Raw genomic sequence first — 57,671 nt, 5'->3', positions numbered from 1 at the left:
GTTGTACATTGAAATAAAATAAGGCAAATGAACATTTCAAAATCTACTTGGTTCTACATAGCTGCAGCTCTAATTACAATTTATGGATTAGTAACTGGTTCTTTTTTACTTGTTTTTCTTGCTTTTCCGATTGGTTTATTTGGAATAAATGAGAGAAAAAACAAGTAAAGCGTTAAATAAGATTTAATCGTCTTTGTATTATTTCAATAATATTTAAATTGTAGAAAATTATAATTTATGGATACCAACACACTGTCATTAAAAATTGAAGAACTTAAAAAATTAGGCTACGATTCAAATTTTAGTGTAAAAGATGATACAATTGTAAATTTAGATAAAAAGCAAAAACTTGACGTGGAAGAATTAACAGTAAAACACTTTTACAGATTTGAAGGGATGTCTAACCCTTCTGATTTATCTATTTTGTATGCAGTTGAAACAAAAGATGGTACTAAAGGTACGTTGGTAGATGGTTACGGAATAAGCAGTTCAATTTCCAAAGAGTTGTCAAAAAAGATTCAAAAGTAGTTGTTAAACTTAGATTAAACAGCTTAAACAGTATATGTATAACTAATTCTTATTGTATATTTGCAATGAATAACAAAAACAAATAATTAGATATGGCTTATTTAAATTTAGATGAAAATAAAACTAAAGATACAGTTAAGGAATTAAACATTTTGCTTGCAGATTATCATTTATACTACCAAAAATTACGTAATTTCCATTGGAATGTAATCGGCAAAAACTTTTTTGATTTACATGAAAAGTTTGAAGAATTATATGACGATGCTAAAATCAAAATCGACGAAATTGCAGAACGTATACTTACTTTAAGATTGAAACCCAAAAGTAATTTATCAGATTATTTAGCTTTAAGTAGCGTGGAAGAATCTGATGCAGAGTTAGAGGATTTTGAAATGGTTGAAATGTTAATTGAAGATCATGGAACCATTATCCAACAAATGAGAAAAGTTATTAATACAGCAGATGCAGCCAGTGACGAAGGTACAATTGATCTGGTTGGAGCTTACATTAGAGAATTAGAAAAATCTAGCTGGATGCTCGAAGTTTGGTCTAAGAAAATTAAAGCTTAATGTTTATATTTTCTATCAGTAGTAAGTTTGGAAAATTAAAAGATGAATTACTAGGCAAGGTAATTAATATGGTAGATTCAGTTATACTGAATCTACCTAATTTCGTTATTGCTATTCTGGTATTTATTTTATTTTTAATCATTGCTAAATATGCAGGTAGAATTTTAGATAGAATTTTATTTAAAACGGCTGCACAACGTTCTGTAAGAATAATTAGCATTAAAGTAGCCAAAGTAATAATTATCTCACTTGGTTTTTTTATAGCTTTAGGGATACTTAATTTAGATAAAGTATTAACTTCTGTTTTAGGTGCTGCCGGTGTAATAGGTCTTGCTATTGGTTTAGCCTTACAAGGAACCTTAAACAATACTTTTTCGGGTGTTATTTTAAGTTTTTTACCTCGAATTCAAATTGGTGATTGGTTAGAAACTAACGATTTTAGTGGTAAAGTAATTGATATTGATTTGCGCAGTGTTGTTTTACAAACTGCAGATCAAAATATTGTGGCTATACCGAACTCCAAAATTATCGATAGTCCTTTCAAAAATTTTTCCAGGACAGATCGGGGAAGAATTACTGTAGAATGCGGTGTAGGCTATGAAAGTGATTTAAATAAAGTTCAAGAGCTTACTGAACAGATTATAAAGAAAAACTTCGAACAAAAAAGTGGTGAAGGAATTGAGTTTTACTACACAGGTTTTGGTGATAGTTCAATTAATTTCATCGTTCGGTTTTGGGCAAATGTTAGAAATCAAAAAGATGTTTTTGTTGCCAGCCATAAAGCAATTTTAGGTATTAAGAAAACATTTGATGAAAACAACATCAACATTCCGTTCCCTATTAGAACTTTAGATTTTGGTAAGAATAAATTTAGATCAGAAACTATCCAAATAGCCAATAAGGAATAAGTTTACTTTGTAGAATGTTTCATCTGTAAATAAAGTTTTTCATACATTGGAACTACTTCTTCAATATCAAATTTCCATGCCTGAGTTTCGGCATTAGTTTTAAACTTCTCCAGTTTATCATCATCCTTTAATAAGGAAATTCCATGCGTAGCCATCGCATCTACATCGCCAATTTCGCATAAAAAGCCAGATTCATTATTTACAATAACTTCGGGTAAACCACCCGCATTAGAAGCAATAACTGGAACGCCATGAGCCATGGCTTCAAGCGCAGCCAAACCAAAGCTTTCTTTTTCTGAAGGCAATAAAAACAAATCTGAAAAACAGAGAATACGTTCAATTTCATTAGATTTCCCTAAGAATATAATTGAATCTCTAACGCCTAGCTCATGTGCTAATTTTGAAGCATTTTCCCGTTCAGGTCCATCTCCTATTATAATCAGCTTAGCTTTAACTTCTTTTTGAATTTTATGAAATACTTCAATTACATGATCTATTCTTTTAACTTGTCGAAGATTACTAACATGGGTTATAATTCTTTCATCTTCATTAGCCATTAAATGACGCTTACAATTTTCAAAGTCTTTTTGAAGATTTTTCATATCAATGAAATTCGGTATAACATGAATTTCATTTTTAATGTCAAAAATTCGCAGGGTATCACTTTTTAAGCTATCTGAAACTGATGTAACTGCATCGCTTTTATTGATGCTGAAATTTACAGCTGGCTTGTAAAAATTATGGCTTCCTACTAAAGTAATATCTGTACCGTGCAAAGTGGTCATCATTGGGATATGAATATCTTCTTCCAACAACATTTGCTGTGCCATAAAACCCGCATAGGCATGCGGTATAGCATAATGCACATGCAAAATGTCAATTTCAAATTTTTTGATAACCGTAACCAATTTGCTTGAAAGTGCAAGCTCATAAGGTTGATAATGAAAAAGTGGATATTCCGGGACAATTACTTCGTGATAATGAATATTGTGCGTTAGATAATCTAAACGAACTGGTTGTTTATAAGTTACAAAATGAATTTCGTGACCGCGTTTGGCAAGCGAAATTCCTAATTCTGTTGCTACTACTCCACTTCCACCGAAGGTTGGATAACACACAATGGCTATTTTCATTTAAGGTATTTTAGAATTTAAAAATAATTGATTTTAACTTAGCAGTGCCTAAAATAAAATCAATTTATCTGATTAAGGCATCGTAAATTACTTCTTGAATCCGTGTTCGTGCATTAGACTTAATCAATTTCTTATTATTTGCATCTGGAAAAGTACGATTAGAAAGAAATACATAAATAATTTCTTCGTCTGGATCTGCCCATGCATAGGTTCCTGTAAATCCAGAATGGCCAAAACTGTTCATAGACAAACATCCACAAGTTGGGCCTACTTCATCTAATTGCGGTTTATCAAATACAATTCCGCGGCGTACATCTTCTTCGCAATAATAACACGTATTAAATTTATCTATTGTTTTGGACTGTAAATATTGTTTGCCAGCATAATTACCGCCATTAATGTACATAAGCATCATCTTTGCCACATCTTCTGCATTTCCAAACAAACCTGCATGTCCACCAATACCGCCAAGCATGGCTGCTCCTTGATCATGTACCGTGCCTTTTATGATTTGCTTGCGCCAAATTTTATCATCTTCGGTTGGAACAATTCTATTGGGTTCAAAATGTTGTAGTGGATAATATTTCAAATTTTTTAACCCCATTGAATTATAGAAAAAATCTTCTGTAAGATTATCTATACTATCTTCATATAGGTTTTCTAAATATTCTTTTAAAAAATAAAAAGGCAAATCGCTATACTTATATTCATCTTTTATTCTCAATTCAGAGTCTTTAATTTCTAAGAACAGGCTGTCTTTATAATCTGTTCTCAAGTATAATGTTTCAGTTACTGGTATTGAAAACTCTTTAGAAAATTCACTTCTGTAATACTCATCAAAATTATCGATTGTGTTTTTATAAAACGGAATCCAAGCTTGTAAGCCAGCATAATGAGACAACATTCTTTTAAGCGATAAATCACCTTTATTACTAGATTCGTATTCAGCTAATAAATCTGATAATTTACTGGTTTCAATATCAAAAAAAGCTTGTTCTTCTGCCATCATTAAAACTGGAAGCGTGCCTAATATTTTAGTTAGTGAAGCCAAATCGTAAATACTATTTTTACTTACTGGTATTTTCTCATCGTAGGTATGATAACCGAAATTCTTATCATAAATTATCTCTCCTTTTCTAGCAATTAATATTTGAAAACCTGGAGACATATCTTCAGCCAATACTTCCGTTGCAATAGAATCAATTTCTGAAAACACAACTGGGTCGAAGCCTAAATTTGAAGGATGATTATATCCAAAGACACTTTGTTTTTTTGCTGTGAAACCTGTTCCTTCCGGGAACGAATTCCGAATGCTTACAGGAAGTTTACCTTTTACAGGTTGTGCTCCAAACAGCATTTGCGCCGCCACTCGTTGAGCTATTTCCGTATTTTGATAGGCTTGAACAATAGCTTCAATATTGATGTAACTATTTAAATCTGATATTGCATAAGGACTAGCGAAATTAAATAAAAAGGTTTTTTTTGTTTTACTGATTAAATCGATTAGATTTTTATCTTTTTCTGAAAAAGCATACGACTTCCAAGGATTATCCGAAGAAATATGATGACCAACAATCACCTCATCATAAGCTTCTAATTTATTTACTAAATTTTCATTTATTTCTAAATGATCAACTTTTTGATAAGTGTTCATCATTTCAAAAAAATGATCCCCACTGTCTTGCCCTAGACTTATGTAGGCAATTTTCTTTTCAGGAGTAAATAAAATAGGAAAAATGCCTAAATCATTTTTAACCAAAGTAATTGCATTTAAGAAGGCAAGTTCTTCTACAGCCTTATTTTCTTCCGTATTTAAGTCTTCAAAAAGATTATTAGTATCAACCGATGCATTTTGGTGTAAGCCAATTTTATATTTTGCCATCAGTATTTTTTTAACTGAATGTGCTAATCGTTCTTTAGAAAAAACTTCATTTACATAAGCTTGATGAATTTCTTCTATAGCCTGCGGAATATCTTCTGAAATTAGTAGAATATCATTTCCTGCCAAAAACGCATCTAAATCTACTTTCCCGGGCGAATTATGATTGCTTACCCCTTTCATATTTAAAGCATCCGTAATTACTAAACCTTTAAATTTTAGTTCATTTTGAAGCAAGTTGGTAACTACTTCTTGAGACAAAGTAGTTGGTAAATTTTTCTGTTTTTCTAAGCTAGGAACGTTCAAATGAGCTACCATTACACTACTTACACCTGCATCAAATAAGGCTTTAAAAGGATAAAGCTCTACTTCTTTAATACGTTCTTTACCAAATGAAATACTAGGTAAAGTTTTATGCGAATCTTGGTCAGTATCGCCATGACCTGGGAAATGCTTGGCGTTACTTAAAACTCCAGCATCATGCATACCTTGCATAAAAGCAATGGCATTTTGGCTAACTCGCTTTTTGTTTTCACCGAAAGAGCGATTTCCTATAATTGGATTTTTAGGATTGGTATTCAAGTCTGCAACCGGAGCAAAATTAATGTGAACGCCCATTCTTTTGTTATGCTTACCAATTTGATAACCCACTTTTTGAACAACTTCTGCATCAGATATTGCTCCTAAAGTCATATTCCATGGAAAAGCATAAGTAGAATCTAAGCGCATAGCTAAACCCCATTCGGCATCCATGCCAATAAGCAAAGGAATTTTTGAAGCATCTTGGTACTGATTGGTTAATTTAGCTTGTTGATACGGACCACCTTTAGAAAAAATAACGCCTCCAATTCCGTAGTTTTCGATAAGAAATTGTGCTCTGTTGGTGTGTTTATCTTCTTTTTCAGAAAAAATATCCACCATAAATAATTGAGCAATTTTCTCTTTAGTTGATAAAGAATTGTAAACCGAATCTACCCATTTTTTTTGTTGCTCAACATCTGTTGAAGCCAACGGATGTTGATTTTGAGCAAATACAATGCTAGTTGAGAATACGAATAAAAGCCAAGTAAATTTCATAGAATCTATTTATAAGAAACGGCTATGCCATGATTCTTCCATAGGAACTTCCCAAAAATCTTCAAATTCAGCTTTGTTGTTTATTAAATTATTAAAAACGATTGTTTGTCGAGAAACTGCTTTGTTCTTTACCATTTTTTTGAACTCCTTTAAATCTTTATAAGCAATAAACTTACCTTGTTTAAAGCTTACATTCATGCGGTCGAGTAAATCTACATCATAGATTTTTTCTAGGTTTTGTATAAAATGAACAGAAGCATCTATAGAACAACCAGATGCAGCAGATTGACTTTGATCTAAACCTATAACAATAAAACGATTATAGGGTATTTTGAAACCAGCTTGCAATTGTGATCCATGTGCGGTCCATTCTTCAAGAAATGCAGAAATACGCGTTCGTAGTTCTGCTACTTCATCTTCTGTAAAAGTTCTGTTACATTGGTAAATCCAGATGCGTGCTTCATCTGGTAAGGAATTAAATTCTGTTAGCATAAGTTTAAAGTTCTTCTGCGTTAGCAATCATTTCGGCAACATCAAGTACTTCAATAGTGTCTTCCTTTTCTTTATTTTTTACACCGTCAGACATCATGGTATTACAAAACGGGCAACCTGCTGCAACTACTTCAGGTTTAGTTTCTAAAGCTTGTTCTGTTCGGTGAATATTTACTTCCTTATCACCTTTTTCGGCATCTTTAAACATTTGTGCTCCACCTGCTCCGCAACATAAACCTTTGCTTTTACAGGATTTCATTTCAATGAGTTCCACTTCTAATTTACGAAGTAAATCTCTTGGTGCTTCATATTCGCCGTTTGCTCTGCCTAGATAGCAAGGATCATGAAAAGTAATTCGTTTGCCTTTGTATTTCCCACCTTCCACTTTTAATCGACCTTCATTTAAGAGTGATTTCAAAAATTGAGTATGGTGCATTACTTGGTAATTACCGCCTAATTCTGGATATTCATTTTTTATGGTATTGAAGCAATGTGGACACGTAGTTACAACTTTTTTAATTTCGTATGCGTTCATTACTTCTATGTTGGTCATAGCTTGCATTTGAAACAAAAATTCGTTTCCAGCGCGTTTTGCAGGATCACCAGTACAACTTTCTTCGGTTCCTAAAACGGCAAAATCTACTCCAGCTTTGTGTAAAAGTTTTACAAAAGCTTTGGTTATTTTTTTTGCACGATCATCAAAACTTCCTGCGCATCCTACCCAAAATAAAACTTCAGGTTTTTTTCCTTCAGCCATATATTGTGCCATAGTTGGCACTTTAATCTGCTCGCTCATAAATTTTTATTTTATTCTTCAAATACTTCAATGGTCACTTTTTTCTCAACCAAATCTGTAAATTTTCCTTTATATCTTGTAGCTCGAACAAGGTGATTATCTATCCAGTGGTAATTTCCACCACGTGGCTTTCCCATTAAGAGTGAATGGTACTTAAAACCATTTTCTGCTAACCACTTTTCGGTTACTTCTCTATGTTCTTCTGTTCTAGATGTAAAAAAACAAATTCGGTGTCCTTTATCGTACCATCTGTTAACCGTGGCCAATGCATCTGGAAAGGCTTTACAAGTTGCCATTCTTTCTGGTTCTTCGTTGGGTACATCTTCAGTAATGGTACCGTCTATGTCTATCAGATAATTTTTAACATCTTCAGGTAAGACTGGACTGATACTTTCTTCTCCTACTTTTGCTTTTCTTAATAATTCGTCACTCATAAAACTAGATTTACACACCTTCTTCTGCCCATTTTAATCTGTCTTGCTGATTGTAAGGCCATGGCGCTGCATTATTTTCTATATTAGTCATTGCGTTGTTCAGTTCTGCAGGTGCTGCACTTTGTTCCATCACTAAATATTGTCTCATATCCATAATGATAGAAAGTGGGTCTATACCTATCGGACATGCTTCAACACAAGCATTACAGGTTGTACAAGCCCAAAGTTCTTCTCGCGAAATGTAATCGTCTAATAATTGTTTTCCATCATCTTTAAATTCTCCTTTATTTTTATTAAGGTTATCCCCAATTTCTTCGAGACGATCGCGTGTATCCATCATGATTTTTCGTGGTGAAAGTTTTTTCCCAGTTTGGTTTGCTGGACATTCTGAAGTACATCTCCCACATTCTGTACAAGTATATGCACTCAATAGTTGAAACCAGTTAAGATCTGTGGCATCTGAAGCACCAAATTTTTCAGGAACTTCTTCTTCACCTTCATTTTCTGGTTCTGCAAACGGATCGGCATTGGGGTCCATCATGAGTTTCACTTCGTTAGTAACCGATTCTAAATTTTTAAATTTTCCTTGATTTTCTATGTTTGAAAAATACACATTAGGAAAGGCTAATAAAATGTGTAAATGTTTAGAATAGTACAGGTAATTTAGGAAAATAAAAATACCTAAAATATGAGCCCACCAAGCGCTTCTTTCTAAAATAACCAAAGAAGCATTAGACATGTTTTCAAAAAGCGGAACAATAAAACTACTTATAGGATATGCGCCAGCTTCAACGTAACCTTCATAGGCATTTTGTTGCAGCTGGTAATCTGCTGCATTCATAGTTAAGAAAAGTAGCATTAAAACCACTTCGAAGTATAAAATGTAATTGGCATCATTCTTAGGCCAGCCTTTTAATTCTTTAGATAAAAAACGTTTAATATTCAGCATATTTCTTCTAATCCAAAATACAATTACAGAAACTAAAACTAAAAATGCTAAAATTTCAAAACTTCCAATTAAGAAACTATATACAGGGCCTAGAAAAGAAAATACTCGGTGTGTTCCTGCAATTCCATCGATTATAATTTCAAGTACTTCTATATTTATGATTACAAAACCTACATAAACTATAATGTGTAATATTCCAGCGATAGGGCGTTTAACCATTTTAGATTGGCCTAGCGCAACACGCATCATTTTTTTAAACCGAATATCTTTTTTATCCTTTCTATCTACATCTTTACCCAGTAGAATGTTTCGGCGTAGGCGTTTTACATTTTTTACAAAAAATAGTACTGCTGCAGTTAATGCGATTAAGAAAAGAATTTGGGGTATAAATTCCATAGTGTGTTTTTTTAATCTTCTGTTTCTTTGTAAGCTTTATTTTTCTTTCCAAAAATAGAGAAATGGACGTATCTTTTTGGGTTAAGCTTCATATCTTCTAATAATTCTTCCAATTCTTTAGTCGACGCTTCTAGATTATCATACAATTGATCATCTTTTAGAAATTTGCCCATCGTTCCTTCACCTTGTTCTAAATCTTGGGCTAAAGAGTTTAAATTATCTAATGTTTTAGAAAGATTTGCAATGCTTTCTTTAATATTTGAATTGGCTAAAGTATCGCTTATGCTTACAAAATTTTCTGAAGTTTTATTGAAATTATTTAAGGTCTCTGAAAATTTATCTTTATTGTCCTTTACTAACATATTAGCTTCTTCAGTTGTGTTTCTAAACGAAACTAGCGCTTGATCGAGATGAATCACTGAACTTTTAAGCGATTCCCTAGTGTCATAATCAAAAACTTGGTTGATAGATGTTAGCATAGTATCTATTTTCACCAACGCATTTTCCATTTTTTCTTGCAAAGGAGTAAGTTTTTCGTTTACTAATTCTACTAAACCTTCTTCTACTCTACCCGTTAATGTATCTCCGGTTTGAGCCATTTCTGAAACGGAATAATCAGGTACGATTGCCATTGATTTACCACCAATAAAATCTCCACCATAAATTTTAGCTACAGACTTTTTAGAAAACTTAAAATCGTTATCTATTGAAAGTGTAACCAATACTTTTCCTGAATTATTTAAAAATTTAATATCAGATACCGTTCCTACACGCAAGCCATTTATTGTAATTTCTGAAGATTGACTCAAACCTTTTACATTATCGTATACTACGTAAAAATTTCTTGATTGCTCAAATAGGTTTTCCCCTTTTAAATAATTGTATCCAAATATTACTAGTAAAATTGCAGTTACTCCAAGAACGCCTGCTTTAAATTCGTTAGTTATTTTCAAAATATTAGGTTTGAATTGATTTTGCTAATTTATAAAATCTACTTTAGTTAAGTTTTGCTTTTAAGGCTTTACTTAAAGAAATTTTCTTTCCAAGTTCAGTATCGTAGGCCACTATAAAAGCTGATTTGAATCCTTTTCCTTTTACAAGCTTCAAATTATTTTCTGCTTCTAAATAATCTAAAGTGGTTTTATAGTAATATCGGTAGTATTTGCCATCGTACTCTCGAGATAAATTATCTAATCCGTTAAAGTTTTCCGGTATAGGTTCTAGTTTAGAAGAACCAGCAGCCACTTGAACTTTAAATACAATTTCATCATCTATAGATTCTTCAATAGCTTCTTCTTGTTCTTTTCTAATGGCAGCTACTTCTTCGTTTACATCTATAATATTAATATTTTTTTTGAACTTTATAATTGCTTCTACTATTTGTGACGCCATTTGATTTTGCCCATTTTCTTCCTTTAAATATGCTGCATCAACTTTATTGGTAAGAAAACCTAACTCTATTAAAATACTTGGCATGTAGGTTTCTCTTAAAACCAAAAAATTATCTTGTTTTACACCACGGTCTTTTTGTTTTAATTTGCTAATTACGTTGGTTTGAATATAATTGGCTAACAAAATACTTTGGTCTAAATATTCTTCCTGAACAAGTGTGTAAGTTAAAATAGATTCAGGAGAGTTTGGGTTATAGTCGTTATAAGTAACTTCGTAGTCATCTTCTAAATAGATAGCAGAGTTTTCACGTCTTGCGGTGTTTAGGTTATCTTTAGTGCGTGCAATACCAAACACAAAAGTTTCAAAACCCCTAGGACTTGAGCTGGAAACCCCGTTGCAGTGTATAGATACAAATAAGTCTGCTCTGCCTTTATTGGCGATATCAGCACGTCTTTTTAGTCCAATAAATTCATCTGTAGTTCTGGTATACACTACTTCTACATCTTCACTTTTTTCTAATAAAGCACCAATTTTAAGGGTTGTTGCTAAAGCAATATCTTTTTCTTGTAACCAATTCCCTATGGTACCTGGATCTTTTCCGCCGTGTCCAGCATCTAAAACAACTTTAATCTTGCCTGAATAATTTTGCGCTTGAAGGCTATTAAATTTAAAAAATGATAAAATGATTAAACAGATGAATACAAAATAATTAGGCTTCAAATTAGTTATTAAGCTAAGCGAAGGAAATTCGTATTTATATATTATTGGTGTTTTTGGTTTAGACATCTAAAATTATATGTAATTTTGACAATTAAAATTTTGAACTTCTAATTCAAAAATAGCACTATTCATCTTGCGAACAAATATACTTTATATACTTTATATATTTGGCTTGTTTTTTACTCAATTCGCTTTTTCACAAGAAGAAGGTAAACTAGATTTGAATAAATTATTTCAAAACGACTCTACAGACTTAATTCACCCTTCTTTACAGCCTTCATATTTACTGGTACAAGATAGTACAGAAACAGGCGCTAATCAGGAGAAAAAAAGTATGATTACGGATATTGTCCGTTCATATGCTAAAGATTACAAGCACATGGCGAGGCGAGAAAACAAAATGTATTTATACAACGAAGCTAAAATTGAGTACCAAGATATGATTATTGAATCTGGTGAAATAGTTTTAGATAACCAAACTAGCGAAGTAACAGCTCGCGGAATAACCGATTCTACTAGTTATACACAATCGCCAGTTTTTACACAAGGTGGAGATGTAATCGAGCCAGATTCGCTGCGTTATAATTTTGATACCGGACGAGCCATTGTTTATAATTCCAAAACAAAACAAGGTGGTTTTACCGTCCGAGGACCAGTTTCAAAAAGAGAAAACGACTCTGTTTTTTTTATAAAAAATGCCAAGTTTACAACTGAAGATGACGTAGATAATGCAGATTACTACTTTAAAGCTAAAAAAATAAAATTTGTACCCAACAAAAAAATAGTCACTGGTTTAGTACAAATGTATATTGTTGATGTACCTACACCTTTGGCCCTGCCTTTTGGATATTTCCCTATGGTAGATAAAGCTTCTTCTGGATTTATTTTACCTTCTTTCGGGGACAATAGACAACGTGGTTTCTTCTTGATGAATGGTGGTTATTACTTTGCCATTAGCGATTACTTAGATCTATCTGTACTGGGAGATTATTACTCTAATGGAAGTTGGGCAACACGTGTAGATTCAGATTACGCGGTGCGTTACAAATTTAACGGATCAGTAAGTTTCAGGTATGAGAATTTACTTTTAGAAGAACGCGGTTTTCCTGATTTTTCAGAGCAAACCATTTTCAACTTTAGGTGGAACCATCAACAAGATGCAAAAGCCAATCCTAATAGTCGGTTTTCTGCTTCCGTAAACATTGGTAGTAGTCGCTTTTTTAGAGAATCTATCAATCAAGCTACGCAAGGAAATTTCCTAAATAACACGATGAACTCTTCGGTTTCGTACAATAAAACTATTAACGCAGGTCCTGGAATGAATTTAAACCTAACTGCAACACATAGTCAAAATACCAATACGCAAGAAATTAATATGACCTTGCCAACACTTCAATTTAGCATTAATCGTATTTTTCCTTTTGAACCAAAAACCGGCACCAAAAAAGGTGCTATTCAAAATATTAATTTACAATATAACTTACGAGGAGAAAACCGAATTAGAACTACCGATGAGCAATTTTTAACCCCGGGAATGTTTAACGATTTAAATGCAGGAATGCGACACAGCATTCCAATAACCACCAACTTTAAAGTGTTTGAACATTTTAGTATGAGTTTAAATGCCAATTACGATGAAACGTGGGTCATGCAAACTTACAAACAAAGGTTTGATGAACAAAGCCAAGAAGTAGTTAGAGATACCATACAAGGCTTTGACTCCTTTAGAACTTATAATTTTTCAACAAGTGTAGGAACAACTGTTTACGGAATGTTTCCTTTTGGTGATGATAGTAAAATTAATGCTATTCGTCATGTTATGCGACCTAGCATTAGTTACAATGTAAATCCTGCGTTCGATCAATTTTACGATCAATTTACTAGACCAGGTTTAGGCGCAACAGAAGACCAATTAGTTGAATATTCAAGATTTGAAGGAACTTTATTTGGTGCACCTGGTAATCGTTTTTCCAGTAGTATGAATTTTTCTTTGACCAATGACTTTGAAGCAAAAGTACGCAACAATGATTCTACTGCTGAAGGTGATGACCGTTTCAAAAAAATGAAACTTTTAAATAACTTTGGTTTAAGCAGTAGCTATAATTTTGCGGCAGACTCCCTAAAATTTTCTCCGGTTGCTTTACGTGGAAATATACCAATTGTAGCAGATAAATTTAATGTGAACGTAATTGCAGCTCTTGACCCATATGCATTAGATAATAACAATAGAAGAATAAACAAACTCAACATTAATAATGGAGGAAGTTTATTTAGGCTAACCAATGCCAATGTAAGTTTTAGCTACGCTTTATCTGACAAAACCTTTGCCAAGGAAGAAGAAGACGAAAAGGAAGACGAAGACGAAGACGAAGAAGATGATCGGTTTGACAACGATACTTTTAGCAGCGGTGGAAGACCTGACGACTTATTTGGCCAAGGGCAATTACCAAATGATCCACGTTCACAACGGCAGGACAAAGAACCCAAGGATGATGAAAATGAATATTACAACTACAAAATTCCTTGGAACTTAAATTTATCGTATACCATGACGTATGCCAATCAAACTAGGCAAAGCGAAATTGCATCACATTCTGTTATGTTTTCTGGAGATATAGAACTTTCACCGCAATGGAAGGTTGGTATTTCTTCTGGTTATGATTTAGCTAATCAAGGTTTTACATTTACACAATTGCGTTTTAATCGCGATCTCGGTAGCTTCAATATGAGTTTAAATTGGACGCCAATTGGCCCAAGGGAATCTTGGTTCTTTTTTATCGGAATTAAGGCGAATATGCTACGTGACTTGAAATTTGATAGAAACAGAGAACCCGATCGCCGATTAAATTAAACAACTACATCATGAAAAAAATTATTTTTACAGAAAACGCTCCAAAACCAATTGGACCTTACAACCAAGCGGTTGTAAATAATGGAATTTTATATACATCAGGTCAGATTGCTATCGAATTAGATTCTGATAAACTCACCAATGCTTCAATTGAAGATGAAACCCGATTAGTAATGCAACACCTATCTGAAATATTAAAAACTGCAGGATCTAGCTTTTCTGAAGTGATAAAAGTGAGTATTTTCATTAAAAACATGAATGATTTTTCAAAAATTAATGCAGTTTATGCTGACTATTTTGATGAAGAAAATGCTCCAGCAAGAGAAACCATAGAAGTTGCAAGATTACCCAAAAATGCCAACATTGAAATCAGTTTAATTGCAAACGCTAACTTGTAACAAATGCAACTTACTCCCTTAGATTGGTCGCTAATTATTGGCTTTTTTGTAATAAGTCTTGGTATTGGCATTTTTGCGGCTAAACAAAGTGGAAAAAGTAGCGAAAATTTCTTTTTATCGGGTAGAAATATGCCTTGGTGGTTGTTAGGCGTTTCTATGGTTGCTACAACTTTTGCAGCAGATACGCCTGGTTTAGTGGCAGGAATTGTTCGTGAAGATGGTGTAGCGGGAAATTGGATTTGGTGGTCTTTTTTACTCACCGGAATGCTTACCGTTTTTTTCTACGCAAAACTATGGCGAAAAACCAATATTTCTACCGATTTAGAATTTTACGAATTACGGTATTCTGGAAAAAGTGCTGCTTTTCTTCGTGGTTTTAGAGCTATTTATTTGGGCGTTATTTTCAACATTGTTATTATGGCAACAGTCTGTCTTGCCGCTATAAAAATTGGACACGTTATTTTTGGGTTTACAGCTGCTCAATCTTTACTTATTTCTTGTGGAGTTACGCTAGTTTATTCAACTTTAGGAGGATTAAAAGGAGTTTTACTTACTGATTTTGTGCAATTCATTATCGCCATGGCAGGTAGCATTTGGGCAACCATTCATATTGTAAACCTTCCTGAAATCAATGGAATAAAAAACTTAATTCAACATGAAGTTGTGCAAAACAAAACTTCGTTTTTTCCAGATTTCAGTTTACCCGAAGTTTATATTCCATTATTAGTTATTCCATTGGCTGTACAATGGTGGAGTGTTTGGTATCCGGGAGCAGAACCTGGCGGTGGCGGTTATATTGTGCAACGCATGTTGGCTGCAAAAGATAAAAATCACGCTACAAAAGCTACCTTATTTTTTACTATTGTTCATTATGCTATTCGTCCTTGGCCTTGGATTATTATGGGTTTGGCATCCTTAATTGTATTTCCAAATTTAGAAAGTTTAGCTACCGTATTTCCACATTTAGATCCTTCGTTTATCAAAAACGATCTTTCTTATGCTGCCATGCTTAAATACTTGCAACCTGGTCTACTTGGTTTGGTAGTAACTTCACTCATAGCTGCGTTTATGAGTACCATTTCTACACATTTAAACTGGGGAAGTAGTTATGTTGTCAATGATTTTTATGTTCGGTTTGTTTCGCCAAAGGCAAGCCCCAAAAAGCAAGTTTTAATCGGAAGAATAAGTACTGTTTTAATGATGATTGCTGCAGCTTTTTTAGCTTTAAAACTAGAAGAAGCCAAAAAAGCATTCGATTTACTTTTACAAATTGGAGCTGGAACTGGGCTGTTATTTATCCTAAGATGGTTTTGGCACCGTATCAATCCGTTTAGTGAAATTACGGCCATGTTGGTTTCATTTGTTATTGCATTTTTGTTTTTTGCAGATGATGTGTATCAATGGAATCTCTTTGATCTTTTGGGCTATGAAAAATTAATTTTAGGGGTTTTAATTACCACGGTTGCATGGGTTGGTGTAAGTTTAATCACATCGCCTTCTTCTAAGGAAAAGCGAAAAGAGTTTGATAAAAAAGTCTTTGGAGAAGATTCCAAATTTGACGGTTTTGGTACAAAAACACTAGCTTTTTTAGCCGGTGTAATTGGCGTGTATTCCATTTTATTTAGTACAGGATTTTTTATTTACCAAAAAGCAAGTTTAGCAATTCTTTTTGTAATTGTGGCTGTTTTTTGCTTTCTGTTTATCGGCTTTAAATGGAAAGTGATTGTGAAATAAAAATTGAGCACATTTTACTTCTAAGCTTTAAATTTTTAGTTGTTTGTTAAATCCTGGTTTGAAGGATTTCTTACTTGAAAGAAGGTGGTAATTATATTAATTATTGCCACGAATGCACGAATTAAAGCAGGGTCCTAGCAACTAATAATTGAAAATTACAACTTAATATAATCTGACTAAAAGTTGATTCTATTTCCTGTAGGAATCAAGATTAAGTCAAATGTTTTTCAGTAATTTTTAATCTTTCATTTCAACGATAATGAACTCGCTTCTTCTGTTTTGTTGGTGCTCTTCTTCTGTGCAATCTACTCCATCTTTACACTTGTTTACCAATTGAGATTCGCCATAGCCTTTTGCTGAAATTCGGTCTTTTGAAATTCCTTTTTCAATTAACCAATTTCGGGTAGCATCTGCCCTATTTTGAGATAATTTATTATTGTATGCTTTACTTGCCCTATTGTCTGTATGCGAACCTATTTCTATGGAAATATCTGGATAAGCTTTCATAATTTCCAATACTTTAGCCAATTCTGCTGCTGCATCTTGTCGAATAACATATTTGTCTAAATCAAAATAAATCTCTTCAATTTGAAGCACTACAGCTAAGTCTTTACCCTTTTTAATTTCTTGGAGACGTTTGCGTAATTCTATTTCTATTGATTCAAAATTGCTAAAATCTTCTAGTTTTAAACTGATTTCTTTTACTTCATAACCTTCTTTTTCAAAACGAACGTAAATACTTGTAACAGCTTCGGGTTGTTTTATTTTGATTCTACCTACTTCGTTAGCTTCACTTGAATTGATTTGATTGTAATCTTGATCAAAAACCCTAACTTTTGTATTGGCTATTGATTTTTTAGTTTCTTCATCAATAATTTTAATTTTTTTCTTCTTTTCATCATCAAAATCTGGTTTTGAGTGTTGTTTAATTCGGAAAATATTATCTTTTTGATACCTGCCTATGTTTCTGCTAGAAGAAAAGAAACCTGTATCGGACGAATCGATGATCATTGCAAAATCATCAAATTTGGAATTTACGGCTGAACCCAAATTTAAAACTTTATTGTATTTTCCTAAGGAATCAGATTGAGTAACAAAAATGTCTAAACCACCTAGACCCAAGTGGCCATTGGAAGCAAAGTACAAAAGGTTGTTGTAAGCAATAAAAGGGAAAGTTTCTCTTTCTGAAGTATTAATTTTATCTCCTAGATTTTCAGGTTCACTAAAGTTTCCGTCGTTTAAAATTTCAACTTTCCAAAGATCAGATTTACCATAACCGCCAGGTCGATCAGAAACAAAATACAAATACTTTTCATCTGGACTTAAAGCAGGATGCGCGGTATTAAATTCATCATCATTAAACGCTAAGTCTTCAACATTTTGCCATTTTCCATCTACATAAAAAGCTCGATACACTTTTAGCAGTTGAACACCTTTTTTATCAGTAGTTTTATTTTTTTGATGAAAATTATTTCTGGTAAAATACATGGTTTTTCCATCTTTGGTAAAAGCAGTGGAAGATTCATGATAGTTTGATGTGTTTATTTTTTTAGCAAAAGCTTCAACTTTACTCAATTCTTTAGTTCTTGGATGCATTGTTGCTACGTAAAATTTAGTAAAAGGCGAATCGTTCCATTTGTGGCGATGTTTTACTAAATTACCTGTATCTCTTGCGGAAGTAAAAACTACTTTGTTTTTAAAATAGGTAGGCGCAAAATCGGCTTCTAAAGAATTAATGGCGGTTATGCCAATATCGTAATCGTCTTTTTTAGCTTCAATAGCTTCTAAATAATTTTCTCTTAAATTGAATATTTCATTTTGTTCTTCATCTGGCAAATTTGCCGTAAATTTTTGCATGAGTTCTTCGGCTTCATCATATCGACTAACCGATTTCATACAATGCATGTAACGCAAATAGATTTCAGGTGATAAGTTTTTGTATTTTCTAAACAGCAGCCTATATTTAGAATAAGCCATTCTATATTCAGCTTGAAAATAGTATGCATTAGCGGTTTTTTTCAATATAGATTCGTTGGAATATCCTTTTCTAATTACTCCTTCAAAAATGTCTAAAACATCTACATAAGCTCCGTTTTTGTAGTCATCATTAGCCTTGTCTAAATACCAATTTTGCGCACTAGAAAATGAGCAACTTGCCAAGAAGCAGATTAAAAAAAGGAGTTTATATGTCGTGTTTTTATGTTTCATTAGCTAAAAAAATCGTGGTGATATAAGTTTATCTTTTCTATTAAACAATTCAAACCGAATAAAAAGTTCGTGGCTTCCCGAATGGTATTTTTGTAAAGCGGTAGTTTCAATATCGTAAGCATAGCCAATAAAAAGCCGTTGACTAATTTGAAATCCTGTTAAAAAACTTGCTGCTGCATCCCAGCGCCAAGCAGCTCCTAAAGTAAATTTATCATAAAACAAAAAGTTAGCTGTAACATCTAATTGCATTGGAGCGCCTTCTTGTACTTTTAGAAAAGTAGCTGGTTTGAACTTGATAAATGGATAAATATTAAATACATGTCCGCCATACAAATAAGCCGTTGGCCTGTGCACATTAACTGCTAAAACTGGATCATTATCTAGGTTATTTCTGCTAAAAAGACTTGGGAGAGAAAGTCCTACAAATGTTTTTTGCGAATGCAGAAACAAGCCAGCACCAATATTTGTATTTATTTCGCCATTTACATTAGCAAGCAAAGGGTCAAAACTTTCCTGCGGATTTAATCTGTTTCCACTTAAGTTAAAAAAATTTGCGTTAAATCGAAGGCCAAAGGACAACCTGAACTTTTCACTTAACGGAATCCAATACGAAACATCTCCACTAGCATTAGTATCGTCTAAAGGCCCAATACTTTCGTTTGAAACAGTAAAACCAAAACCCAATTTCGAATTTTGTATGGGTGTGTGCGCCGAGAAAAGATAATTTACAGGCGCGTCTTCAAAACCTAGCCATTGTGAACGATGCATGCCAAACATACTCAAAGCACCGCGATTTCCAGCAAAAGCTGGATTTATACTCAAGTTATTGTACATGTATTGAGAAAATTGTGAAGCTTGTTGCGCACACACCGAAGTTTTAAAGCAAATACATACACATCCTATCCATAGAAATTGTTTTAAATGATATGCATGAAAAAATTGCTTCATTATTTTTCTTGTTTAATATACAGCGTACCTTTTCGTACTTCCCTTTCTTCATCTGCATTTACAAATTGAACGATGTAATAATACACTCCAGACGGTAAACCTTCTTCTTTATTAAAACTTGCTCTCGCGTTAGAAATTCCTGTAAAAGAAACATCTGCATTATTGTATTCTTTCTCGCTGTACACTTCAACACCCCAACGGTTAAAAATTTGAACTTCGTTATCTGGAAAACATTCAATACCTTCAATAAAAAAAACATCGTTTACATTGTCTCCATTTGGAGTTATGGTGTTATAAATTTTCACTTCACAAGGTGGAATTTCTAAAACAGTTGGTCGATCTTCGGTAAAGAGTTCAAAATCTGACATGTCTGAAACTTCTTCATTTAAAAATGTGTAGCCACGAATTACGGCTTGATTTTCGATTTTACGTTGTGCAAAATCAGAAACAGTAACAAAATAAACACCAGAAAAATGATCTTGTATTTCTTCATTCACCAATAAATCAAGTGGATTCCCATTCAATTCTAAACCTGGCATATCGTCGAATAATTGAACATCGAATAAGTCTACATTTCCAGTATTCTTCATATTAAATCTATACGAAATTTGGTCTCCTACAAGAATGTTCGGAGAATCTTCAACCACTTCTACTGTTTTTGTAAGTGAAATGCCAGGCTGTTGTGGTAAAACAATTGCTGTACAGTTTTGGCAATCTGCATTAAAAAAAGGGTGATCTTCGGGCAAAGGTGTTGGATCTGTTGAAGATTTTGAAAATTCTTCTTCGGCTTCATAGGTAATATTAGCTAAGTTGTACAAAACACCTTCATTAATTTCTTGTTGATTAATAAAATAATTCAACTCAAAACTATAGCTTTCTCCTGGAGCTAAAGTAAGGTCTGAAAGTCCTTCAATTTCTGCATCTTCAAAAAAATCGTCTTCAAAAGTAATATTAGAAACTTCTATTTCACCTTCATTAATTATATCGAAAAAATATAGCACTTCATCACCCGGTAAAGCACGTTCTGAATCTCCTAAATAGACTGCATCCTTATTGAATTTTAATTCAGGCTGAATTTCATTGGAACCAATGGCTGTAAAAAAAACACCTGAATCGAAAATTGGATCTGCCGTATCGGCCAATGCAATTTTTATGTGATAGGTTTCGCCTGCTTCTAAATCTTGCACTTCAGATGTAATTGCTGTGGTAATGCCATTGAATTCTACATGTACTAAAAATGGTCCAGGTTGGTTCTCGGGATTAGATTCACCTGTATTTAAATGTCCGTTGTTTATGTAGAAATCGGTTTGGGTTAAGTCTACTTCTACCTCTTCAGAACTAGAAGAGCCTAAAACGCCACCATTAACAAAATTTACAGCAGTTGGCTTTCCACTGGATGGAATTTTAGCAATATTTTCTGTACCATTAAATCCAGGTCCTTCAATAAAAATGGCAAATACATCGTTAAAAACACTACCTACATAGTCAGGATATTCTTCTGATGCAAACTGATAAGTAAAAAGTAAATTATTGCTTTGGCTAGAAAGTGATATGTCAAATTCAAATAAAACCACATCAAATATAGCGCCTTCTTCAATAAGTAAAAGATCTTCATCTTCGTAAGTAAAATTATTGCTTACACTAGAGTTGTCATCTGAGTTGATGTTGCTTAGTTCTTCGTTTAAATCACCTGTAGAAAAGTAAATACCCTGGTCTATTTCTAAATTCGCACCATTAATTCCATTTTCAAAAAGTGCAATTTGAGTCATTCGGTCTCCCGAGATTAAATTTGCATTAGAGATAGTAATGTTTTCGCCCTGAAAACTTTGGACAAGTTCTTCGTTAGTTGGATTTTCAGAATACTGAACCTGAGATGAAATGATTTGTATTGCAAATAGAAAAAAGCAGAAGCATAAAAAAAAAGGTTGGTTCTGCTTCTGATTAGAAATTGATGCAATGGAACTTTTCATGTCAAAAATTAACTATGAAAAATAAAAGTACTAAAAAAAGCTTAGTAGACTCGTGGTTTTTGAAAAAGTTTTAGAATTGCTCTAAAAATTCGATTCGTTTTTCAATGGGTGGATGAGTAGAAAATAATTTCCCTACACCACCAAGGAAACCAACTTTACCATCTTTTGGAGTATTTTCAATAAATAATTCCTGAACATCTTCACTTTTTACATCATCTACATGATGATTTGGTGCAATCTTCTTTAAAGCGGAAGCTAAAGCCCAAGGTTTTCTGGTCATATCTGCTGCGCCAGAATCGGCCATGTATTCTCGTTTTCTGCTCAATGCAAATTTGAACAATAATGAAATAAAATAAGCCACTGCGGCAATGAGCAAAATAACAATCATAGCTTTACCACTGTCTTTATTACTTCTTCTTGAAGTCATACTTCCGTAAAGGAAACTCCTAAATGCAATTTGAACCACAAATGAAAAAATACCTACAAAAATGATACTTACTACCAATAATCGAACATCTTTATTTCTAATATGCATCAACTCGTGTGCAATTACTCCTTCTAGTTCGTCATCATCTAAGGCATCTACCAATCCGCGGGTTAAAGTTACGGTATAATCTTTTTTCCGAATTCCACTAGCAAAGGCATTGAGCGCCTGACTTTCAATAATTTTTACTTTTGGCATAGTCATACCAACGCTCATGCATAAGTTCTCTACCAAATTGTACACGCGCATATTTTCTTTACGGCTTAGGGTTTTGGAACCGGTAGACATAGAAATCATTTTGGCATTGAAAAAGTAGGCAATTAAAAACCAAACACTTACTATTATTAAAGTTGCAGGAATTGCACCTAAAAATATATCTAAGGCAACTTGGGGTTGTGCATTGCCATATTCATCGAAATTTAAAAAATATACAGCTGCATATACCGCAACTAACAGTAAAATTGGAAATGCAATTAAAATAAGTGTGGAGCGAAAGTTGTTTCGCTTAATTTGGGTTTGTATCCCAACAAATTTAGCCATAAAAACTATTATTTAAAAGCTTACGTCTGGCGCTTTATCAAAATCAGCTCGTGCTTCGCCTAAGTCAAACATAGGTTGACGATTAAAACCAAACATTCCTGCAAAAACTACATTTGGAAATTTTTCGATAGCGGTATTGAGTTCGCGTGTTGCCGAATTAAAAAATCTTCTTACCGCAGCTAGTTTGTTTTCTACATCAGAAATTTCATTTTGCAATTGCATGAAATTTTCGTTTGCTTTTAAATCGGGGTAAGCTTCCACTTGAACGCTTAAACCTTGTAAAGCAGAACCCAGTTCTTTTTCAGCTGCAATTTTTTCGTTAACCGTTCCTGCGTTCATTGCTTGGCGTCTGGCATTGGTAACCGACTCTAAGGTTTCTCTTTCGTGCGTCATGTATCCTTTAACAGCATTGACCAACTGTGGAATTAAATCGTGACGTTGTTTTAATTGTACATCAATATCTGCAAAGGCATTTTCTCTTCGGTTTCTTAAGTTTACAAGGTTGTTGTAAATAGCAATCACCCAAATAACTAAAATGACGATTACTCCTATTATTATAAATATTTCCATGATTTCAAATTGAATTTAATTAACAAATATATGTAAAAAATAAGCTGAAAAATGAAGCTTAACAAGAAAGATACACAACTAAATAATTTGCTTAGCTTTTTCCAGTAACATTTTTGCTTGCGCTTTCCCTCTACTCCTATTAACACGAGCAAAAACATAAAGACCAATCCAAATTACAGCAATTAAACCTATTAGTAATAATTGAAGCCTAAAGGGTTTTTGAAGTGCATAATTAGCATAAGCAATAATAGCTAGAGTAATACTTGCTAAACCCAATGCAAAATGCAAAAACATAAAAAGCGTCCATAAAGCTGGATCAGGCCCAAATTTGGCATTTATTGTTGTATTCTTATTTTGATGCTCTGCCAATTCTAAATGCAAATTGGGAGAGTATAATTTTTGATGCTTTTTAGCAATTCCTAGCCAAATATGCTGATCTACAATTTTAGTTGTAAAATGAGATTTTTTCTTATTTTCAGTTAACTGAGAAGCAGATTTCAATATTTCATCTACCGTTTTATCACTCTGTAATTGAAAGTGAACCCGTAGCGAAACAGTGTGTTCTAAATCTATTTTTGGGGTAATTGCCATTGAAAAACTAAAGTGTAAATGTACGCAAATTTTAGGTTTTGTTTAAGCCAAAAATACGCTAGATAAAAATGCTAAAAACAAGGCTTTGCATTGATTTCAAATTGAATAAGCCAAACCCCATAAAATGTAGTATCTTTGCAAATTGTTAAAAATGCTGTTATGGGGAATATGGTTGCCATTGTTGGAAGACCAAATGTAGGTAAATCTACTTTTTTTAATCGTTTAATTCAACGTCGTGAAGCTATTGTTGATAGCGTAAGTGGAGTAACTCGTGATCGAAATTACGGAAAAACCGATTGGAACGGAAGGGAATTTTCAGTTATTGATACTGGCGGATACGTTATAGGAAGCGATGATGTTTTTGAAACTGAAATAGATAAACAAGTAGAACTCGCTATTGAAGAAGCAGATGTAATTGTTTTTGTAGTAGATGTTACTTCTGGAATTACACCAGCAGATCAAGATGTTGCTAAATTGCTTAGAAAAAGTAACAAACCTGTTGTGATGGCAGTAAATAAAGTAGATAGCAATAAAAATCTACTTGATGCAACCGAATTTTACAGCTTAGGATTAGGCGAATATTATACCATTTCTGCCATTAACGGAAGCGGTAGCGGCGATTTATTAGATGCCGTTGTAGAAGCCTTACCCGAGGCCGTTGAAGAAGATGAAGAAGACTTACCCAAATTTACCGTAGTAGGAAGACCTAACGCTGGTAAATCTTCATTTATCAATGCTTTAATTGGTGAAGATCGGTATATTGTAACCGATATCGCTGGAACAACAAGAGATTCGATAGACACAAGATACAATCGTTTTGGTTTCGATTTTAAATTGGTAGATACCGCAGGAATTAGAAAAAAATCCAAGGTTAAAGAAAACCTTGAATTTTATTCCGTAATGCGAAGCGTTCGCGCTATTGAGCATGCCGATGTTTGCATTATTATATTTGATGCCAATCGTGGTTTTGATGGTCAAGTTGAAAATATTTTCTGGCTTGCAGAACGCAACCGTAAAGGAATTGTAATTCTTGCCAACAAATGGGATTTAATTGAAAAAGAAACCAACACCATTAAAAATTTCGAAACTGAAATTAGAGAAAGAATCTCTCCTTTTACCGATGTGCCTATTGTTTTTATTTCTGTTTTAAACAAACAACGTATTTACAAAGCCATTGAAACCGCTGTTGAAGTATACAAAAACCGAAGTAAAAAAATTAAAACGCGGGTACTTAATGAAACCATGCTTCCACTTATTGAGCAGAATCCACCGCCAGCTATCAAAGGAAAATACGTAAAAATAAAATACATTACCCAACTTCCTACGCCACAACCGCAGTTTGCATTTTTCTGCAATCTACCACAATATGTAAAAGATTCTTACAAACGTTATTTAGAAAATCAGTTGCGTAAAAACTTTGATTTTCACGGTGTTCCCATTTCCATTTATATGAGAAAGAAGTAGAGTTTAGAATAAGTTGTGAGCTAGCGGATTTGCAATCCGCGAAAGAAAACACCATACAAAAACTGTCATGCCGTAATCGGTAAAAGCCGATATACGGCTTCTGTTTGTTATTGGGTTCTTATGCTATTATGACCTGATTTTTTAATTTTCATAGTTATAAGATACCGCATCAAGTGCGGCATGACAGTTTATTATTAAAAAGAACACCCACCTTCTGTCCTCCCTCAAGGGAGGAAATACTGATTCGTGAACTTAAGGATTTGTAAATCATGTAAAACACGTGAGCTCGCGGATTTGTAATCCGCGAAAAAATACACCATCTAAAAACTGTCATGCCGTAATTGGCAAAAGCCGATATACGGCATCTGTTTGTTATTGGGTTCTGATGCTATTATGACCTGATTTTTTAATTTTCATAGTTATAAGATACCTCATCAAGTGCGGTATGACAGTTAATTATTAAAAAGAACACCCACCTTTTGTCCTCCCTCAAGGGAGGACATGTTGATTCGTGAGCTCGCGGATTTGCAAACCGTAAATCGAAATATTGTCCAAAACTGTCATGCCGTAATCGGTAAAGCTGATATACGGCATCTGTTTGTAATTAGTTCCGTAGTTGCTGTTGACTTGCTTTTAATTTTCATAATTATAAGATACCGCATCAAGTGCGGCATGACAGTTTAAGAGAGAATTTTGCGGGAAGACAGTAAATCATGAAAATTTTATGAGACGATAAAAACTTTGAACTTGTATCTAATTGCTATAAACCTATCTTTGCAAAAAAAATAGCTTGAAATATTTCATCAGACTGTCTTATTTGGGTAAAAAGTATTGTGGTTGGCAAATTCAACCAGATCAGCCTAGTGTACAAGAAAGTTTAACTAAAAGTCTGGAAACTGCTCTTCAAGAAAAAATAGAATTGGTAGGTTCTGGTCGTACTGATACCGGTGTGCATGCAAAAAATTACATCGCTCATTTTTCTTGTGAAACGCCCATTGGAGATAACAAACAATTTATTTTTAAACTGAATACTTTACTTCCTAAAGACATTGCCCTACACGATATGTGGAAAGTTCATGAAGATGCACATGCGCGTTTTGATGCTATTAGCCGAAGTTACACGTATTGGGTAACCCAAGAAAAAAATCCATTTTTGTTAGATCAAGCCTACTATGTAAAGCGAAAATTAAATGTCCAATTGATGAATCAAGCAGCTAGTGAACTCAAAAATTACCGTAATTTTAAGGCTTTCAGCAAAGTGAAAACCCAAGTTTATACGTATAATTGCGAAGTTTCTGAAGCGAAGTGGAAAGTGCTTGAAAATGGAATTTTAGAATTTAATATTACAGCCAATCGCTTTTTGAGAAACATGGTACGCGCTATAGTAGGTACACTAATTGAAGTAGGTTTGGAAAAAATAAACATTAAAGATTTCAAGAAAATTGTGGAAAGCGAAAACCGATCTAAAGCAGGTAAATCGGTTCCTGCTGAAGCCTTATGTTTGTATCAAGTTACCTATCCTAAAGAATTAATGAAGCATGAGTAAATCCAAATCCGGAAATGCATTCGATTTTAAGCTGTTTAAACGCTTATTGAAATTTACAAATCCCTACAAACTTACTTTTGTTTACGTAGTTTTTGCTGCCATTGCACTTTCTATCGTTGGTTTGGTAAGACCTTACTTGCTAAAATTAATTATAGACGATGCCATTACACCAAAAGACCATTCATATTTGGTTGAATTGATTTCGTGGATGCTTGCCGCCTTAATTGCCGAAGTTATTTTTCAGCTAAGTTTCATCTATTACGCCAATTGGTTGGGCCAAGAAGTTATTCGAGATATCCGAATACAATTGTTTAGAAGAATGATGAGCTTCAAAAAGAAATATTTTGATACTTCTGCAATTGGAAGACTAGTAACTCGTGCCGTTGGAGATATTGAAACCATCGCCAGTATTTTTAGCCAAGGTTTGTTCATGATTATGAGCGATATTTTAAAAATGGGTGCCATTCTTATTTTCTTATTTTATCAATCTTGGGAGCTAACTCTTATCGTTCTTGCCTTGTTTCCATTAATTATCATCGCAACGCGAATCTTTCAACGAAAAATGAAAGGCGCTTTTGAAATTGTTCGAAATCAGGTAGCTAACTTAAATTCCTTTGTACAAGAACGAATTACAGGAATGAAAATCGTTCAAATTTTTAATCGAGAAGAAAAAGAATTTGAAGACTTCAAAGAAATCAATAAAGAACACCGGAAAGGTTGGATAAAAACCGTTTGGTACAATTCCATTTATTTTGCGTTTGTAGAAATGATCACTTCCATCACCATTGGCTTACTCATTTGGTATGGTGGTATTCGTATTATCGGTAGTGAAGTACTTAGCATTGGCTTAATAATTATGTTTATTGAATATGCTCAACAACTTTTTAGACCCTTGAGACAAATTGCAGATAAATTCAACTCATTACAAATGGGAATGGTAGCGGCTAATCGCGTATTCTCTATTTTAGATACATCGTCGTTTATTAAAAATGAAGGTAAACGAATAGCCAAAAATATTGAAGGAAAACTGAGTTTTGAAGACGTTGTTTTTGGTTATAATGCTGATGAAACCGTTATAAAAGGAATCAATTTTAAAGTAAATCCAGGCGAAACCATTGCTATTGTTGGTGCCACAGGAGCTGGAAAAAGCACCATTATTAATTTGCTATCTCGCTTTTATGAAATCAATTCAGGTAGAATTACAGTTGATGGTGTAGATATTAAAGAATACGAATTGGCTTCGCTGAGAAAAGAAATTTCGGTGGTATTGCAAGATGTCTTCTTATTTGCAGATAGTATTTTAAATAATATTACGCTTCAAAAAAAAGAAATTAGCCGAGAAGAAGTGGTTTTAGCAGCTCAAGAAATTGGAGTAGCAGAATTTATTGAAACTTTACCCGGAAGTTACGATTACAATGTAAAAGAACGTGGAGCCATGCTTTCTTCTGGCCAACGCCAACTAATTGCATTTTTACGAGCCTACGTAAATAAACCCAGCATTTTAGTCTTAGATGAAGCTACCTCTTCAATCGATTCGTATTCTGAGCAACTGATTCAAAAAGCTACCGAAAAAATTACCAAAGGAAGAACTTCAATTGTAATAGCTCACCGTTTAGCTACCATTAAAAACGCTGATAAAATTATTGTTATGGAAGCTGGTAAAATAGTTGAAGAAGGTAAACATGATGAATTGCTTAAGAAAGCAAGCGGACATTATAAAAATCTCTATGAAGCCCAATTTAAAGAAGAAGAATTAGCAAATTAATTATTTGCTTCAGTTGAAGCGGCTTCCAATTTAGTTTCAAGCATTTCAACTTGATCTTCTAGCTGTTTTATTTCTTCGGCTTGTTTATCCAAGCCTTTTTTTGAATTAAAAAAGATTAGTAAAGCTACTAAAGCGCTAAATACAAATCCGTAAAGGTAGAAAGTACATTTCATTATCGGTGAATACTTAAGTTATCGTAAGCCAAATAAAAATTCTCTGGCAATTCTTTTTGAACTTCATCATGAAAACCCATGTGGTGACTGATATGCGTAAAATAAGTTTGCTCTGCTCCTACTTTTCTAGCAACATCTATGGCTTGTTCTAGATTTAAATGCGAACGATGTTCTTCTTTTCTAAGTGCATTCAAAACAAGGGTTTTTACTCCCTTAAGTTTTTGAAGCTCTTCATAAGGAATAATTTTAGCATCCGTTATATAGGCAAAATCGCCAAACCTAAAGCCGTAGACTTGTAATTTAGGATGATATACATTTACAGGTTTTACGTATTTGTTACCGATTAAAAAAGGATGGTCATCAATAATATGTTCATCTAAAGTCGGCGCACCAGGATATTTATTTTCAATAGCAAAAACATATTCAAAACGTTTTTTGAGTTCGTTTAAAACACGTTGATGTGCATAAATTGATATATTACCTTGTCTAAAATAAAATGGGCGTACATCGTCTAGGCCAATAACATGGTCATTGTGTTCGTGAGTAAATAAAATTCCATCTATTTTTTGAACTTGATTGGCGATCATTTGTTGCCTAAAATCAGGACCACAATCTATTACATAAACATAGTTTTCCCACTCTAAAAGTAGTGAAACCCGTAGGCGTTTATCTTTAGGATTAGAACTCAAACACACTGGGTGATTGCTTCCAATAATGGGTACTCCTTGTGATGTTCCTGTTCCTAAAAAGGTAATTTTCAAAAGCCTAGTTTTAACACAAAAGTAAGTAATATAATTTCATTTAAAAAGCTTATTCATTACCTTTGTTGTAAACACAAGTTAAATAAATCTAACCTATAAATACTCGGTTGCATGTCAATAAAAATAATGGGTGATCAGGATTTTGAAAGAGTTCCTTCCATAAAAAACAAAGCGCTAAGAATTAACTTAAACAAGAACATTTATGGCACCTTTGCAGAAATTGGTGCAGGTCAAGAAACCGTTCGTAATTTTTTTAGAGCTGGCGGTTCTTCTGGAACCATAGCAAAAACCATGAGTGCTTACGATAAGGATTTTAGTGATGCTATTTATGGTGTTGAAGACGACAAACGCTACGTTACAGAAAGTCGGCTTCATAAAATGATTGACCACGAGACCAATTTAATTGAAGACCGAATTGTCCGCGACAAACATCCCAACAAATTATTTTTTACTTACGCAAATACCGTAGCAACTATAGATTTTGCTAAACGCTACAAAGGCCATGGATGGGTTGGAATTAAATACCAACTTAAACCTGATGCAGAATACAACAAAATTGTTTTGCACATGCGTTTTAAAGAAAACGACGCACGCTTACAACAAAATACACTCGGAATATTAGGTACAAACTTAATTTATGCTGCATTCTATGCACATAATGATGCCAAGCAGATTTTAATAGATTTGTACGACCATATTGACAAAGACCAAATTGAAATTGATACCATTAACTTTTCTGGACCTGCATTTAAAGATGTAGACAATAGGTTAATAAGCTTACAGTTGGTTAAAAACGGAATGACCGATGCAGTTATGTTTGATGCAGACGCCAACAATGTTTTGCCTGCAAAAGTGCTTTATAAGAAAAACATTTTAGCGTTACGTGGTAGTTTTAGACCCGTAACTAAAGTGAATGAAGATATTTACGAAAAATCAATTGCTCTCTTTGCTAAAGAGAAAAAAGTAGAGAAAGAAAATATTGAAGTAGTTTTTGAAATCACTTTATCTAACCTCCGATCTGAAGGTGAAATTAATGAAGAAGATTTTATGGATAGAGCCAAGTTGCTTTGTTCACTTGGTCACACCGTTATGATTTCTAATTTTCAAGAATATTACAAACTGGTTGAGTACTTTTCAAATTACACTAAGGAAAGAATGGGCTTAGCCATGGGTGTAAATAACTTGGTAGATATTTTTGATGAAAAATATTATCGTCACTTAAGCGGTGGAATACTCGAAGCTTTTGGTAAATTGTTCTTCAAAGACCTTCGTGTTTATTTATATCCGTATAAAAGCCAAAATTCCGGTAAAATTATAACTTCAGAAAATTTAAAGGTACATCCACGAATGAAGGAATTGTACAAGTTCTTCAAAATAAATGGTCGTGTAGTAGATATTGAAGACTATGACCCAGAAGTACTTGGTATTTTTTCTAGAGAAGTTTTAGCCATGATTGCTAACGAAGAAGAAGGTTGGGAAGATATGCTTCCTGCTAAAACTGTGGAGATGATAAAAGAACAAAAATTATTTAAAAGAGAATATCATCGTCCCGAAAAAATTGGTTTTCAACTGAATCAATAAAAGAAATTATCTTACAACAGAAAACACTCAGCATCATGTTGGGTGTTTTTTTTTGTTTATTGGCTATCGAAATCTGTAAGAACTGAATTCCATTTTTTGGCTATTTCTTTTTCTGAAAAAGCTTCAATTGAAGCTAAAGCATTCTTTATGCAGGTGTTTCGAAGTGTCTCGTTAAAACACATTTCTTCCAGTGCTTTAGCAAATTCAGATTCAGATCGGTTTTCAACCAACAACCCATTTTTTCTATGTTGTATAACTTCCCGAGGTCCAGAAGTAAAATCTAAAGATACGACTGGTGTTTTCATGGCCAAAGATTCGATCAAAACCATAGGAAATCCTTCGTATTTACTGGTTAATGCTACTAATTCGGCTTGTTTAATAATCTGAAACGGCTTGCTTTGATAAGGTAGAAACCTAATGAAATCTACACTGGCTAATTGGTAGGTATGCATTTGCAAACTTTCTTTATCTGGACCATTTCCCATAATTACCAAATGTACATTTTTTTTCCATAATTTAGAAGTAGTAAATGCATTGATTAAAAATTGAATGTCTTTAATTTGGTTATCAATTCTACCATAAAAAAGAATGTACTTCTTTAATTTTTGAAGCTCAGCAGGAATATTATTTTCTGTATTGTTCCAATTTCTTGAATACGCATTAGGAATGCAAACTGCATTGCTAATACCTTGTTGAATAAGCAAATTTTGTGTAATAAAACTAGAAACCCCAACCGATTTAAAATTAGATTGGTAAAGCTTAATCATTTTATCTAGCGGATTAGCAAAGTAAGTTGACTTTTTACTAGAATGCACTACATAAATTCTGGAAATACCGCGGTACAAGTATTTTGCATAAAAAACTTCTCGGTAGTAGTTGTTTTTAGGTCTATGGTCTATTACCAAATCAATTTTCTTATCTTGTAAATATTGCCTAAACATTTTAAAACGCTTAAAACGGGCGATGGGATGATCTGCATTTTCTTTTTCTTCACCTAAATTAAAAAGTTTTCCTCGGTAAGTGTAATCAATTTGGTTGGTTAAAATAGCTATGTGAACATCGTAACCCAAGTTGTAGAGCAACTCAGAAAGTACCGCAGCAGAACGTTCTGCTCCACCTTTTGCTAAGGAAACACTTACAATACAAAGCTTAGGAAGTGCAGAGCTCATTTATTTAGTTTATTTTTGGCTTTTGGGTAAAGGTAAATGTAAATATTGAAAATCTATTTTAAATTTTGAATAAGCTTTCTGTGTCCTCGCAAAATCTAACATTTAACTCCATAAATTGGAAGCATTTACTTTGGTGGTGGTTTCCGATTATTGTTGGTTTTTTAATTGAATTAGCTTCAGGTAAATTTGAAAATTATCGATTTTTAAATTTAATTGAAAACCATTTCTTTGCTTTATTGTGCATTGGCTCAGCCGTTTTAATAAAACCCAAAAGACTTAAACGTATTTTTACAAATTTACTTTTTGGCGTATTTGTATTCTTTATTTTTGCTGAAACATTATATTCTACTTGGTTTGGAAGCAATTTTTCAGCTTCATCTATCTTTGTTTTATTTGAAACAAATGTTGCTGAAGCAAGCGAATTCATTAGCTTTTATATCAATCCGTTTAGTATAATTTATGCCATTCTTACTTTTTTATACATCGGTATATATTTAGTATTTCAAGTCAAGCAGAAATTAAGTTTGAAACCCATTACTAAACCACTAATACTTATTTCTCTATTAGCCTTTAGTTTAGTTTTTTTAAGAATTACAAAATTAATCGATCAGAATTTTCCCTACTTAGTTGTACGAGGCGTAGCAGTATATCAAGATGAACAAGATAAATTAGCCGGTTTAGCCATAGATGAAAAATTTGGACAATTTACTGCAGTAAAGTCTACAAGTGAACAAGCTCGAACATTTGTTTTAATAATAGGAGAATCTACTACCAAACATAATTTTGAACTGTATGGCTATCCGCGAAAAAACAATCCTAGACTTAGTTTGCGCAAAAAACAACTTCATGTATTTGATGATGTAATTAGCACCAACGCCTTTACCATTGGTGCACTAAAAACAGCATTGAGTTTAAACAATTTTGAATCTGAATCTGAATCTACTATTGTACAGCTTTTTAATCAAGCTGGTTTTGAAACCCATTGGATTTCAAATCAGCGACCCATTGGACCTTACGAAAGTATTGTAACAAAAATGTCTCGGGCTGCAAATTTCTACACTTTCACCAATACTGAAATTGCAGGAAGAAAAACACCTTTAGATGAAGTACTTCTACCCCACTTAGAAACTACTTTAAATAGAAACACTAAAGATAAATTTATTGTTTTGCATCTGCTTGGCACACATTTACAGTATAGCGATCGGTATCCTGCAGCTTTTGAATTGTTTGATGAGAAGCCACCCAATTTAAAATTTTCACATGAAGAAGCTATTCAAAAGCGAAATGAATATGATAATGCAATTTTATACACCGATTACATGATCGAACAAGTCATTCAAAAAGTAAAAAAGCAAGTAGGTGAAAGTTATGTAATGTATTTTTCAGATCATGGTGAAGAAGTTTTTTTAGATCAGGACTTTGCCGGTCATAATGATGATAACCCAACACCTAGTATGTTCGAAGTTCCATTTATTATTTGGATGAATCAAAATTTTCAAGACAATTTTGATGGTGTAATCGAAACCGAAAGAAGTTATTCGTTAATTGATTTTATTCATTCTTTAGCAGACCTATCCAAAATTCATTTTGAAGAATATGTACCTGAAAAAAGTATCTTTTCAGAAGAATTTGAAAGTAAAGACAGAAAAATTAAGGCTAACATTAACTATACTGATTTTAAAGAATCATTCGTGCCTTAAAATAGTATTTTACTTTGTTCAATGTAGTAAACAATAATAAAACTCGAAATTTGAAACAAACAGAATTATGATGATAGAATTGATTTATGCTGGTGTTGCTGTAATTTTTGTACTGCTTCTACTTTATATTTCTAGAAAAAAATGGGGAAAGAATACAAAAATAAATTATGCATTAATTTTGGCTTTTGTACTCATTTTCTTAGGATTATTTTTTAATAGCAAACCAGAAATTGGATATCTATTACTTGCCTTAGGTGCGATAATTGCTATTGTTGAACGGATAATTTCCAGAAGGAAATCTTAGTGTATATCTAAAACAGATTTTGCTTTAGCTATTATTTGTTCATGATCAAATGCCAATTCTTTAGCATTTTCGAGCTTAATCCATCGGGCGTTTGCTGCATCATCGTTTGCTTCTAGAATTGGAAGTTTATCTATTACACAGGTATAAGCTACCGAAATAGTTCTGCTTCTAGGATCACGTTGTAAAGCATCAAATACATCTACAAAAGTGAATTCTTGAATTTCAATTTGCAATCCCGTTTCTTCATGAAGTTCTCTTTGGCAGGCTTTTATTAATTTTTCATTTTCTTCTACAAAACCACCGGGTAAAGCCCATTTATTTTGGAAAGGTGCATTCTTTCTTTGTATTAAGAGTATATAAAAATCAATTTTGACTTTGCCAAAAATAACGGCGTCTGTTGTAATGTGTATTGTTTGTTTCATTTTGGGAAAACATAAAACTAAACATAAAACTAAAAAAGGCATCTCATAGAGGTGCCTTTTAAAATTAGAAATTTGTAATAATTTGAGTTATTCTATTTCTTTTTTAGCATCGTCAACTGCTTCTTCTATTTCTTCAGAAGCATCTTCAACTACTTCTTCCATTTCTTCAGAAGCATCTTCAGCGGCTTCTTCAATTTCATCAGCTGCATTTTCAGTATCAGATTTTTCTTCTGTCATTTCTTCTACTTCTTCAGCGGCATCTTCAGCTCCATCTTTAACACCATCTGCAGCTTCTTCCATTCCGTCTTCAACTTTTTCGCTTGGCTTTTTCTCTTCGCAGCTAGAAATTCCAACTACTAATAATACTAACATTAACAAACTAAATACTTTTTTCATGATCATTGTTTTTTTATTTTTAAGTTTCAAATATAAAACAAAAAACACAGCCTAGAAAGGCTGTGTTTATCAATTATTAAAAAGAAGTTAAGTTTATTTAATTTACTTCTTCGAAGTCTACCCTTCGACAAGCTCAGGACAGGCTACTTGACTTCTTCGAAGTCTACGTCTTCTACGTCGTCTTTTCCAGCGTCATCGCCAGCATTTTGGTCTGCACCAGCTTCACCCTGTGCGCCACCTTGTTGAGCTTCAGCTTGCGCTTTGTACATTTCTTCAGAAACTTTTTTCCACTCTTCATTTAGCTTATCTAAAGCTGGAGTAATTTTTTCAAGCTCACCTGTTGCATGTGCTGATTTCAATTCTGCTAATGCATCTTCAATTGGTTTCTTCTTATCGTCTGATAATTTATCTCCAAATTCTTTCAATTGACTTTCTGTTTGGAAAATCATGGCATCAGCTTCATTTAGCTTATCTACTTTTTCTTTCGCTTTCTTATCGGCATCAGCATTGGCTTCAGCTTCTTTTTTCATCTTTTCGATTTCTTCTTCGGTTAAACCTGAAGAAGCTTCAATACGAATATCCTGCGTTTTATTAGTTGCTTTATCAGTTGCACTCACTTTAATAATTCCGTTCGCGTCAATGTCAAAAGTTACTTCAATTTGTGGAGTTCCTCGTTTTGCTGGTGGAATTCCATCTAAGTGAAAACGACCAATGGTTTTGTTATCCGCTGCCATGGAACGTTCACCTTGTAAAACGTGAATTTCTACACTAGGTTGATTGTCTTGCGCTGTTGAAAATACTTGCGATTTTTTAGTTGGAATCGTAGTATTGGCTTCAATTAGTTTGGTCATTACACCACCCATGGTTTCAATTCCTAAGGATAGTGGAGTAACATCTAACAACAATACATCTTTTACATCTCCAGTTAATACACCACCTTGAATTCCTGCTCCAATAGCCACTACTTCGTCTGGATTTACTCCTTTACTAGGTGCTTTTCCAAAGAAATCTTCTACTGCTTTTTGTACAGAAGGAATACGTGTTGAACCACCTACTAAAATTACTTGGTCGATATCACTCTTGGATAATCCCGCAGCTTTCAATGCTTTTTCACAAGGTGTAATGGTACGTTTTACAATAGTAGCAATTAATTGCTCAAACTTTGAACGCGACAAAGTTCTTACCAAGTGTTTTGGTCCAGAAGAAGTTGCCGTTACATAAGGCAAATTGATTTCTGTGCTTGATGACGAAGACAATTCAATTTTTGCTTTTTCAGCTGCTTCTTTTAAACGTTGTAATGCCATAGCATCTTTACGTAAATCGATATCTTCATCTTTAATGAATTCTTCAGCCAACCAATCAATGATGGTTTCATCTACATCGTCACCACCTAAATGTGTATCTCCATCGGTAGAAAGTACTTCAAAAACGCCATCTCCTAATTCTAGGATAGAAACGTCATGCGTACCACCACCAAAATCAAATACTACAATTTTTTGGTCGGTATCTTTTTTGTCTAAACCGTAAGCCAATGATGCAGCTGTAGGTTCGTTGATAATTCGTCTTACTTTTAATCCTGCAATTTCTCCAGCTTCTTTGGTAGCTTGACGTTGAGAATCGTTAAAATATGCTGGTACCGTAATTACGGCTTCAGTTACATCTTGTCCTAAGTAATCTTCTGCTGTTTTCTTCATTTTTTGAAGAATCATTGCCGATAATTCTTGTGGAGAATATAATCTGTCATCAATTTTTACTCTAGGAGTATCGTTTTCTCCTTTTTCAATTTTATATGCAGAACGTTCAATTTCTTTTGAAGATTCTGAAAACTTATTCCCCATAAAACGCTTGATAGAAGCGATGGTTTTTTCGGGATTAGTTACGGCTTGTCTTTTTGCTGGATCTCCAACTTTAATTTCTCCACCTTCAACAAATGCAATTACAGATGGTGTTGTTCTTTTTCCTTCAGAATTAGGTATTACCACTGGCTCGTTACCTTCCATTACGGAAACACAAGAGTTGGTAGTACCTAAATCAATTCCTATAATCTTACTCATAATGATTTATTTTCGTTTGTTTTAATTTCAATTTCGATAACAAAAAGTCAATCATTATGCCAAGCGTTTGTATATGACAGCATGACATATATTCTGTCAAAATGAGCGTTAATAAATGCTGAATTTAATGTGAAGTGATATTTTTACACTTCAATGTAAATAGATATGGCTAGTTCTCGACTCCGCTCGAACTTAAAACAAATTCTAATCGAACTTGAAAGAATTACATTATAATCCAATATTTATTAAAAATAATGAAGCAGAAAAGTCTTAACTTCCTTTGGTAGCTAAGCGTTTTAGAATTGCCCATTGTTTGAGTGCGGTTCTTCCTTCAACTGCTGGATAGCCCAAAACGGTTTTTCCAGCTTCCACATCGCCCGTAACACCTGAGCCTGCTCCAACGGTTGCTCCGTCACCAATAGTAGTATGGTCTTTAATAGATGCGCTTCCGCCAATGACCACTCCATTTCCTAAAGTAACCGAACCGGCTAAACCACTATTGCCTGCCATGATGCAAAACATGCCCAATTTGCTGTTGTGACCTATCTGTACTAGATTGTCAATTTTACAACCATCACCTAAAATAGTAGAGGCAAATTTGGCGCGGTCTACACAAGAATTTGCTCCAATTTCAACGTAGTTGCCGATGACTACATTTCCTATTTGTGGGACTTTTACCAAGCCTTTTTGTGGATGCGGTTCAAAACCAAATCCGTCTGCACCGATGCTAGCGTTTGGATGAATAATACAATGCGCTCCAATTTGGGTGCGTTCTCTTATAACAGCTCCAGACCAAATTTGGGTGGCTTTTCCAATAGTTGAATGATCTAAAATGGTCACATTTGGGTAAATAATTACGCCATCGTCTAATTTCACTTCTGGACCAATATAAACTCCTGCTCCTATTTTTACGGAATTCCCAATACTAGCCGATTCGTCTATTATTGCCGTGGGATGAATATCTGAATCGAATTGAGGAAGCGGTGGAGCAAAAGCATGCAAGGCTTCAATCATGCCAAAGTTTGCATTTTCAACTTTAATGAATGCTTTTCCTTCACCAGGTTGAAGTGAACTATCTGCATTGATAATAGCTGCACTTGCTGATGAATTTGCCCAGTCTTTTTCGTATTTTTTGTGTCCTATAAACGTAAGTTGTCCTTCTTTTGCTTCACCTAATTGAGCTAAAGAGTGAATTTCGATGCTTTGGTTGCCTATTACTTCCCCTTTTAGTTTTGAAGCTAATGTTTCAATATTCATGCTTGTCATTTTGAAATATTTTCGACTAAATAACTAATTAATTTTCAAATTATCTCTATTTAGGAAGATGAATTTAAACATTCGATAAAATGCTGCAATTTTGTGAGATGATATTGAATATACCTTGCCTTCAACTAGGGAAAAATAATAAATTTGCATCAAACTTAAACAAGCAATTTTTTTTGAAACTTCTACTACCCTTATTACTTCTTATCTGTCTTACAACTTTTGCGCAGGAAAAAGAAATCACTAGCAACGAACAGTTTTGGATGGGTTATTTAACCAGTGGTAAACTATCTGAAAAATATTCACTTTGGAATGACTTTCATTATGTACCCAATAGTTTTTTTGTGGCAAGAACGGGCTTAACGCGCTATTTTCATAAAAATTTGAATCTCACGGCTGGATATGCCTATTTGAATATTCATACTTTAAGTGAAGGAGTTAAACTCAAAAGAAAAGAGCACCGCCCCTGGATGCAAATGGTTGCCAGTCATAAAATTAGTGACAGGTTGAAAATGATCAATCGAATACGCTACGACATGCGGTTTCGGCAGGATTTTGCCAATGGCGAATTGTTGAACAGCTTCACCTTTAACCATCGATTACGGATGCTGATTAGCATGCGTTTTCCATTAGTAGGAAAGGAAATAATTGGCGGAACTCCTTTTATAAATATCACTAACGAAATTTTGGTGAATTTTGGTGAGCATGTTGAAAATAATTATTTCGATCAAAATAGAACTTGGTTAACATTTGGAACACGTTTAGATAATTTTAGCATTCAAGCGGGTTACATGCATCGATTTATACAATTACCACAAGACCAACGCTTTGTAAGAAGTCATAATTTGGTGTTATGGGTTAGTCATAATTTCGATTTTAGAAAGAAAAATAAAGCAAACAAGAAGCTTTTTTACAGACAACCTTAAAACTAAAAATATTTCAAAAAAGAAAGCATAAATTAAGAATTGTCTAATTCACTTTCAGAAATTTCTCTCATCTTTGCCACATTCACAATAAATGGCTTTTTGAATGAAAAAAGTGGAATGCATAAGCGTATTCGATATGCTTAAAATTGGTGTTGGTCCTTCGAGTTCTCATACCTTAGGTCCTTGGCGAGCTTCACAACGATGGATTGAAGAGTTGAAAGATGAAGGGCTGCTCGAAAAAATAAAACGAATCGAAATTCATTTGTATGGCTCACTTTCGTTAACCGGAATTGGCCATGCCACAGACATTGCTTCGGTGTTAGGTTTATGTGGTCATGATCCTGTAACTATGGATACCTTGACCATTGGCGATGAAATCGATTTCATCAAAGCCAAATCTGAATTGCATTTGGACAAAGCTATTTTTGTTGAATTTGATTTCGAAAACGATATCGTCTTTCATAAACATTTTTTAGATTTTCATCCCAATGGAATGATGTATAAAGCCATTACCAAAGATGGAAAGGAATACGAATCTTATTTTTATTCCATCGGTGGTGGATTTGTGGTGAAAGAAGAACGTGAAAATGCAGCTCAAAATATAGCCGATTTTAAGCAGTTTCCATTTCCTGTTGAAAGTGCCGCACAACTACAAACCTATTGCGAACAAGAGCAAAAAAGCATAGCTGAAATTGTATTAGAAAACGAACGTTCCTTACGAACTGATGCAGAAATTGATGCTGGTCTCAAAGCCATTTGGGATGTGATGTTAGAGTCTATGTATTTGGGTTGCCACACCGAAGGCAACTTGCCAGGTGGATTGAATGTGACCCGAAGAGCAACAAGCACCAATAAAAAATTATTAGCAGAAAAATTTGAAGACTATGAAACCAAAGAAGAATGGTTAGAAACCATCAGAAAGAAAGAAGTTCGGTTTAGGCAAATTTTACAATGGGTAAGCTGTTTTGCTATTTCGGTGAATGAAGTAAATGCATCTTTAGGTCGTGTGGTAACTTCTCCCACCAACGGAAGCTCAGGAACCATGCCTGCCGTGTTGATGTATTATTTGTGTATCGAAAATCACCAAGCAAGTTTTGAAGAAATCAAACGTTTTATGTTGGTGGCTGGAGAAATTGGCTCTTTGTTTAAAAAAGGAGCTACCATCTCTGCTGCTATGGGCGGCTGCCAAGCTGAAATTGGTGTTTCTTCTGCGATGGCTGCCGGTGCGCTTTGCGATTTGATGGGTGGAAACACCGCTCAAGTTTTAATGGCAAGCGAAATCGCCATGGAACATCACTTGGGATTAACCTGCGACCCGATTGCGGGTTTGGTGCAAATTCCTTGTATAGAACGCAATGCCATGGGTGCAATTAAAGCCATCAATGCTGCTGAAATTGCTATTGAAAGCGATGCGACAAAAGCCAAGATACCACTTGACAAAGTAATTAATACCATGTGGGAAACGGCAAAAGACATGAGTTCGCGCTACAAAGAAACTTCGGAAGGCGGTTTAGCGGTACAAGTGATGATGAGCGACTGCTAATGCTTATTGATTTTGACTTTGTGATTATAATCGAACTCAGGTTATTAAACTTTTGTTAGAATAGTTAGTTAAAAATGGTTGTAAAATTGAATTTCAGAATCTTTGCAAAAAAAATATTCCAATGAAAAATATACTCCTTACAAGTTTATTCTTTTTAAGTTTTTGTTCGTATGCACAGAATACCATTTTTGATGTTGCTCGTGAAGGAAGCCTAAACGAAGCCAAAAATTTAGTAGAAGAAAATCCAGCATTGGTCAACTCGGTTTCCGAAAAAGGATTTTCTCCCATTTTATTAGCCGTGTATTATGAAAATGAAGCCGTTGCCAAATACTTAATAAAAGCTGGAGCCAAGGTCAACATCGATAGTGCCTATGGAACACCGTTGATGGCAGCAGTGGTAAAAGGAAATCAGGAATTGGTTGAATTAATTTTAGCACAAAATCCAAATGTAAATGCAGTTGACCAAAATGGTGTAAATGCCATCATTTATGCGGTGATGTTTGAACAAACAGAGATTATCAAAAAACTCTTAAAAGCCGATGTTGACCTTAACCATCAAGACAAAAAAGGAAAATCTGCCTTAGATTATGCCGAAGACTCTACTAACGAAGAAATAAAAGCTTTACTTTTAGAATGATATGTTATACTTATTGCGCAACAAAAAATAAAAGTTTTTTGAATATTGAAGTACATTTTAATTTCATCTTATAGTAATAAAAAAAGGGCAAAAAATTGATTTTCTGCCCTTTTTGCTAAAGATTAATTATTTTACAATAATCTTTTTACTAGTTTGAAAATCCTTGTGATGAACTTGCATTAAATATAGTCCAGTTTTTAAATTGATTTCTTTAAAAGTTTTATTTCCTGTTTCATCAAAATCTACTTCCTTGCTGAATACTTGCTTTCCAACTAAGTCAAAAATGGATACAATAGCGGTTTCGTTAGCCAGAGTAGAACTTGTAATTTGAAACTGATTATTTACAATTGGATTTGGATAAATAACAAAATCATTTTTTGCAAAATCGGTTGTGTTTAAACTTACTTCTTCAAACACTAAACTAAACCTATTAAAGGCTTTTGAAGCATTTATACTTTCATCTACAGAAAATTCGTAAGTGTAATCTAGATTTTCTAAATCTATAATTTCATTCAAGTAATTATCTTCCAAAAATACTTTTGTATTTTCAGGTAACGATGTGGCATCAACTTGAAAAACATATTCTTGATGTCTATACTGATTTACAAATAAAGCTAATGCTTCATTTTCAGTTGGTAAAGCTCTTTGTTCAATCGAAATTAATTTTCCGTTTTCAATTCGTGCAAAATTTTCGTCAATATTTTCAAGTTTTAACGCATCTTCAACATTAAGGTTTTCATTGAAATTAGAAGCGAAACGAATCAAAACTGCATCTAAGGAAGTGTTTCCGTTCAAATATGAAGCTTTATCATAGAGTTGTATGGCTAATTTTTGATCAGGTGATTCAGTGCTAAAAACTTCTGTTTGTGGTGTATCTACAGCTTTATGATTTTCTTGAAACACAATTTCAAAAGGTTGCTCATCATTTATGGCATAAAAGAAAGCGGCTTGTCCTGGTTGTAAAAATCGGTTTGCATCTGAATCTTCATTACTTGTGGTATTGTTTGCAACATCAATGGTTGTAAAAGCTCCTCTACCGCCTGGCTGACCTGGAATTGGATTTGCTCCACCAATGTTTGGATCCCAGATTTGAACAAAATTATTTACATTAATCGAAGACTCTATTACAAGCGCTAAATCTACAGGGGCTTGATATGGATTCCCAATAAAATTAGGTCTCTGAAAAGCATTGTTCAGGTTATCACTGTGTGTAATAATGTTTTTGTTTAATGTTCCTGAAGATCGCAATACGGTATTATCTGGAGTAGCAGCATTAGAAGCTATGTCTATGGCTCTAGAACCACGAACCAATAAACGATAGGGTACATTAGCTTCAATTACATTTTGATCTGTGTTTGTTACGGGGTTCCACGATTGATTTATATTGTCGAAATAAAATAAAGATGGATTTCCAGAAGGGTTCCAATCAAATCCATTTTGTCCATCTGCACTACTAGGATTGGGAGATGGCTCATTTGTTCCAGTTATGTGCGTTCCATATCCTGGATTTGGATTATCATTATAAGCAGTTGCTCCTTCTTGCCAGTTTTGGTGGATTGTTTGAGTACTTGTTATTGTAGGATTTAAAAATCTAAAAGCTCTTCTTGCCGGTATAAAACGTTCAACTTGAACACTTCCTGTAATGTCCGCGCCAGCACCTATTTCACCAACAACTGCTGTACGCTCTTGACTAGATTTAAAAACCAAATTGGCGTTACTGTTTAATACTCCTGAGTTAGGTCTTAAAACACCTGTTAATTTTACAGGACTTTCTAGTTGATAAGTTCCTGAACCCGTCATAGCAATATCTTTTACTAAATTACTACTAAAGGCATTTCCTGATAAAGCTTGAGTGGTATTTCCAGAAAAAACTATTTCTGCATTACTCGCATTTAATCTACCTAAATTAGCGCTTAAATTTCCACCTAATTCCAATGTGTTAGTACCTAGCGGAATTATACCATTTTCTAAATGTAGGTTAGCATCTACTGCAAAGTTGTTAGGAATTGAAAAGTTAGTTGTAGTTGTAGTTGTATTTTTATTTAAAGTAATATTAGCACTTGAACGATTATTTAGAAATAGATTATTCTCAATTTCGTTAGGACCTAAAAATTCGAATGTGCCCATGCCTCCAAGTATTCCATTGTTTCGAACAATTGCATTTTCAAAAACTACCTTATTATTGATGCCTGCTTCAAATGTACCAGAAGTTAATTGTAAATTATCAATTCTCAGTTCCTTGATATCAGACTTCACAACAGATTCATTATTGATTACAACTTCTTTTAAACTCTGAGTAACCAAGGAATCACTTAAAATAAACTGTTCTGTATTGCCGTCAAAAACAACTTGAGTAGTGTTGAAATTTAAATTTTGTTCGTTGATTACCAAGTCTCCTTTCACATTCAAGTTTGAAGGTAAAGTTGAATTATTTCCATTTAGAACCATATTATAATATCCCACATTTACAGTTCCAGGATTGGGAATATTTTGATTTTTACCGGTAAAATAAATCGTGTTTGGATTTGTTACTGCATTAAAGTTTGCCGTTGCTGGAATACTTAAATTGTTTACAATTTCAATTTCTGTATTAGATTGAACTTTTACATTGGCGTTTTCATCTGCTACTAAATTATAGAATTTTAAATTACCATTAAGTGTTGCTTCAGAAGAAGTTGAACCATCCATTAAATAGAAAGTACTTTCACTGGAATTTAAGCTTCCCAATATATTGAATGTACCATAATTTAAACCTCCACCAGCATAGTTGGGTCCGCCATACATATAAATATCAGGAGCTCCTTCTGTCATTAATTCTGCATCAGGTGCAATTTCAATAGTACGCATTCTAACTTCACCTTCAACTATTCCAGGATTTTCTTGGTTTCCATCACCATATCCTGAATTTTCATTTATTATAGGCGGAAAATTATATGAACTAGGAATATAAACATCAGAAGTTTCATTAGGAATTTTACTACCAGACCAATTCGAAACAACATTCCAATTACTACTTCCACCGTCTGTTGCTCCAACCCAAACATATTCTCCAATGGTTTCTTTTTCAGAAAGCATCCAGTATTTAGTAAGCGTTCCAGCTCCAGAAATAGCACCTTCTTTTGTTAAGTACAATACAGAGTGATTAGATAATTCAATCCAATTTTCTTCTAAATTATTAGCTGTTTTTCCATGTTCATGAGGTGTAATACCATTGTAGGGTAAATGATGATCCCAAGTAATTAACTCTGCACTAGAATTGGTGTTTAGTTCTTCTGGTTGATAAGCCATACGTAAAGTAAATCTAGTGCTGCCTGGTAAATCTACACTAGCAGCATACTGTATTTGATACAAACGCTTCACTGCACTTCTAGGTCCAGTAAGTGGATTCCCTGTGTTTTCATCGAAAAGAAACAACTCTGTATCTTCTCCTAAATTATCGACATGCTCACCATAATCTCCTCTAGTGATGGTAAATAACATTGATTCTGGTAATCCGCTAGCTCCTGTTGGAGAATTAAACGAAATTCGTGTTTCAGAATTTCCAAAATCATACGTTTTATTATTAACTATTGTATTTCTTTTTACTTTACCTGTTACATCCCCTATTCCGTTAGTTGAAGCATTCTCGCCCATATATAAAATATACGAATTCAAATTATTAAAAGGTTGTGTACTGTCAGCAAAATTAGGGTCTGTCCCGTATTCAACTTGAGCATAACTGCCGTAATTAATCACCATGTCTAATAATCCATCGGTAATGTTAGAGTTTTCAGCATTCAAATTTAGGCTCCTTGAGATCGATAAATCACTCTGCATTTTTATACCTCCAGATTGTGAAATAGTAAAATTAGATACAGCTCCTTCAAAAGTTTCATCAGGAATAGAAATAAGCGATTGGTTTGCAAAGTTTAGTTCACCTTCGCTATCTTGTTGACGTATTTTTCCTTCTTTTTTAAAAAATGTATTTCCAGAGAATTTTAAGCTATGTTGACTTACATCTAGAACACCACTATTCAAGTTTAAAGCAGCATTTATTTCTCTACTCTTTGTCATACTAACAACACCAGAAGCTTGAACAGTGAAGTCTTGAAGCAGGTTGCCTGATGTTGGCCATGTTTGTGTGTCTGAATAAATTAATTCTGTTGTTCCGTACACCGTAGAAACATTCGTGCCTCCATAGATTTCACTAATGCCAAGATGTCCTGTGGATAGGTAAAAACGATTGATTATTTGAGATGAAAGATTAATATTACATTGTAATGTTTGTGTAGTATCTCCTGTAAAATATATACCAGATGGAAGCCTAATAGAATTGCTCACAATATTTCCACCTAACAGATTTACGTTTCCATCTACAGCTAAAACCCCTGCGTTTGTAGAAGAACCTGATTCTGTTCCGCCATAAAAAGATAAAGCTCCTCCTGTTATTGTAAAGTCTCCACTTACAAAAGTTCTTAAGTTATCCCCTGAATTGGCTTGAGTAAGCTGTAATGTACCGCTAGAAATTTTTAGGTCTCCCTCAATTCGTCTTTCTGCATCTACAGGATAAGTCCAAATCCAAAATGTTTGAAAAGAACCAGTATAAACAGTGTGTCTGATTTCAATGTTTCCTTCAAACAAGCTAGCTGGCTGGGTACTGGTGTTAGACCAACTGGAGCCATTCCATTCTTCCCAAGTAGATGCATTTGTCCAATTCCCATTTTGTCTTGAACGTAAATCTCCTAATTCTTGTCCAAAACTTATTGAAGTAGAAAAAATAGCCATCAAAATAACTATCCAATAAGAAAAATGATACTTTACCGATATGTGTATAGATGTTTTCATCTTTTGTAGATTTAATTGCTACTAGCTTTATACGGTAAAGATATATTTTTTGTAGAATTAATTCTATGATTTGCATCATATAAACTCATTTTTTGTAATATTTATACGACAATTAATAATTTTAATGAAAATCTATAGAAAAATTTGTTTGTTATTTTTCCTTAAGGTCTAAATTAAAATGGGAGCATAATTTTATTCTTTATTGATTTGCTATTATTTAAAGCGAATGCAGTTTATATACATTTAATATTGAAGACTATTTAAAATACAGTTGAAATTGTTGTTGTGTATCGCCCGTGAAAAAATACGTGTACACTTCGCCCTTAGTCCTAAATACTTATAGGAAAAATTTAGAATTTATTTGAACTATCTGAATAATTGAAACAATAAGAAGCTTGATCTTACTTTATAAATAGTAAGATGTTGGAAAACAGTCAAACCTACACCAATTTTAAATTGAAAATGAAGCCAACTAACCTATTTATTTTTATTGGACCTTTCTAACAAAACCTGTTCAATCGCTTTCAAACTGAAGCCTTTGGCCTTCAATAAAATCAAATAGTGAAAAAGCAAATCTGCACTTTCATTTAAAAACAAGTCGTCGTTTTCATCTTTGGCTTCAATTACCACTTCAACAGCTTCTTCACCCACTTTTTGAGCTATTTTGTTGATTCCACTTTCAAATAATGAAGCCACATAACTTTTTTCTGAAGTTGAATTTTTTCGGGATTCGATTATCCTTTCCAATTCACTTAAAAAACCAAAATTAGATTCATTTTCATTTCCCCAACAGGTGTCCGTTCCTTTGTGGCATGTCGGTCCGTGTGGATTCACTTGAACTAAAAACGTATCTTGGTCGCAATCCAATTCAATGGACTTCAATACCAAGAAGTTGCCGCTTTCTTCGCCTTTGGTCCACAGCCGTTTTTTGCTTCTGCTGTAAAAAGTGACTTTTTTGGAAGTCATTGTTTTTTCCAAAGCTTCCAAATTCATATAACCCAACATAAGCACGTTTTTAGTTTGTGCATCTTGTATAATAGCGGGAAGTAATCCGTCTTCGCTTTTGCTGAAATCTGCTTGTTCTGTTATATTCATAATCGTACTAATATGCCGTTAGTTGATAAATAGTTTTTTAAACTGGGTAGTTCTATTTCTTTAAAGTGAAAAACACTTGCAGCCAAAGCGGCATCGGATTTTCCTTTTTGAAATGTTTCTAAAAAATGAGCTTTATTTCCTGCTCCACCTGAAGCAATAATCGGAATATTTACCAAACTAGACAATTTTGCCAAGGCTTCATTTGCAAATCCCGCTTTGGTACCATCGTTATTCATGGATGTGAATAAAATTTCACCTGCTCCAAGCTTTTCTACTTCTTGAGCCCAATCGAATAAATCGATTTCCGTAGGTTGCTTCCCTCCTACTAAATGAACTTTCCATTCACCTTCAATCAGTTTCGCATCGATAGCCACCACCACACATTGATTCCCGAATCGCTTGGAAATTTGGGTGATTAACTCAGGATTTTTGACCGCTGCGGAATTGATAGAAACTTTATCGGCTCCCGAATTCAATAGCAATTCTACATCTTCAATACTGGAAATACCGCCACCAACTGTAAATGGAATATTAATTCGTTCGGCTATTCGCTCTACCAATTGTGCTAAGGTTTTACGGCGTTCTTCGGTTGCTGAAATATCCAGAAATACCAGTTCGTCTGCTCCGTTTTCTGAATATAATTCCGCTAAATCAACTGGATCTCCGGCATCTCGCAGTCCTTCAAAATTGATTCCTTTTACGGTGCGACCGTTTTTGATGTCTAAACAAGGGATGATTCGTTTGGTTTGCATGGCTTAAAGTTAGAAGTTTGATATTAAAAGTTCGATATTAAATATTTGAAGTTAAAAGTTAGATGAAAAAGTTAAATATTAAAAGTTAGATATTAGATATTAAAAGTTGAGATTGAATATTAGAAGTAAAAAGTTAAGTGCAAAACGGCTCATTATTTACTTTTTTTATATTGATTGGCCCTTGCTGTATTGATTGATGCCACCATGATGGCTAAGAGTTCTTTTGCTTCTGTTTGTAGTGGTAAAATAATGTCTTTTTTCTCAGGCAAGACTTCTTCAAAAAGTTCTAATCAATACAGACTTTCGTCTGCTTCTTCTTCCACAATTTTCAATTTATTAATAAAATCGCGTGTAGATTTGGCTCTTTGTGAAGCTCGATAATTCGCACCAACTGAACTAGAACACCTTATTAATTGGTTTACATAAGCATTAAATTCACGAGACTTTGGAACTAGAAAACAAAATTTCCAACAATCTATAGCAAAAGCTTTTGTTCTATTAAGTATCTCATTTTTCATAGGAATTGGTTTTATTTAGTTAAAATAAAGAAATTAAGACCATGTCACTCAATTTAAACATCTAAAATTCGTATTTAATCCTTTTAACTTTTAATATCATATTTTTTACTTCTAATATCGTACCTGCCTGACTAGGTCACGCAGGCAGGCTTCTACTATCGTACTTCTAATATCCTACTTCTAATATCCAACTTCTAATATCGTACTTCTAATATCGTACTTCCAATATCGCACTTCTAATATCCTATTTCCAACTTACCACATACCGTTCTATCTGTTTCAAACTAATCCTATTCTCATAAATCGCTTTTCCTAGAATTACTCCTTCACAACCGATTTCAGCTAATTTTGGGAATTCATCGATATTTGAAATTCCACCAGAAGCGATGAGTTTGATTTCGGGTGTTTGTTGAATGATTTTTTGATACAAATCGAATGACGGGCCTTGCAGCATGCCATCTTTTGAAATATCGGTACAAATTACATATTGAATGCCTTCCTCTTGGTAATTTTGAATAAACGGAAGAATGTCGAGTTCACTTTCATCTTGCCAACCGTTTACAGCGATTTTTTCATCTTTACAGTCGGCTCCAAGGATGATTTTTTCACTTCCGAATTTCGTCAACCAAGCCGTAAAAATACTTGGATCTTTTACCGCGATACTTCCGCCGGTAATTTGATTTGCCCCTGATTCGAAAGCAATTTTTAAATCTTCATCCGATTTTAATCCACCGCCAAAATCGATTTTCAAGTTGGTTTTGCATGCTATTTTTTCTAGGACTTTGTGGTTAACAATGTGCTTGGATTTAGCTCCGTCTAAATCGACTAAATGCAGAAACTCAATTCCTACGCCTTCAAAAGATTTAGCTACTTCCAATGGATCTTCGTTGTATATTTTCTTGGTATTGTAATCGCCTTTGGTCAAGCGAACACATTTTCCTTCAATGATGTCTATTGCGGGTATGATTCTCATGGGTTTGGGGTTGTCGGTTGTCGGTTGTCGGTTGTCAACAAGAAATCAGAGATTTCTTGTTTTTCAAATATTCTTAAAACTCATTTTTCCATTATCTATTATCTTTACTCTCTTCTCTCTTCTCTACTCTCTACTAAATACCGCTATCTGTTTCAAGCAAATCCTATTCTCATAAATCGTTTTCCTAAAATCACTCCTTCACAACCGATTTCTGCTCAATTTTATTGTTAATTCAGTTCATTAAATCATCAGAAAATTCTTCAATAGCTGTTCTCCTATTTTTCCACTTTTTTCGGGGTGAAATTGAACACCGTAAAAATTATCCTTTTGCAAAGCCGAAGCATAATCTATTCCATAGTTGGTAGTGGCAATGGCTTTTTGATGCAACGGCACATAATACGAATGCACCAAATACATGAATTCCTTTTCAGCTATATTTTTCATTAAATCTGACTGTAAATCAAAGATTTGGTTCCATGCGATTTGGGGAACTTTCAATTCATTTCCGAATTTCTTCACTTCTGCATCAAATATTCCTAAACACTTGGTTTCTCCTTCTTCTGAAAATTCACACATCAATTGCATGCCTAAACAAATGCCTAAAACCGGCTGCTGCAAACTAGGAATCAATTGGTCTAATCCTGTATTTTTCAACTGATTCATAGCGTAATTGGCTTCTCCTACTCCCGGAAAAATCACTTTATCGGCTCGCTGAATTTCTTCCCAATTGGATGATAATTTGGCTTCCAACCCCAACCGCTGAAACGCAAATTGAATGCTTTTGATATTCCCTACTCCGTAATCGATGATAACTAAATTCACTTATTGATGGTTTTGTTATTTGTGGTTGCTATGATAACGATTTCGCCCCGCTGGGGCTAATATAATTTCGTCCCGCTGGGGCAATTATGATTTCGCCCCGCTGGGCTATTAAGATTTCACCCCGCTGGGGCTTTTTTATCGTTCGTTTTCAATTTGTATTTCTAGTATCAAATCTCATTTTTCATTTCTCAATTCTAATATCTCATTTCTAACTTCTAACTTCTTATATCTCACTTCTAATATCTCACTTCTAATATCTAATATCTTACTTCTCACTTCGAAAAAATCTAACTTCTACAAAACCCCTTTCGTCGATGGTAAAATCATTTTATCTGTATCGCGTTTTATTGCCATTTTAATGGCTTTGGCGAAGGCTTTGAAAATCGCTTCTATTTTATGGTGTTCGTTTTGGCCATTTGCTCGAATGTTCAAATTGGCTTTGGCGGCATCAGAAAAAGATTTGAAAAAATGCATAAACATTTCGGTTGGCATTTTTCCGATCATTTCTCGTTGAAAATCAGCTTCCCAAACCAACCAATTTCTGCCACCAAAATCGATGCTGACTCTGGCTTCGCAATCGTCCATGGGTAAACAAAAACCGTAGCGTTCTATACCTAATTTATCGCCTAAAGCTTCTCTAAAAACTTCGCCTAATACAATCGCGGTATCTTCAATGGTATGGTGTTCGTCTACTTCTAAGTCACCGTTTACTTTGACGTTTACATCTACTTGACCGTGTTTGGCAATTTGGGTAAGCATGTGGTCGAAAAAGGCGATTCCGGTTGAGATTTCGCTTTTTCCGCTTCCATCGAGATTTAGTTCAATTTCTATTTCGGTTTCGGAAGTGGTTCTTTTGATCTTGGAAACGCGGTTGCCAAACTTCAAAAAACGATAGATTTCTTCCCAAGATTGAGTTTCTAAAGCAATGAATTCTTGTAAATCTGTTGCTGTTGAAATTTCATCACTTCCCAAGTTGCGTTCATCACTTATGAAAATGGCTTTTGCGCCTAAATTTTTCGCCAAAGCCACATCAGTAATTCGGTCACCGATGACAAGGGAATTTTTCAAATCGTATTCTTCTGAAAAATACTTGGTCAACAATCCTGTTTTGGGTTTTCGGGTTTCGGCATTTTCATGTGGAAAAGTTTTATCGATCAGCACTTCAGCAAAATCAACTCCTTCACTTTTGAAGCTTTTCAAAATAAAATGATGCACTGGCCAGAAATTTTCTTCGGGATGCGAAGCTGTGCCCAAACCATCTTGATTAGTGACCATCACCAATTCAAAATTCAATTCTCTAGCGATTTTTCCCATGTAAAACAAAGCCTGTGGATAAAAATCCAGCTTTTCAAAAGAATCGATTTGATAATCGGCTGGCTCTTTGATCAAGGTTCCGTCTCTGTCGATAAACAAGACTTTTTTGGTTTGTTGATTCTTCATTATGCGTTTAATTCTTGTAAAGCTATAATTAATTTTTGATTTTCTTTCGGTGTGCCAATGCTGATGCGCAGGCAATCTTCGCAGTGCATTTCGTTGGTTCGGTTGCGAACCACCATTCCTTTTTCGATTAACTGATGGTATCGCAAAATAGCATTATCTACTTTCACCAGTAAAAAATTGGCTTCCGATGGATAAATCTTTTCTACAAAAGAAATCTTTTCGAGTTCCTTACACAACAAATCCCGTTCAGAAATCAGCATTTCTACTTGATTTTTATAGGTTTCAGCAGAAGCAATTACTTCCAAGGCTTTTTCTTGCGTTAACTGATTCACATTATAAGGCGGCTTGATTTTGTTGAGCAACTGAATGATTTCCGCTTGAGCGAAACCCATCCCGAGCCGAATTCCAGCGTGTGCATAAGCTTTGGAAAAAGTTTGCAAAACCACCAAATTCGGAAAATGATTTAATTCGCTTACAAAGGAATTTTGTGCTGCAAAGTCGATATAAGCTTCATCTAAAATCACCAATCCGCTGAAATTTTTCAGAATTTGTTTGACAGCTTGAGTGTTCATCAAATTTCCACTGGGATTGTTCGGTGAACACAAAAAAATGAGTTTGGTTTTATCTGAAACGGCTTCTAAAACAGCTTCTGGCTTCAACTGAAAATCTGGAGTTAACGGCACTTCATTCAATTGAATTTCATTTACTTCTGCCAATACTTTGTACATTCCGTAAGTGGGCGGAGTGGTGATAATTTCATCGATTTTGGGTTCGCAAAAGGCACGAAATAATAAATCTAATACTTCATCACTACCGTTTCCCAAAATCATATTAGCAGGAGGAATGCCTTTTAAATCAGACAACTTTTCCTTTACTTTTGTAGCATTCGGGTCTGGATAGCGGTTGTAACCCGATTGAAACGGATTTTCATTGGCGTCTTGAAAAATGAAATCTTGGTCTGTATCGGTAAATTCATCTCGAGCCGAAGAATAGGCCTTCATTTGAAGCACATTTTTTCTTGCTAAATCGGTTATCTTCATCACTATTTCTTTAAAGATTGAATACGTAAGCTCATGGCATTTTTGTGCGCTGCTAAACCTTCGGCATCAGCCATCAATTCTACTGCTCTGCCAATTTGATTGATTCCTTCAGGTTGAATTTCTTGAAACGTAATGCTTTTTGTAAAGGCATCTAAATTTACACCGCTGTATTGCTTGGCGTAACCGTTGGTGGGTAGCGTGTGATTGGTTCCTGAAGCATAATCACCAGCACTTTCGGGAGTATAATTTCCGATGAAAACCGAACCCGCATTTTCTATATTTTCTACAAAATAATCATTTTCAGCTGTACAAACAATAAAATGTTCTGGGGCGTATTCGTTGATCAATTCCAAAGCCGCTTGATAGTTTGCTAACAAAATAATTTTTGAATTCTCGATGGCTTTGGCTGCGATTTCCTTGCGGGGAAGTGAATTTAATTGATTTGTTATTTCCATTTTAACTTGCTCCGCTATTCTTGAAGAAGTAGTGACTAAAATTACTTGTGAATCGGTTCCATGTTCTGCTTGGCTGAGCAAATCGGAAGCTACAAAAGCTGGATTTGCCGTGTCGTCTGCCATGACCAACAATTCGGATGGACCAGCAGGCATGTCAATGCTTACATTGTATTTGGTTGCCAGTTGTTTGGCAACGGTCACATATTGATTTCCGGGTCCAAAAATCTTGTATACTTTGGGAATGCTTTGCGTTCCAAAAGTCATGGCACCAATGGCTTGGATTCCGCCTACTTTGAATATTTTAGCTACCCCACATAAGTTAGCCGTGTACAAAATGGCAGGGTGAATTTTTCCTTTTTTATCAGGTGGCGAGCACAATACAATTTCTTTACAACCGGCAATATTTGCTGGTAAAGCCAACATCAATACGCTCGAAAAAAGCGGAGCGCTTCCACCAGGAATGTATAAACCCACTTTTTGAATGGGTTTCTCTTGTTGCCAGCACTTCACTCCTTTTTGCGTTTCCACAACTACTTTATCCGTTTTTTGAGCGGTGTGAAATGCTTCAATATTGGATTTGGCTAATTGAATGGCTTCCTTCAATTCGGCGGAAACTTCATTTTCTGCTTGCTGAATTTCATCAGCTGAAACCGCTAATTTTTCTATCTGAACACCATCAAATAAAGTGGTGTATTTGTTTACGGCTTCGTCACCTTGTTTGGCAATTTCATCAAAAATAGTTTCCACCGTAGTTTCGATGTCTTTCACTTCTTGTGTTGGTCTTTTTAAAAGTGTAGACCATTCTGATTTACTAGGGTTTTGTATAAGTTGCATAGCTTCTAAATTACCATTTTTTCGATTGGACAAACCAAAATGCCTTCGGCTCCAGCCAGTTTTAATTCATCTATAATTTCCCAGAATTTTTCTTGTTGAATCACAGTGTGGAGCGAACTCCAACCTTCTTTTGCCAACGGAAGTAAAGTTGGACTTTTCATGCCGGGTAAAATGGATATGATTTCATCAATTTTATCGTTGGGTGCATTCAACAAAACATATTTGGATTCTTTTGCCTTCAATACACTTTGAATGCGGAATTGAAGCTTTTGTAGAAGTTGGGTGTTTTCAGCTGACAGCTTAGGCGAAGTGGCTAACACCGCTTCACTTTTTAAAATGACATCGGTTTCTTTCAAGTTGTTTTTGAACAAAGTGCTTCCGCTGGAAACGATATCGCAAATGGCATCTGCCAAACCAATGTTGGGCGCAATTTCAACCGAACCACTGATGATGTGCAATTCGGCTTCCACTTTATTTTCTTTTAAAAATTTCTTTACCGTATTGGGATAGGAAGTGGCGATTTTCTTTCCCTGCAAATCGTCTACGGAATTGTAAAATTCATTTTTAGGCACCGCCATGGAAACACGGCATTTGGAAAAACCAAGTCGCTCAACAAAGGGTAAATCTTCGCCTTTTTCGTAGAGTAAGTTTTCTCCGATGATGGCTAAATCTACAACGCCATCTCGCAAATACTGTGGAATGTCTCCATTTCTAAGAAAAAGCACTTCAATAGGAAAGTTAGATGCGTTAACTTTGAGTTGGTCCCTGCCGTTATCGATGGAAATTCCACAATCTTTTAGCAATTTAAGCGATTGTTCATTAAGTCTTCCTGATTTTTGAATAGCAATTTTTAATTTCATTTGTTTGTTTATTTTTTTCTATTAAAAAACCCGCTTGATTTGCTCAAACGGGTTTAGAATAGATTATAGGTTATGCACAAATCATTTATTCATCGCCGCTGAGCGTTGTTAAAAAATGATGATGTGTATGTGTTTTATATTTCATTTCGGTGCAAAAGTAAACTTTATTGTGAGTTTCCAAAACTTGCTAACAATTATTTAAGTAAAGATGAAGTGGAAATTAGTTTTCATCATCATACCACTATATTTCTTCAAAATAAGCTGTTTTAAGCTATTGGCAGTAGTAAATATTTCATAAGGCTTACTATTTGTCATTGTTGAATTCATAAAAAATAAAAGTTGGCTTATTCCACTTCTATTGCACCTAAGCTAGGCTTTGATTTTATTTTATTTCCTAAAATATCTTTCTGCAATTGTAATCCGTATACTAAACCAATACTATCAGAAGGAATTTTTGGAATAGAGATTCCACGGTTTTTAACTAACCTGATTTGTTGCGGTGTGAAATCTGATAATGAGTTATTAAATTCTTTAAATTTAGGATTTCCATAGTAAGGAGATTTATCTTGAATAGGCAAATTATCCGGCCAGGTTGAGTTGTTTAAAAATAAAGTAAAAAGTATCAAGTTTTAAATAAAAATAAGAAGAATTACCACACAAATCAAACAATAAAAAAACCTTAATACACTCAAATAAAGCATATTAAGGTTTTTAATTGTGGAGTCGGGGAGACTCGAACTCCCGTCCAAACAAGCAATTCAGCAGCTTTCTACACGTTTAGTTTTTACTTGGGTTTTCGAGTTCATGCTGGCCAAAAACAACCTACATGAACCTTATTCTCAATTTAGTTTTACCTGCGCATCAAGACCCTACGCAAGCTATATTTACTTTATCGGTGCCTCTGGTGTAAATGCCGTAAATCAAGGCCTTTACGAGACATCATGGCCCACTACCTAGTAGCGGCTAAGCATACCCTACTATAATTCGGATTACGCAGCCATGGCGTAGTTATTCTCGCCGTTTAAAAAAGTGTGAAATATGAGATTTACGAGCTGTATCCCAGCGCTCGACGTGCTTACCCCTCAATTGTCCTTGCTGTCAAAACCAAATCGACCCCAAGATATTGAATTGTAATTTCTATTTCAATGAACATTTTTTGGGCGTTCGGGCAGGCTTTTCGCTGTATCTTTTTGTGCCATTAATCAAAGCACAAAAAGGATGCCGCTGCAATCCTTAACGCAAATCCTAACTTCAATTTAAATATTAAAACTAAAATTAAAAAATTGTATTTCCATTAGGACTTGCAAAAGTAGAGAAATCAATTATATTTGAAACTAAATTCATCTTAAATTCTACAAATGAAATTCGGTATCATTAAAGAACGTAAAAATCCACCCGATCGCAGAGTGGTATTTTCACCAAAAAAAATAAAAGAAATACAGCAACAATTCCCAGCAGCCGAGTTTTATGTAGAACCCTCCGACATTCGAATATTTTCAGATCAAGCATACACAGCAGAAGGAATATCGGTCACAAAAAATATGGAACAATGCGATGTGCTACTCGGAGTAAAAGAAGTTCCCATTGATGAATTAATACCGAATAAAAAGTATTTCTTCTTTTCTCATACCATCAAAAAACAACCTTATAACCGCAAATTGCTACAAGCCATATTGCAAAAAAACATCGAATTATACGACCATGAAGTCATCACCAAAGCCAATGGAGCAAGACTCATCGGTTTTGGTAGATATGCTGGATTGGTTGGAGCATATAACGGTCTTCGACTTCTCGGAATTCGAGATGGAATACTCAACCTACCCAAAGTTGAATTGTTAAGGGATTTAAATGAAGTAAAAGCAGAACTCGATAAAATAAAATTGCCCAATATCAAAATCTGCTTAACCGGATTGGGAAAAGTGGCCAAAGGTGCAAAAGAAATTTTAGACCATTTGCAAATCAAAAAAGTAAACGTTGAAGAATACCTAAAACAAACATTTAACGAACCTGTTTATGTGGTGATTGATGTGCTTGACTATAACAAACGCAAAGATGGAAACCCCGGAAATAAAAAAGATTTTTTTAAAGATCCTTCCCCATATCAATCCAACTTTATGCGATTTGCAAAAACTACAGATTATTTTATTGCAGGACACTTCTTCGGAGAAGGTGCTCCTTACCTATTCACAAGAGCAGATGCCAAAGACAAGGATTTCAAAATTAATGTAGTAGCAGATATCAGTTGCGATATTGATGGACCAGTAGCTTCTACTATTCGTCCATCTACCATTGCAGACCCGTTTTACGCCTATGACCCGATAAACGAAAAGGAAGTCGAAATCGGCAAACCAAATTCAATAGCAGTGATGGCGGTTGACAATTTGCCTTGTGAACTTCCCAAAAATGCCAGCGAAGGTTTCGGCGAAATGTTTGCAGAACATGTAATTCCTTCATTTTTCAATAATGACAAAGATGGAATATTAGAAAGAGCTAAGATGACAGAAAATGGCTCACTAACTAAAAGATACGCTTACCTTAAAGATTTTGTTAAGGAGCTTGCCTAAGTAAATTATAAATTTAGCTAATTAATTAGGTGAAAACCTTTTTGTTAAGACAACATAGGGTGGACATTTACCATCCTAAAGTGTATTATTACATTTAAAAAAAGTAACAAAAAAAAAGTCCTTTCAGCGTGATTGCTAAAAGGACTTTTAGTATAAGGAAGGCGGCGACCTACTCTCCCACGGAATGCAGTACCATCGGCGCAAATGAGCTTAACTTCTCTGT

At 34.3% G+C, this 57,671-nt stretch carries 49 protein-coding genes and 1 other RNA gene; 17 read left to right on the top strand and 33 right to left on the bottom strand.

The window, feature by feature from the left end:
* Positions 1–27 precede the first annotated feature (27 nt).
* From IEV72_RS13635 to IEV72_RS02390, 4 genes are all read left to right on the top strand, one after another.
* Complete coding sequence (locus IEV72_RS13635) at positions 28–168, top strand: hypothetical protein (protein WP_229731773.1); 141 nt, start codon at positions 28–30, stop codon at positions 166–168.
* Positions 169–237: 69 nt separating this feature from the next.
* Positions 238–528, top strand: coding sequence for a phosphoribosylpyrophosphate synthetase (locus tag IEV72_RS02400; protein ID WP_188457489.1), 291 nt, complete (start codon positions 238–240; stop codon positions 526–528).
* Between the two features lie 92 nt (positions 529–620).
* Entirely contained in the window at positions 621–1,097 is a 477-nt protein-coding gene (locus tag IEV72_RS02395; protein WP_188457488.1) for a Dps family protein, read from the top strand.
* Positions 1,097–2,005 carry a mechanosensitive ion channel family protein gene (locus IEV72_RS02390; protein ID WP_188457487.1) on the top strand — a complete coding sequence of 303 codons (909 nt, stop codon included), beginning with the start codon at positions 1,097–1,099 and terminating at the stop codon, positions 2,003–2,005. Before IEV72_RS02395 ends, IEV72_RS02390 begins: the two co-directional genes overlap by 1 nt.
* Positions 2,006–2,007: 2 nt before the next feature.
* Here IEV72_RS02390 and bshA read toward each other — a convergent pair whose 3' ends face one another.
* The 8 genes from bshA to IEV72_RS02350 form a co-directional block, all read right to left on the bottom strand.
* Positions 2,008–3,138, bottom strand: a complete 1,131-nt coding sequence (bshA, locus tag IEV72_RS02385) for an N-acetyl-alpha-D-glucosaminyl L-malate synthase BshA (RefSeq protein ID WP_188457486.1) — start codon at positions 3,136–3,138, stop codon at positions 2,008–2,010.
* Positions 3,139–3,202: 64 nt separating this feature from the next.
* Positions 3,203–6,094 carry a serine hydrolase domain-containing protein gene (locus tag IEV72_RS02380; protein WP_188457485.1) on the bottom strand — a complete coding sequence of 964 codons (2,892 nt, stop codon included), beginning with the start codon at positions 6,092–6,094 and terminating at the stop codon, positions 3,203–3,205.
* A gap of 9 nt (positions 6,095–6,103) precedes the next feature.
* Complete coding sequence (locus IEV72_RS02375; RefSeq protein WP_188457484.1) at positions 6,104–6,586, bottom strand: ABC transporter ATPase; 483 nt, start codon at positions 6,584–6,586, stop codon at positions 6,104–6,106.
* 4 nt (positions 6,587–6,590) lie between these two features.
* A complete protein-coding gene (locus IEV72_RS02370) occupies positions 6,591–7,382 on the bottom strand; it encodes a (Fe-S)-binding protein (protein WP_188457483.1) in 792 nt (263 codons plus the stop codon).
* A gap of 11 nt (positions 7,383–7,393) precedes the next feature.
* The gene (locus tag IEV72_RS02365; protein ID WP_188457482.1) at positions 7,394–7,816 is read right to left on the bottom strand and encodes an LNS2 domain-containing protein; all 423 of its coding nucleotides are present in this window, start codon (positions 7,814–7,816) and stop codon (positions 7,394–7,396) included.
* A 10-nt stretch (positions 7,817–7,826) separates the two neighbouring features.
* Positions 7,827–9,161 (bottom strand): 4Fe-4S dicluster domain-containing protein, encoded by a 1,335-nt coding sequence (locus IEV72_RS02360; RefSeq protein ID WP_188457481.1) that lies wholly within the window; start codon positions 9,159–9,161, stop codon positions 7,827–7,829.
* An 11-nt stretch (positions 9,162–9,172) separates the two neighbouring features.
* Positions 9,173–10,114, bottom strand: a complete 942-nt coding sequence (locus IEV72_RS02355) for an MlaD family protein (protein ID WP_308420150.1) — start codon at positions 10,112–10,114, stop codon at positions 9,173–9,175.
* 43 nt (positions 10,115–10,157) lie between these two features.
* Complete coding sequence (locus IEV72_RS02350; protein WP_188457480.1) at positions 10,158–11,339, bottom strand: N-acetylmuramoyl-L-alanine amidase family protein; 1,182 nt, start codon at positions 11,337–11,339, stop codon at positions 10,158–10,160.
* Between the two features lie 106 nt (positions 11,340–11,445).
* Here IEV72_RS02350 and IEV72_RS02345 point away from each other — a divergent pair, with 106 nt between their 5' ends.
* From IEV72_RS02345 to IEV72_RS02335, 3 genes are read left to right on the top strand one after another with little or no spacing between them, the layout of a single operon-like run.
* Positions 11,446–14,124 (top strand): putative LPS assembly protein LptD, encoded by a 2,679-nt coding sequence (locus tag IEV72_RS02345; RefSeq protein ID WP_373283981.1) that lies wholly within the window; start codon positions 11,446–11,448, stop codon positions 14,122–14,124.
* Between the two features lie 11 nt (positions 14,125–14,135).
* Positions 14,136–14,522, top strand: coding sequence for a Rid family detoxifying hydrolase (locus IEV72_RS02340; RefSeq protein ID WP_188457478.1), 387 nt, complete (start codon positions 14,136–14,138; stop codon positions 14,520–14,522).
* Between the two features lie 3 nt (positions 14,523–14,525).
* Entirely contained in the window at positions 14,526–16,256 is a 1,731-nt protein-coding gene (locus IEV72_RS02335) for a sodium:solute symporter family protein (protein ID WP_188457477.1), read from the top strand.
* A gap of 237 nt (positions 16,257–16,493) precedes the next feature.
* Here IEV72_RS02335 and IEV72_RS02330 read toward each other — a convergent pair whose 3' ends face one another.
* The 6 genes from IEV72_RS02330 to IEV72_RS02305 all read right to left on the bottom strand — a co-directional run bounded on the left by IEV72_RS02330 (position 16,494) and on the right by IEV72_RS02305 (position 23,567).
* A complete protein-coding gene (locus IEV72_RS02330) occupies positions 16,494–18,416 on the bottom strand; it encodes an OmpA family protein (protein WP_188457476.1) in 1,923 nt (640 codons plus the stop codon).
* A 51-nt stretch (positions 18,417–18,467) separates the two neighbouring features.
* The gene (locus IEV72_RS02325) at positions 18,468–19,412 is read right to left on the bottom strand and encodes a PorP/SprF family type IX secretion system membrane protein (protein WP_188457475.1); all 945 of its coding nucleotides are present in this window, start codon (positions 19,410–19,412) and stop codon (positions 18,468–18,470) included.
* Positions 19,412–21,382, bottom strand: coding sequence for a choice-of-anchor L domain-containing protein (locus IEV72_RS02320; protein WP_188457474.1), 1,971 nt, complete (start codon positions 21,380–21,382; stop codon positions 19,412–19,414). The genes IEV72_RS02325 and IEV72_RS02320 overlap by 1 nt, the downstream gene beginning before the upstream one ends.
* Positions 21,383–21,452: 70 nt before the next feature.
* Positions 21,453–22,406 carry a M48 family metallopeptidase gene (locus IEV72_RS02315; protein WP_188457473.1) on the bottom strand — a complete coding sequence of 318 codons (954 nt, stop codon included), beginning with the start codon at positions 22,404–22,406 and terminating at the stop codon, positions 21,453–21,455.
* A 12-nt stretch (positions 22,407–22,418) separates the two neighbouring features.
* Positions 22,419–22,976, bottom strand: a complete 558-nt coding sequence (locus tag IEV72_RS02310; RefSeq protein ID WP_188457472.1) for a LemA family protein — start codon at positions 22,974–22,976, stop codon at positions 22,419–22,421.
* Positions 22,977–23,054: 78 nt separating this feature from the next.
* Positions 23,055–23,567 carry a hypothetical protein gene (locus IEV72_RS02305; RefSeq protein WP_188457471.1) on the bottom strand — a complete coding sequence of 171 codons (513 nt, stop codon included), beginning with the start codon at positions 23,565–23,567 and terminating at the stop codon, positions 23,055–23,057.
* Positions 23,568–23,726: 159 nt separating this feature from the next.
* Between IEV72_RS02305 and der the strand changes: the two genes are divergently transcribed.
* The 3 genes from der (at position 23,727) to IEV72_RS02290 (ending at position 28,342) form a co-directional block, all read left to right on the top strand.
* Positions 23,727–25,031 carry a ribosome biogenesis GTPase Der gene (gene der, locus IEV72_RS02300; protein WP_188457721.1) on the top strand — a complete coding sequence of 435 codons (1,305 nt, stop codon included), beginning with the start codon at positions 23,727–23,729 and terminating at the stop codon, positions 25,029–25,031.
* Between the two features lie 790 nt (positions 25,032–25,821).
* Positions 25,822–26,577, top strand: coding sequence for a tRNA pseudouridine(38-40) synthase TruA (gene truA / locus IEV72_RS02295; RefSeq protein WP_188457470.1), 756 nt, complete (start codon positions 25,822–25,824; stop codon positions 26,575–26,577).
* Positions 26,570–28,342 carry an ABC transporter ATP-binding protein gene (locus tag IEV72_RS02290; RefSeq protein WP_188457469.1) on the top strand — a complete coding sequence of 591 codons (1,773 nt, stop codon included), beginning with the start codon at positions 26,570–26,572 and terminating at the stop codon, positions 28,340–28,342. The genes truA and IEV72_RS02290 overlap by 8 nt, the downstream gene beginning before the upstream one ends.
* On the opposite strand, the gene IEV72_RS02285 is transcribed toward IEV72_RS02290, so the two are convergent.
* Both IEV72_RS02285 and IEV72_RS02280 read right to left on the bottom strand, forming a co-directional pair.
* The gene (locus tag IEV72_RS02285; protein ID WP_188457468.1) at positions 28,339–28,515 is read right to left on the bottom strand and encodes a hypothetical protein; all 177 of its coding nucleotides are present in this window, start codon (positions 28,513–28,515) and stop codon (positions 28,339–28,341) included. The two genes, IEV72_RS02290 and IEV72_RS02285, sit on opposite strands and share 4 nt — an antisense overlap.
* Positions 28,515–29,276 (bottom strand): MBL fold metallo-hydrolase, encoded by a 762-nt coding sequence (locus IEV72_RS02280; protein WP_188457467.1) that lies wholly within the window; start codon positions 29,274–29,276, stop codon positions 28,515–28,517. Before IEV72_RS02280 ends, IEV72_RS02285 begins: the two co-directional genes overlap by 1 nt.
* Before the next feature lie 111 nt (positions 29,277–29,387).
* On the opposite strand from IEV72_RS02280, the gene IEV72_RS02275 reads away from it, so the two are divergent.
* Complete coding sequence (locus tag IEV72_RS02275; RefSeq protein WP_188457466.1) at positions 29,388–30,857, top strand: TonB-dependent receptor; 1,470 nt, start codon at positions 29,388–29,390, stop codon at positions 30,855–30,857.
* A gap of 56 nt (positions 30,858–30,913) precedes the next feature.
* On the opposite strand, the gene IEV72_RS02270 is transcribed toward IEV72_RS02275, so the two are convergent.
* Complete coding sequence (locus IEV72_RS02270) at positions 30,914–32,026, bottom strand: glycosyltransferase (protein ID WP_188457465.1); 1,113 nt, start codon at positions 32,024–32,026, stop codon at positions 30,914–30,916.
* Between the two features lie 65 nt (positions 32,027–32,091).
* Here IEV72_RS02270 and IEV72_RS02265 point away from each other — a divergent pair, with 65 nt between their 5' ends.
* Positions 32,092–33,726, top strand: coding sequence for a sulfatase-like hydrolase/transferase (locus IEV72_RS02265; protein ID WP_188457464.1), 1,635 nt, complete (start codon positions 32,092–32,094; stop codon positions 33,724–33,726).
* 67 nt (positions 33,727–33,793) lie between these two features.
* Positions 33,794–34,030 (top strand): hypothetical protein, encoded by a 237-nt coding sequence (locus tag IEV72_RS02260; protein ID WP_188457463.1) that lies wholly within the window; start codon positions 33,794–33,796, stop codon positions 34,028–34,030.
* On the opposite strand, the gene IEV72_RS02255 is transcribed toward IEV72_RS02260, so the two are convergent.
* From IEV72_RS02255 to lpxD, 4 genes are all read right to left on the bottom strand, one after another.
* Positions 34,027–34,452, bottom strand: a complete 426-nt coding sequence (locus IEV72_RS02255) for an NUDIX domain-containing protein (protein WP_188457462.1) — start codon at positions 34,450–34,452, stop codon at positions 34,027–34,029. The genes IEV72_RS02260 and IEV72_RS02255 overlap by 4 nt on opposite strands.
* Positions 34,453–34,539: 87 nt before the next feature.
* Entirely contained in the window at positions 34,540–34,848 is a 309-nt protein-coding gene (locus IEV72_RS02250; RefSeq protein ID WP_188457461.1) for a hypothetical protein, read from the bottom strand.
* Between the two features lie 143 nt (positions 34,849–34,991).
* Positions 34,992–36,902: a molecular chaperone DnaK gene (gene dnaK, locus IEV72_RS02245; protein ID WP_188457460.1), complete on the bottom strand. Its 1,911-nt coding sequence runs from the start codon at positions 36,900–36,902 to the stop codon at positions 34,992–34,994.
* A gap of 270 nt (positions 36,903–37,172) precedes the next feature.
* Entirely contained in the window at positions 37,173–38,168 is a 996-nt protein-coding gene (gene lpxD / locus IEV72_RS02240; RefSeq protein WP_188457459.1) for a UDP-3-O-(3-hydroxymyristoyl)glucosamine N-acyltransferase, read from the bottom strand.
* Between the two features lie 173 nt (positions 38,169–38,341).
* Between lpxD and IEV72_RS02235 the strand changes: the two genes are divergently transcribed.
* From IEV72_RS02235 to IEV72_RS02225, 3 genes are all read left to right on the top strand, one after another.
* Positions 38,342–39,091, top strand: a complete 750-nt coding sequence (locus IEV72_RS02235; protein ID WP_188457458.1) for a DUF2490 domain-containing protein — start codon at positions 38,342–38,344, stop codon at positions 39,089–39,091.
* Between the two features lie 103 nt (positions 39,092–39,194).
* Positions 39,195–40,634: an L-serine ammonia-lyase gene (locus IEV72_RS02230; RefSeq protein ID WP_188457457.1), complete on the top strand. Its 1,440-nt coding sequence runs from the start codon at positions 39,195–39,197 to the stop codon at positions 40,632–40,634.
* Between the two features lie 121 nt (positions 40,635–40,755).
* Positions 40,756–41,271, top strand: coding sequence for an ankyrin repeat domain-containing protein (locus IEV72_RS02225; RefSeq protein WP_188457456.1), 516 nt, complete (start codon positions 40,756–40,758; stop codon positions 41,269–41,271).
* Between the two features lie 126 nt (positions 41,272–41,397).
* Here the strand turns inward: IEV72_RS02225 and IEV72_RS02220 are convergent, their stop codons facing one another.
* The 12 genes from IEV72_RS02220 to ssrA form a co-directional block, all read right to left on the bottom strand.
* Positions 41,398–46,095 carry a DUF8693 domain-containing protein gene (locus IEV72_RS02220; RefSeq protein ID WP_188457455.1) on the bottom strand — a complete coding sequence of 1,566 codons (4,698 nt, stop codon included), beginning with the start codon at positions 46,093–46,095 and terminating at the stop codon, positions 41,398–41,400.
* A gap of 477 nt (positions 46,096–46,572) precedes the next feature.
* On the bottom strand, positions 46,573–47,190 hold the full coding sequence (hisIE, locus tag IEV72_RS02215; protein WP_188457454.1) for a bifunctional phosphoribosyl-AMP cyclohydrolase/phosphoribosyl-ATP diphosphatase HisIE: 618 nt from the start codon (positions 47,188–47,190) through the stop codon (positions 46,573–46,575).
* Positions 47,187–47,942 carry an imidazole glycerol phosphate synthase subunit HisF gene (hisF, locus tag IEV72_RS02210; protein ID WP_188457453.1) on the bottom strand — a complete coding sequence of 252 codons (756 nt, stop codon included), beginning with the start codon at positions 47,940–47,942 and terminating at the stop codon, positions 47,187–47,189. The genes hisIE and hisF overlap by 4 nt, the downstream gene beginning before the upstream one ends.
* A gap of 290 nt (positions 47,943–48,232) precedes the next feature.
* A complete protein-coding gene (locus IEV72_RS13630; protein ID WP_229731772.1) occupies positions 48,233–48,460 on the bottom strand; it encodes a four helix bundle protein in 228 nt (75 codons plus the stop codon).
* Positions 48,461–48,704: 244 nt separating this feature from the next.
* Positions 48,705–49,433, bottom strand: a complete 729-nt coding sequence (hisA, locus tag IEV72_RS02200) for a 1-(5-phosphoribosyl)-5-[(5-phosphoribosylamino)methylideneamino]imidazole-4-carboxamide isomerase (protein ID WP_188457452.1) — start codon at positions 49,431–49,433, stop codon at positions 48,705–48,707.
* Between the two features lie 240 nt (positions 49,434–49,673).
* Entirely contained in the window at positions 49,674–50,255 is a 582-nt protein-coding gene (gene hisH, locus IEV72_RS02195) for an imidazole glycerol phosphate synthase subunit HisH (protein ID WP_188457451.1), read from the bottom strand.
* Between the two features lie 294 nt (positions 50,256–50,549).
* Positions 50,550–51,695 carry a bifunctional histidinol-phosphatase/imidazoleglycerol-phosphate dehydratase HisB gene (hisB, locus tag IEV72_RS02190; protein ID WP_188457450.1) on the bottom strand — a complete coding sequence of 382 codons (1,146 nt, stop codon included), beginning with the start codon at positions 51,693–51,695 and terminating at the stop codon, positions 50,550–50,552.
* Positions 51,695–52,735, bottom strand: a complete 1,041-nt coding sequence (gene hisC / locus IEV72_RS02185) for a histidinol-phosphate transaminase (RefSeq protein WP_188457449.1) — start codon at positions 52,733–52,735, stop codon at positions 51,695–51,697. The genes hisB and hisC overlap by 1 nt, the downstream gene beginning before the upstream one ends.
* Before the next feature lie 2 nt (positions 52,736–52,737).
* Positions 52,738–54,024: a histidinol dehydrogenase gene (hisD, locus tag IEV72_RS02180; protein WP_188457448.1), complete on the bottom strand. Its 1,287-nt coding sequence runs from the start codon at positions 54,022–54,024 to the stop codon at positions 52,738–52,740.
* A 5-nt stretch (positions 54,025–54,029) separates the two neighbouring features.
* Positions 54,030–54,884: an ATP phosphoribosyltransferase gene (gene hisG, locus IEV72_RS02175; protein WP_188457447.1), complete on the bottom strand. Its 855-nt coding sequence runs from the start codon at positions 54,882–54,884 to the stop codon at positions 54,030–54,032.
* Between the two features lie 344 nt (positions 54,885–55,228).
* Positions 55,229–55,510: a hypothetical protein gene (locus tag IEV72_RS02170; protein WP_188457446.1), complete on the bottom strand. Its 282-nt coding sequence runs from the start codon at positions 55,508–55,510 to the stop codon at positions 55,229–55,231.
* Between the two features lie 89 nt (positions 55,511–55,599).
* Positions 55,600–56,001: a transfer-messenger RNA gene (gene ssrA / locus IEV72_RS02165) on the bottom strand.
* 241 nt (positions 56,002–56,242) lie between these two features.
* On the opposite strand from ssrA, the gene IEV72_RS02160 reads away from it, so the two are divergent.
* Positions 56,243–57,448: an NAD(P)-dependent oxidoreductase gene (locus IEV72_RS02160; protein ID WP_188457445.1), complete on the top strand. Its 1,206-nt coding sequence runs from the start codon at positions 56,243–56,245 to the stop codon at positions 57,446–57,448.
* Positions 57,449–57,671: the final 223 nt, after the last annotated feature.

The organism is Psychroflexus planctonicus (genome assembly GCF_014640195.1).
GTDB lineage: Bacteria > Bacteroidota > Bacteroidia > Flavobacteriales > Flavobacteriaceae > Psychroflexus > Psychroflexus planctonicus.
The sequence above is the reverse complement of the archived record's forward strand: the minus strand, read 5'-3'. Positions and strand labels throughout refer to the sequence as shown.

What these genes read in the sequence shown, in the direction of transcription:
- IEV72_RS13635 (WP_229731773.1), top strand. Translation starts at nt 28, where the DNA reads ATGAACATTTCAAAATCTACTTGGTTCTACATAGCTGCAGCTCTAATT.
- IEV72_RS02400 (WP_188457489.1), top strand. Translation starts at nt 238, where the DNA reads ATGGATACCAACACACTGTCATTAAAAATTGAAGAACTTAAAAAATTA.
- IEV72_RS02395 (WP_188457488.1), top strand. Translation starts at nt 621, where the DNA reads ATGGCTTATTTAAATTTAGATGAAAATAAAACTAAAGATACAGTTAAG.
- IEV72_RS02390 (WP_188457487.1), top strand. Translation starts at nt 1,097, where the DNA reads ATGTTTATATTTTCTATCAGTAGTAAGTTTGGAAAATTAAAAGATGAA.
- bshA (WP_188457486.1), bottom strand. Translation starts at nt 3,138, where the DNA reads ATGAAAATAGCCATTGTGTGTTATCCAACCTTCGGTGGAAGTGGAGTA.
- IEV72_RS02380 (WP_188457485.1), bottom strand. Translation starts at nt 6,094, where the DNA reads ATGAAATTTACTTGGCTTTTATTCGTATTCTCAACTAGCATTGTATTT.
- IEV72_RS02375 (WP_188457484.1), bottom strand. Translation starts at nt 6,586, where the DNA reads ATGCTAACAGAATTTAATTCCTTACCAGATGAAGCACGCATCTGGATT.
- IEV72_RS02370 (WP_188457483.1), bottom strand. Translation starts at nt 7,382, where the DNA reads ATGAGCGAGCAGATTAAAGTGCCAACTATGGCACAATATATGGCTGAA.
- IEV72_RS02365 (WP_188457482.1), bottom strand. Translation starts at nt 7,816, where the DNA reads ATGAGTGACGAATTATTAAGAAAAGCAAAAGTAGGAGAAGAAAGTATC.
- IEV72_RS02360 (WP_188457481.1), bottom strand. Translation starts at nt 9,161, where the DNA reads ATGGAATTTATACCCCAAATTCTTTTCTTAATCGCATTAACTGCAGCA.
- IEV72_RS02350 (WP_188457480.1), bottom strand. Translation starts at nt 11,339, where the DNA reads ATGTCTAAACCAAAAACACCAATAATATATAAATACGAATTTCCTTCG.
- IEV72_RS02340 (WP_188457478.1), top strand. Translation starts at nt 14,136, where the DNA reads ATGAAAAAAATTATTTTTACAGAAAACGCTCCAAAACCAATTGGACCT.
- IEV72_RS02335 (WP_188457477.1), top strand. Translation starts at nt 14,526, where the DNA reads ATGCAACTTACTCCCTTAGATTGGTCGCTAATTATTGGCTTTTTTGTA.
- IEV72_RS02325 (WP_188457475.1), bottom strand. Translation starts at nt 19,412, where the DNA reads ATGAAGCAATTTTTTCATGCATATCATTTAAAACAATTTCTATGGATA.
- IEV72_RS02320 (WP_188457474.1), bottom strand. Translation starts at nt 21,382, where the DNA reads ATGAAAAGTTCCATTGCATCAATTTCTAATCAGAAGCAGAACCAACCT.
- IEV72_RS02315 (WP_188457473.1), bottom strand. Translation starts at nt 22,406, where the DNA reads ATGGCTAAATTTGTTGGGATACAAACCCAAATTAAGCGAAACAACTTT.
- IEV72_RS02310 (WP_188457472.1), bottom strand. Translation starts at nt 22,976, where the DNA reads ATGGAAATATTTATAATAATAGGAGTAATCGTCATTTTAGTTATTTGG.
- IEV72_RS02305 (WP_188457471.1), bottom strand. Translation starts at nt 23,567, where the DNA reads ATGGCAATTACCCCAAAAATAGATTTAGAACACACTGTTTCGCTACGG.
- der (WP_188457721.1), top strand. Translation starts at nt 23,727, where the DNA reads ATGGGGAATATGGTTGCCATTGTTGGAAGACCAAATGTAGGTAAATCT.
- IEV72_RS02290 (WP_188457469.1), top strand. Translation starts at nt 26,570, where the DNA reads ATGAGTAAATCCAAATCCGGAAATGCATTCGATTTTAAGCTGTTTAAA.
- IEV72_RS02285 (WP_188457468.1), bottom strand. Translation starts at nt 28,515, where the DNA reads ATGAAATGTACTTTCTACCTTTACGGATTTGTATTTAGCGCTTTAGTA.
- IEV72_RS02275 (WP_188457466.1), top strand. Translation starts at nt 29,388, where the DNA reads ATGTCAATAAAAATAATGGGTGATCAGGATTTTGAAAGAGTTCCTTCC.
- IEV72_RS02270 (WP_188457465.1), bottom strand. Translation starts at nt 32,026, where the DNA reads ATGAGCTCTGCACTTCCTAAGCTTTGTATTGTAAGTGTTTCCTTAGCA.
- IEV72_RS02260 (WP_188457463.1), top strand. Translation starts at nt 33,794, where the DNA reads ATGATGATAGAATTGATTTATGCTGGTGTTGCTGTAATTTTTGTACTG.
- IEV72_RS02255 (WP_188457462.1), bottom strand. Translation starts at nt 34,452, where the DNA reads ATGAAACAAACAATACACATTACAACAGACGCCGTTATTTTTGGCAAA.
- IEV72_RS02250 (WP_188457461.1), bottom strand. Translation starts at nt 34,848, where the DNA reads ATGAAAAAAGTATTTAGTTTGTTAATGTTAGTATTATTAGTAGTTGGA.
- dnaK (WP_188457460.1), bottom strand. Translation starts at nt 36,902, where the DNA reads ATGAGTAAGATTATAGGAATTGATTTAGGTACTACCAACTCTTGTGTT.
- lpxD (WP_188457459.1), bottom strand. Translation starts at nt 38,168, where the DNA reads ATGACAAGCATGAATATTGAAACATTAGCTTCAAAACTAAAAGGGGAA.
- IEV72_RS02230 (WP_188457457.1), top strand. Translation starts at nt 39,195, where the DNA reads ATGAAAAAAGTGGAATGCATAAGCGTATTCGATATGCTTAAAATTGGT.
- IEV72_RS02225 (WP_188457456.1), top strand. Translation starts at nt 40,756, where the DNA reads ATGAAAAATATACTCCTTACAAGTTTATTCTTTTTAAGTTTTTGTTCG.
- IEV72_RS02220 (WP_188457455.1), bottom strand. Translation starts at nt 46,095, where the DNA reads ATGAAAACATCTATACACATATCGGTAAAGTATCATTTTTCTTATTGG.
- hisIE (WP_188457454.1), bottom strand. Translation starts at nt 47,190, where the DNA reads ATGAATATAACAGAACAAGCAGATTTCAGCAAAAGCGAAGACGGATTA.
- hisF (WP_188457453.1), bottom strand. Translation starts at nt 47,942, where the DNA reads ATGCAAACCAAACGAATCATCCCTTGTTTAGACATCAAAAACGGTCGC.
- IEV72_RS13630 (WP_229731772.1), bottom strand. Translation starts at nt 48,460, where the DNA reads ATGAAAAATGAGATACTTAATAGAACAAAAGCTTTTGCTATAGATTGT.
- hisA (WP_188457452.1), bottom strand. Translation starts at nt 49,433, where the DNA reads ATGAGAATCATACCCGCAATAGACATCATTGAAGGAAAATGTGTTCGC.
- hisB (WP_188457450.1), bottom strand. Translation starts at nt 51,695, where the DNA reads ATGAAGAATCAACAAACCAAAAAAGTCTTGTTTATCGACAGAGACGGA.
- hisC (WP_188457449.1), bottom strand. Translation starts at nt 52,735, where the DNA reads ATGAAGATAACCGATTTAGCAAGAAAAAATGTGCTTCAAATGAAGGCC.
- hisD (WP_188457448.1), bottom strand. Translation starts at nt 54,024, where the DNA reads ATGCAACTTATACAAAACCCTAGTAAATCAGAATGGTCTACACTTTTA.
- hisG (WP_188457447.1), bottom strand. Translation starts at nt 54,884, where the DNA reads ATGAAATTAAAAATTGCTATTCAAAAATCAGGAAGACTTAATGAACAA.
- IEV72_RS02160 (WP_188457445.1), top strand. Translation starts at nt 56,243, where the DNA reads ATGAAATTCGGTATCATTAAAGAACGTAAAAATCCACCCGATCGCAGA.